Source organism: Pseudomonas sp. R38(2017), assembly GCF_002112395.1.
Lineage (GTDB): Bacteria > Pseudomonadota > Gammaproteobacteria > Pseudomonadales > Pseudomonadaceae > Aquipseudomonas.
This window is the reverse complement of the sequence record NZ_NEHN01000008.1, coordinates 1-56,072: the sequence shown is the minus strand read 5'-3', so window position 1 is coordinate 56,072 and position 56,072 is coordinate 1. Positions and strand designations below refer to the sequence as shown.

Annotated in this window: 52 protein-coding genes, 4 tRNA genes and 1 pseudogene; 26 read left to right on the top strand and 31 right to left on the bottom strand. The window is 60.0% G+C overall.

All coding sequences use genetic code 11. The annotated features are described in order from the left end of the window. The first annotated feature begins 25 nt into the window (after positions 1–25). The 7 genes and pseudogenes from clpB (at position 26) to CAF87_RS29740 (ending at position 5,089) form a co-directional block, all read left to right on the top strand. Positions 26–2,590, top strand: coding sequence for an ATP-dependent chaperone ClpB (gene clpB, locus CAF87_RS20595; RefSeq protein ID WP_085732839.1), 2,565 nt, complete (start codon positions 26–28; stop codon positions 2,588–2,590). Between the two features lie 298 nt (positions 2,591–2,888). Then, a tRNA-Asn gene (locus tag CAF87_RS20590) sits at positions 2,889–2,964 on the top strand. 9 nt (positions 2,965–2,973) lie between these two features. Beyond that, positions 2,974–3,050 (top strand) — tRNA-Pro (locus tag CAF87_RS20585). 5 nt (positions 3,051–3,055) lie between these two features. After that, positions 3,056–3,131 (top strand) — tRNA-Lys (locus CAF87_RS20580). 97 nt (positions 3,132–3,228) lie between these two features. Continuing rightward, a tRNA-Pro gene (locus CAF87_RS20575) sits at positions 3,229–3,305 on the top strand. Between the two features lie 158 nt (positions 3,306–3,463). Then, positions 3,464–4,234 (top strand): annotated as a pseudogene (locus tag CAF87_RS29745) (MCP four helix bundle domain-containing protein); the annotation flags it as partial. Next, positions 4,226–5,089 (top strand): methyl-accepting chemotaxis protein, encoded by an 864-nt coding sequence (locus CAF87_RS29740; RefSeq protein ID WP_371857204.1) that lies wholly within the window; start codon positions 4,226–4,228, stop codon positions 5,087–5,089. The pseudogene CAF87_RS29745 and the gene CAF87_RS29740, both read left to right, overlap by 9 nt. Before the next feature lie 74 nt (positions 5,090–5,163). Here the strand turns inward: CAF87_RS29740 and CAF87_RS20565 are convergent, their stop codons facing one another. From CAF87_RS20565 to CAF87_RS20545, 5 genes are all read right to left on the bottom strand, one after another. Further along, positions 5,164–5,571 carry a hypothetical protein gene (locus CAF87_RS20565; RefSeq protein WP_085732837.1) on the bottom strand — a complete coding sequence of 136 codons (408 nt, stop codon included), beginning with the start codon at positions 5,569–5,571 and terminating at the stop codon, positions 5,164–5,166. A 213-nt stretch (positions 5,572–5,784) separates the two neighbouring features. Next, positions 5,785–7,083, bottom strand: a complete 1,299-nt coding sequence (locus CAF87_RS20560) for an NAD(P)/FAD-dependent oxidoreductase (protein ID WP_085732836.1) — start codon at positions 7,081–7,083, stop codon at positions 5,785–5,787. A gap of 66 nt (positions 7,084–7,149) precedes the next feature. Then, entirely contained in the window at positions 7,150–7,323 is a 174-nt protein-coding gene (locus CAF87_RS20555) for a DUF3094 domain-containing protein (RefSeq protein ID WP_065261571.1), read from the bottom strand. Positions 7,324–7,374: 51 nt separating this feature from the next. Then, entirely contained in the window at positions 7,375–7,902 is a 528-nt protein-coding gene (locus CAF87_RS20550; RefSeq protein WP_085732835.1) for an MOSC domain-containing protein, read from the bottom strand. Further along, on the bottom strand, positions 7,899–8,525 hold the full coding sequence (locus CAF87_RS20545; protein WP_007959580.1) for a DUF1780 domain-containing protein: 627 nt from the start codon (positions 8,523–8,525) through the stop codon (positions 7,899–7,901). Before CAF87_RS20545 ends, CAF87_RS20550 begins: the two co-directional genes overlap by 4 nt. Before the next feature lie 133 nt (positions 8,526–8,658). Here CAF87_RS20545 and CAF87_RS20540 point away from each other — a divergent pair, with 133 nt between their 5' ends. Both CAF87_RS20540 and CAF87_RS20535 read left to right on the top strand, forming a co-directional pair. Continuing rightward, a complete protein-coding gene (locus tag CAF87_RS20540) occupies positions 8,659–9,348 on the top strand; it encodes an energy-coupling factor ABC transporter permease (RefSeq protein WP_085732834.1) in 690 nt (229 codons plus the stop codon). Positions 9,349–9,413: 65 nt separating this feature from the next. Then, entirely contained in the window at positions 9,414–9,629 is a 216-nt protein-coding gene (locus CAF87_RS20535) for a hypothetical protein (RefSeq protein WP_007959584.1), read from the top strand. 6 nt (positions 9,630–9,635) lie between these two features. Here the strand turns inward: CAF87_RS20535 and yacG are convergent, their stop codons facing one another. From yacG to pilB, 5 genes are read right to left on the bottom strand one after another with little or no spacing between them, the layout of a single operon-like run. Then, positions 9,636–9,836, bottom strand: a complete 201-nt coding sequence (gene yacG, locus CAF87_RS20530) for a DNA gyrase inhibitor YacG (RefSeq protein WP_085712167.1) — start codon at positions 9,834–9,836, stop codon at positions 9,636–9,638. Next, on the bottom strand, positions 9,833–10,456 hold the full coding sequence (coaE, locus tag CAF87_RS20525) for a dephospho-CoA kinase (protein WP_085732833.1): 624 nt from the start codon (positions 10,454–10,456) through the stop codon (positions 9,833–9,835). Before coaE ends, yacG begins: the two co-directional genes overlap by 4 nt. Then, positions 10,453–11,325 carry an A24 family peptidase gene (locus CAF87_RS20520; protein WP_085732832.1) on the bottom strand — a complete coding sequence of 291 codons (873 nt, stop codon included), beginning with the start codon at positions 11,323–11,325 and terminating at the stop codon, positions 10,453–10,455. Before CAF87_RS20520 ends, coaE begins: the two co-directional genes overlap by 4 nt. 1 nt (position 11,326) lies before the next feature. Then, positions 11,327–12,544, bottom strand: coding sequence for a type II secretion system F family protein (locus CAF87_RS20515; protein ID WP_085732831.1), 1,218 nt, complete (start codon positions 12,542–12,544; stop codon positions 11,327–11,329). A gap of 2 nt (positions 12,545–12,546) precedes the next feature. After that, entirely contained in the window at positions 12,547–14,247 is a 1,701-nt protein-coding gene (gene pilB / locus CAF87_RS20510; protein ID WP_085732830.1) for a type IV-A pilus assembly ATPase PilB, read from the bottom strand. A 226-nt stretch (positions 14,248–14,473) separates the two neighbouring features. Here pilB and CAF87_RS20505 point away from each other — a divergent pair, with 226 nt between their 5' ends. Together CAF87_RS20505 and CAF87_RS20500 are read left to right on the top strand one after the other, a co-directional pair. Beyond that, on the top strand, positions 14,474–14,917 hold the full coding sequence (locus tag CAF87_RS20505; RefSeq protein WP_085732829.1) for a pilin: 444 nt from the start codon (positions 14,474–14,476) through the stop codon (positions 14,915–14,917). A 299-nt stretch (positions 14,918–15,216) separates the two neighbouring features. Beyond that, positions 15,217–15,573 carry a BON domain-containing protein gene (locus tag CAF87_RS20500; RefSeq protein ID WP_085732828.1) on the top strand — a complete coding sequence of 119 codons (357 nt, stop codon included), beginning with the start codon at positions 15,217–15,219 and terminating at the stop codon, positions 15,571–15,573. Positions 15,574–15,741: 168 nt separating this feature from the next. Here CAF87_RS20500 and CAF87_RS20495 read toward each other — a convergent pair whose 3' ends face one another. The 15 genes from CAF87_RS20495 to dksA form a co-directional block, all read right to left on the bottom strand. After that, a complete protein-coding gene (locus tag CAF87_RS20495; protein WP_085732827.1) occupies positions 15,742–16,038 on the bottom strand; it encodes a DUF2845 domain-containing protein in 297 nt (98 codons plus the stop codon). Then, positions 16,038–18,989 (bottom strand): DUF748 domain-containing protein, encoded by a 2,952-nt coding sequence (locus CAF87_RS20490; RefSeq protein ID WP_085732826.1) that lies wholly within the window; start codon positions 18,987–18,989, stop codon positions 16,038–16,040. Before CAF87_RS20490 ends, CAF87_RS20495 begins: the two co-directional genes overlap by 1 nt. Positions 18,990–19,122: 133 nt before the next feature. After that, positions 19,123–20,139, bottom strand: coding sequence for a class I SAM-dependent rRNA methyltransferase (locus CAF87_RS20485; protein WP_085732825.1), 1,017 nt, complete (start codon positions 20,137–20,139; stop codon positions 19,123–19,125). 54 nt (positions 20,140–20,193) lie between these two features. Further along, a complete protein-coding gene (locus tag CAF87_RS20480; RefSeq protein ID WP_085732824.1) occupies positions 20,194–21,063 on the bottom strand; it encodes an oxygenase MpaB family protein in 870 nt (289 codons plus the stop codon). Between the two features lie 50 nt (positions 21,064–21,113). Next, entirely contained in the window at positions 21,114–23,051 is a 1,938-nt protein-coding gene (acs, locus tag CAF87_RS20475; RefSeq protein WP_085732823.1) for an acetate--CoA ligase, read from the bottom strand. Between the two features lie 114 nt (positions 23,052–23,165). Then, positions 23,166–24,830 (bottom strand): glucose-6-phosphate isomerase, encoded by a 1,665-nt coding sequence (gene pgi, locus CAF87_RS20470; protein ID WP_085732822.1) that lies wholly within the window; start codon positions 24,828–24,830, stop codon positions 23,166–23,168. A gap of 359 nt (positions 24,831–25,189) precedes the next feature. Further along, positions 25,190–26,050, bottom strand: coding sequence for a pantoate--beta-alanine ligase (panC, locus tag CAF87_RS20465; protein ID WP_085732821.1), 861 nt, complete (start codon positions 26,048–26,050; stop codon positions 25,190–25,192). After that, entirely contained in the window at positions 26,047–26,847 is an 801-nt protein-coding gene (gene panB / locus CAF87_RS20460) for a 3-methyl-2-oxobutanoate hydroxymethyltransferase (protein WP_085712154.1), read from the bottom strand. The genes panC and panB overlap by 4 nt, the downstream gene beginning before the upstream one ends. 319 nt (positions 26,848–27,166) lie before the next feature. Further along, positions 27,167–27,652 (bottom strand): 2-amino-4-hydroxy-6-hydroxymethyldihydropteridine diphosphokinase, encoded by a 486-nt coding sequence (gene folK / locus CAF87_RS20455; protein WP_085732820.1) that lies wholly within the window; start codon positions 27,650–27,652, stop codon positions 27,167–27,169. Positions 27,653–27,655: 3 nt separating this feature from the next. Continuing rightward, entirely contained in the window at positions 27,656–29,053 is a 1,398-nt protein-coding gene (locus CAF87_RS20450; protein WP_085732819.1) for a polynucleotide adenylyltransferase PcnB, read from the bottom strand. 732 nt (positions 29,054–29,785) lie between these two features. Continuing rightward, positions 29,786–31,222, bottom strand: coding sequence for a sigma-54 dependent transcriptional regulator (locus tag CAF87_RS20445; RefSeq protein ID WP_085732818.1), 1,437 nt, complete (start codon positions 31,220–31,222; stop codon positions 29,786–29,788). A gap of 22 nt (positions 31,223–31,244) precedes the next feature. Beyond that, positions 31,245–34,199, bottom strand: coding sequence for a sensor histidine kinase (locus CAF87_RS20440; RefSeq protein WP_170929636.1), 2,955 nt, complete (start codon positions 34,197–34,199; stop codon positions 31,245–31,247). Then, a complete protein-coding gene (locus CAF87_RS29060) occupies positions 34,183–34,359 on the bottom strand; it encodes a hypothetical protein (RefSeq protein ID WP_003176118.1) in 177 nt (58 codons plus the stop codon). Before CAF87_RS29060 ends, CAF87_RS20440 begins: the two co-directional genes overlap by 17 nt. A gap of 77 nt (positions 34,360–34,436) precedes the next feature. Continuing rightward, the gene (gene gluQRS / locus CAF87_RS20435) at positions 34,437–35,333 is read right to left on the bottom strand and encodes a tRNA glutamyl-Q(34) synthetase GluQRS (RefSeq protein ID WP_085732816.1); all 897 of its coding nucleotides are present in this window, start codon (positions 35,331–35,333) and stop codon (positions 34,437–34,439) included. An 83-nt stretch (positions 35,334–35,416) separates the two neighbouring features. After that, positions 35,417–35,860: an RNA polymerase-binding protein DksA gene (gene dksA / locus CAF87_RS20430; protein WP_085712147.1), complete on the bottom strand. Its 444-nt coding sequence runs from the start codon at positions 35,858–35,860 to the stop codon at positions 35,417–35,419. Between the two features lie 333 nt (positions 35,861–36,193). On the opposite strand from dksA, the gene CAF87_RS20425 reads away from it, so the two are divergent. Both CAF87_RS20425 and sfsA read left to right on the top strand, forming a co-directional pair. Continuing rightward, entirely contained in the window at positions 36,194–37,366 is a 1,173-nt protein-coding gene (locus tag CAF87_RS20425) for a pyridoxal phosphate-dependent aminotransferase (RefSeq protein WP_085732815.1), read from the top strand. After that, a complete protein-coding gene (gene sfsA / locus CAF87_RS20420) occupies positions 37,366–38,079 on the top strand; it encodes a DNA/RNA nuclease SfsA (RefSeq protein WP_085732814.1) in 714 nt (237 codons plus the stop codon). The genes CAF87_RS20425 and sfsA overlap by 1 nt, the downstream gene beginning before the upstream one ends. Here the strand turns inward: sfsA and CAF87_RS20415 are convergent. Continuing rightward, entirely contained in the window at positions 38,076–38,393 is a 318-nt protein-coding gene (locus CAF87_RS20415) for a Rieske 2Fe-2S domain-containing protein (protein ID WP_085732813.1), read from the bottom strand. The genes sfsA and CAF87_RS20415 overlap by 4 nt on opposite strands. Before the next feature lie 163 nt (positions 38,394–38,556). Between CAF87_RS20415 and CAF87_RS20410 the strand changes: the two genes are divergently transcribed. Genes CAF87_RS20410 through CAF87_RS20395 form a run of 4 tightly spaced genes read left to right on the top strand, consistent with a single transcriptional unit; the run spans position 38,557 to position 42,100 of the window. Next, positions 38,557–39,429 carry a hemin ABC transporter substrate-binding protein gene (locus tag CAF87_RS20410; protein ID WP_085732812.1) on the top strand — a complete coding sequence of 291 codons (873 nt, stop codon included), beginning with the start codon at positions 38,557–38,559 and terminating at the stop codon, positions 39,427–39,429. Positions 39,430–39,479: 50 nt separating this feature from the next. After that, the gene (locus CAF87_RS20405; protein ID WP_170929640.1) at positions 39,480–40,463 is read left to right on the top strand and encodes an iron ABC transporter permease; all 984 of its coding nucleotides are present in this window, start codon (positions 39,480–39,482) and stop codon (positions 40,461–40,463) included. After that, the gene (locus CAF87_RS20400; protein ID WP_085732810.1) at positions 40,463–41,230 is read left to right on the top strand and encodes a heme ABC transporter ATP-binding protein; all 768 of its coding nucleotides are present in this window, start codon (positions 40,463–40,465) and stop codon (positions 41,228–41,230) included. The genes CAF87_RS20405 and CAF87_RS20400 overlap by 1 nt, the downstream gene beginning before the upstream one ends. 21 nt (positions 41,231–41,251) lie before the next feature. Continuing rightward, entirely contained in the window at positions 41,252–42,100 is an 849-nt protein-coding gene (locus CAF87_RS20395; protein ID WP_085732809.1) for a ChaN family lipoprotein, read from the top strand. A 226-nt stretch (positions 42,101–42,326) separates the two neighbouring features. Here the strand turns inward: CAF87_RS20395 and CAF87_RS20390 are convergent, their stop codons facing one another. The 4 genes from CAF87_RS20390 to CAF87_RS20375 all read right to left on the bottom strand — a co-directional run bounded on the left by CAF87_RS20390 (position 42,327) and on the right by CAF87_RS20375 (position 45,615). Further along, a complete protein-coding gene (locus tag CAF87_RS20390; RefSeq protein WP_085732808.1) occupies positions 42,327–43,118 on the bottom strand; it encodes a Crp/Fnr family transcriptional regulator in 792 nt (263 codons plus the stop codon). Positions 43,119–43,133: 15 nt separating this feature from the next. Continuing rightward, the gene (locus tag CAF87_RS20385) at positions 43,134–43,406 is read right to left on the bottom strand and encodes a TfoX/Sxy family protein (protein ID WP_003228231.1); all 273 of its coding nucleotides are present in this window, start codon (positions 43,404–43,406) and stop codon (positions 43,134–43,136) included. Between the two features lie 216 nt (positions 43,407–43,622). After that, on the bottom strand, positions 43,623–43,967 hold the full coding sequence (locus CAF87_RS20380) for a pentapeptide repeat-containing protein (RefSeq protein WP_065261603.1): 345 nt from the start codon (positions 43,965–43,967) through the stop codon (positions 43,623–43,625). A gap of 91 nt (positions 43,968–44,058) precedes the next feature. After that, complete coding sequence (locus tag CAF87_RS20375; protein ID WP_085732807.1) at positions 44,059–45,615, bottom strand: bifunctional aminoglycoside phosphotransferase/ATP-binding protein; 1,557 nt, start codon at positions 45,613–45,615, stop codon at positions 44,059–44,061. 117 nt (positions 45,616–45,732) lie between these two features. Here CAF87_RS20375 and mrcB point away from each other — a divergent pair, with 117 nt between their 5' ends. The 3 genes from mrcB to CAF87_RS20360 are packed head-to-tail and all read left to right on the top strand — an operon-like array spanning position 45,733 to position 49,155. Further along, complete coding sequence (gene mrcB / locus CAF87_RS20370) at positions 45,733–48,057, top strand: penicillin-binding protein 1B (protein WP_085732806.1); 2,325 nt, start codon at positions 45,733–45,735, stop codon at positions 48,055–48,057. A gap of 16 nt (positions 48,058–48,073) precedes the next feature. Beyond that, positions 48,074–48,820 carry a tetratricopeptide repeat protein gene (locus CAF87_RS20365; protein ID WP_085732805.1) on the top strand — a complete coding sequence of 249 codons (747 nt, stop codon included), beginning with the start codon at positions 48,074–48,076 and terminating at the stop codon, positions 48,818–48,820. Further along, entirely contained in the window at positions 48,820–49,155 is a 336-nt protein-coding gene (locus CAF87_RS20360; RefSeq protein WP_085732804.1) for a YqcC family protein, read from the top strand. The genes CAF87_RS20365 and CAF87_RS20360 overlap by 1 nt, the downstream gene beginning before the upstream one ends. Positions 49,156–49,173: 18 nt before the next feature. On the opposite strand, the gene CAF87_RS20355 is transcribed toward CAF87_RS20360, so the two are convergent. After that, on the bottom strand, positions 49,174–49,590 hold the full coding sequence (locus CAF87_RS20355; protein ID WP_085732803.1) for a DUF4124 domain-containing protein: 417 nt from the start codon (positions 49,588–49,590) through the stop codon (positions 49,174–49,176). Positions 49,591–49,990: 400 nt separating this feature from the next. Here CAF87_RS20355 and CAF87_RS20350 point away from each other — a divergent pair, with 400 nt between their 5' ends. From CAF87_RS20350 to msrQ, 6 genes are all read left to right on the top strand, one after another. Further along, on the top strand, positions 49,991–51,715 hold the full coding sequence (locus CAF87_RS20350; protein WP_085608788.1) for an acetolactate synthase 3 large subunit: 1,725 nt from the start codon (positions 49,991–49,993) through the stop codon (positions 51,713–51,715). A 2-nt stretch (positions 51,716–51,717) separates the two neighbouring features. Continuing rightward, positions 51,718–52,209, top strand: coding sequence for an acetolactate synthase small subunit (gene ilvN, locus CAF87_RS20345; protein WP_003205610.1), 492 nt, complete (start codon positions 51,718–51,720; stop codon positions 52,207–52,209). A gap of 48 nt (positions 52,210–52,257) precedes the next feature. Next, positions 52,258–53,274 (top strand): ketol-acid reductoisomerase, encoded by a 1,017-nt coding sequence (gene ilvC, locus CAF87_RS20340; protein WP_007959661.1) that lies wholly within the window; start codon positions 52,258–52,260, stop codon positions 53,272–53,274. Positions 53,275–53,422: 148 nt separating this feature from the next. After that, a complete protein-coding gene (gene pssA / locus CAF87_RS20335; protein WP_085732802.1) occupies positions 53,423–54,280 on the top strand; it encodes a CDP-diacylglycerol--serine O-phosphatidyltransferase in 858 nt (285 codons plus the stop codon). Positions 54,281–54,343: 63 nt separating this feature from the next. Continuing rightward, on the top strand, positions 54,344–55,357 hold the full coding sequence (gene msrP, locus CAF87_RS20330) for a protein-methionine-sulfoxide reductase catalytic subunit MsrP (protein WP_085732801.1): 1,014 nt from the start codon (positions 54,344–54,346) through the stop codon (positions 55,355–55,357). Continuing rightward, positions 55,357–55,980: a protein-methionine-sulfoxide reductase heme-binding subunit MsrQ gene (gene msrQ / locus CAF87_RS20325; protein ID WP_085732800.1), complete on the top strand. Its 624-nt coding sequence runs from the start codon at positions 55,357–55,359 to the stop codon at positions 55,978–55,980. Before msrP ends, msrQ begins: the two co-directional genes overlap by 1 nt. Positions 55,981–56,072: the final 92 nt, after the last annotated feature.

Below are 56,072 nucleotides of genomic sequence, written 5' to 3'. Positions count from 1 at the left end.
GGCCTGCTCAAAAGGAAGGTGACCCATGCGTATAGACCGTTTAACCAGCAAATTACAGTTGGCGTTGTCCGATGCCCAATCCTTGGCTGTCGGCCACGATCATCCGGCCATCGAGCCGGCGCATTTGATGCAAGCGATGCTTGAACAGCAGGGTGGTTCGATCAAACCCCTGTTGATGCAGGTGGGCTTCGACGTCAACAGCTTGCGTAAAGAGCTGACCAAAGAGCTCGATCAATTACCGAAAATCCAGAATCCGACCGGCGACGTCAACATGTCGCAGGACTTGGCGCGTCTGCTCAACCAGGCCGATCGTCTGGCACAGCAGAAGGGCGACCAGTTTATTTCCAGCGAGTTGGTGCTGCTCGCCGCGATGGACGAGAACAGCAAGCTCGGCAAGTTGCTGCTCGGCCAGGGCGTGAGCAAAAAGGCCCTGGAAAACGCGATCAACAATCTGCGCGGTGGCGAAGCCGTTAACGACGCCAACCACGAAGAGTCGCGTCAGGCACTGGATAAATACACCGTCGACCTGACCAAGCGCGCCGAAGACGGCAAGCTCGATCCGGTGATCGGCCGTGACGATGAAATCCGTCGCACCATTCAGGTCCTGCAACGCCGGACCAAGAACAACCCGGTGCTGATCGGCGAGCCTGGCGTGGGTAAAACCGCGATTGCCGAAGGTCTGGCCCAGCGCATCATCAACGGTGAAGTGCCGGATGGGCTGCGTGGCAAGCGCCTGCTGTCTCTGGATATGGGGGCTCTGATTGCCGGTGCCAAGTATCGCGGCGAGTTCGAAGAGCGCCTGAAAGCATTGCTCAACGAGCTGTCGAAGCAGGAAGGGCAGATCATTCTGTTCATCGACGAACTGCACACCATGGTCGGCGCCGGCAAGGGCGAAGGTTCGATGGACGCTGGCAACATGCTCAAACCGGCCTTGGCCCGTGGCGAGCTGCATTGCGTCGGTGCGACCACGCTCAACGAGTACCGCCAATATATAGAGAAGGACGCGGCCCTCGAGCGGCGCTTCCAGAAAGTGCTGGTGGACGAGCCGAGCGAAGAAGACACCATCGCTATCCTGCGTGGCCTCAAGGAACGTTACGAGGTTCACCACAAAGTGGCGATCACCGACGGTGCGATCATTGCGGCAGCCAAGCTCAGCCATCGTTACATCACTGACCGGCAGTTGCCGGACAAGGCGATCGACCTGATCGACGAAGCCGCAAGCCGCATCCGTATGGAGATCGACTCCAAGCCGGAAGTGCTGGATCGTCTGGAGCGTCGCCTGATTCAACTGAAAGTCGAATCCCAGGCACTGAAGAAAGAAAGCGACGACGCGGCGAAGAAGCGCCTGGAGAAACTCCAGGAAGAAATCGACCGGCACGAGCGTGAGTACTCGGATCTGGAAGAAATCTGGAACTCGGAAAAAGCCGAGGTGCAGGGTTCTGCGCAGATTCAGCAGAAGATCGAACAGTCCCGTCAGGAACTGGAAGCCGCGCGCCGCAAAGGCGACCTGAACCGCATGGCCGAGTTGCAGTACGGGGTGATCCCGGATCTGGAACGCAGTCTGCAAATGGTCGACCAGCACGGCAAGAGCGAGAACCAGTTGCTGCGCAGCAAGGTGACCGAAGAGGAAATCGCCGAAGTCGTTTCGAAGTGGACCGGCATTCCCGTGTCGAAAATGCTCGAAGGCGAGCGCGACAAGCTGATGAAGATGGAAAGCCTGTTGCACCAGCGTGTGATCGGCCAGGACGAAGCAGTGGTCGCAGTGGCCAATGCGGTGCGGCGTTCCCGTGCCGGGTTGTCCGACCCGAATCGCCCGAGCGGCTCGTTCATGTTCCTCGGCCCGACCGGTGTCGGTAAAACCGAGCTGTGCAAGGCGCTGGCCGAATTCCTCTTTGATACTGAAGAGGCGATGGTGCGGATCGATATGTCCGAGTTCATGGAGAAACATTCCGTGGCACGGCTGATCGGTGCACCACCGGGCTACGTCGGTTATGAAGAGGGCGGTTACCTGACCGAAGCGGTACGGCGCAAGCCTTACTCGGTGATCCTGCTGGACGAAGTCGAGAAGGCGCACCCGGACGTGTTCAACATCCTGCTGCAAGTGCTCGAGGATGGGCGTCTGACCGACAGCCACGGCCGTACGGTGGATTTCCGCAATACCGTGATCGTCATGACCTCAAACCTCGGTTCGATGCAGATCCAGGAACTGGTCGGTGACCGTGAAGCGCAACGTGCAGCGGTGATGGATGCGATTTCCACCCACTTCCGTCCGGAGTTCATCAACCGGGTCGACGAAGTGGTGATCTTCGAGCCTCTGGCGCGGGATCAGATTGCGGGCATTACCGAGATCCAGCTGGGTCGTCTGCGCAGTCGTCTGGCCGAGCGCGAGCTGAAGCTGGAACTGAGTCCGGAGGCGATGGACAAGCTGATTGCCGTCGGCTACGACCCGGTCTACGGTGCACGGCCGCTGAAACGGGCGATCCAGCGCTGGATCGAGAACCCGTTGGCGCAGTTGATCCTGTCGGGACGCTTCATGCCCGGGGAGACCGCGACCGGCGTCGTGGAGAACGACGAGATCACGTTCAACTGACACCTCAGGGTGTTGAACTAAGCAAGGCCTCGCAATGCGAGGCCTTTTTTTTCGTTAGGCTGTTGAACTCAAAGGAAAAGGCTTGTAAAGTGCGCCCCGCAGTCAGTCACCAACACGGTTTCAGCTCACTGGGCAGAAATCTGAAATAAGTTGCAAATCATTAACTTGAAAGCAATTTAGGGGGTTGACAGAGGTGTTCTAGGTTGTAGAATAGCGCGCCTCAGACACACGAACGCAGCGATGCGAAAACGATGTCGAGAAGCTGCAAGTTTGACCGTAGTAAATTGAAATATGTAGTTCCGTGATAGCTCAGTCGGTAGAGCAAATGACTGTTAATCATTGGGTCCCAGGTTCGAGTCCTGGTCACGGAGCCAATTTCAAACCGGGGTATAGCGCAGTCCGGTAGCGCGCCTGCTTTGGGAGCAGGATGTCAGGAGTTCGAATCCCCTTACCCCGACCATTTTTGGGTCGTTAGCTCAGTTGGTAGAGCAGTTGGCTTTTAACCAATTGGTCGTAGGTTCGAATCCCACACGACCCACCATTTTTGAAACCAGTTTGCGCTGGGATCGAATCTTAAGATCAGAGGCCAAAAGCGCTGATCGAAGAAGGCGATCTTTGAAAGGTCGCCTTTTTTTTACCGGGGTATAGCGCAGTCCGGTAGCGCGCCTGCTTTGGGAGCAGGATGTCGGGAGTTCGAATCCCCCTACCCCGACCATATTGAAAATCCTCGTATCGAAAGATACGGGGATTTTTTTTGCCCTCCGAAAATGTTCATTCAAGTCATCGTACAACTTGCCGATAGCCCGCTAACCAAAGGGGCTTGCCATTGATCGCCCCTTGAATCCGGCCAATACAAGAAAAAGGGCGTTCGTCATGTTGCTTCGTCAGTTGAATATTGCTCCCCGTGCCGCCCTGGGCTTTGCTCTGATCGCGGTGCTGGTGGCGTTGCTCGGGGTGTTTGCGCTGGGGCAGATGTCGAGCATCCGCGACAGCGAAGTGGCAGTGGAGACGCAGTGGCTGCCGAGCATTCGTGGTGGCGACGAGATTCGCGAGATCATGTTGCGCATTCGCACCATTTCCCTGCGCATGGCGCTGGATCAGGATCCGGCCAACATCGCCACGTACCGCAGCCAGATGGACACCCGCGACAAGGAACTGAGCGAGAAAATCGCCGCTTACGACCGACTGGTGACCACCCCGGGAGGTCAGCAGTTATACGATCAGTTCAAGAAAACCTTCGCCGCCTATCGCACCGGGATCGCTCAGTCGTTCACGCTCGCCGAGCAAGGCAAGCGCGATGAGCTGACCAAGTTGCTGCTGGTCGACATGAAAACCGTGGTCGACGGGTCCGGCAAACAACTCAATGACCTGGCAGACCTGTTCGCCCGGCAGGTCGCTGCCGAAAGCCAGAACTCTGCCGCCCACTACGAAACCTCCCGCACTATCGTGACCTTATTCATCGCTCTGGCGGCATTGGCCACCGTGGTCCTGGCCATGTTGCTCACCCGCAGTATCGTTCGCCCCCTGAGCACCGCTGTCGACGCTGCTGAACACGTCGCCAGGGGCGATCTGACCCGTCCGATCGAAACCCACGGTAATGATGAAGTCAGCCGTCTGCTCAAGGCGTTGGCGACCATGCAGCAGAATCTGCGCGAAACCCTGCAGGGCATCAGCGGTTCGGCCACGCAACTGGCGACAGCTTCCGACGAACTGAGCGCGGTCACCCATGACAGCACTCAAGGTCTGCAACAACAGAACAACGAAATCGAACAGGCCGCCACCGCCGTCAACGAGATGACCACGGCGGTCGAGGAAGTCGCACGCAATGCAGTGTCGACCTCCGACGCGACGCGCCAGTCCAGCGAGTCGGCGCATTTGGGCCAAGAGCGGGTCAGTGAAACCGCCAGCGCGATCAATGCGCTGGCCAGTGAGGTGCAACACACCGGTGAGTTGGTGCAATCACTGGCCAATCAGTCGCAAGACATCGGCAAAGTGCTGGACGTGATCCGCGCGATTGCCGAACAAACCAACTTGCTGGCGCTCAACGCCGCCATCGAAGCAGCGCGGGCTGGGGAGAGTGGTCGCGGGTTTGCCGTGGTCGCCGACGAAGTCCGGGCGCTGGCTTATCGCACACAGCAATCGACCCAGGAAATCGAGCAGATGGTGCAGGGCATGCGCAACGGTTCGAGCCTGGCGCTGGAGTCGATGCAGGCCAGCGCCTCGCGCGCTGCCACCACGCTGGTGCTGGCCGAGCGGGCCGGTGAGGCATTGCAAACCATCACCGCGTCGGTGCATGAGATCCACGAACGTAACCTGGTGATCGCCAGCGCCGCCGAAGAGCAGGCGCAAGTGGCGCGGGAAGTAGATCGCAATCTGGTGAACATCCGTGACCTGTCGGTGCGTTCGGCGGCCGGCGCTGATCAGACCAGCGCTTCCAGTCATGAGCTATCGAAACTCGCCAACGCATTGCAGGGCATGGTGCGGCGTTTCCAGCTGTAATTCCGGCAGACATAAAAAAGCCGCGCTTCTCGTAAGAGAAAGCGCGGCTTTGTTTTGTCGGGACAGAATGAAAATCAGGCACCGTCACGCTCTTTCAGGTGTTCGAACAGGCCTTTGGGCATTTTCTTGCCGTTGGCCTCGTAGTTGGCTTTGACGTTGTCGTAAGCCTCTTGCTCGTCGATGAAGCCATCGTGGTTGGTGTCGATCTTGTCGAAGTCAGAGTGCGGCGCGACCTTCAGGAATTCGGCGCGGGAGACTTTGCCGTCACCATCGGTGTCGGTCCTGGCCATCGACGCATCGCCGCATTTGCCTTCACCACATTTACCTTCCGGGGTTTTCACCGAGGTTTCAGCCGAGGCGACCATGTAGCCCTGGGCCAGCGGTTGCGCGGCGAACACCGAGCCGGACACCATCAGGCCGCCGGCCAGTACGGCACCGACCAGGCCAAGGGAGGTTTTGCCAATTTTCGAAGTGCAGGTCATTTCATTCTCCTTCGGTTGCACTGCGCAACCACACGTTAAGGGCGATCAGCCGGAGCAGGTGCGCTCGGGTGTGGCCATTAAGCGGTGGCGGTGTATCGCGTCTGTGTCGAGGAGCGGGGCGTTTGTAAGCGAAGGTGGGAAAAGCGCGGGCAGATACAGTAGAAGACAAAACGCCGCGGGGGGGCGAGCCGGCCCGCCCCCGCGGTTTTTACATTAGTGCAGCTTCAGGCGTGGCTCGGTGCCGCGTCCGATCTTGCTGCCCAGCATCAGCATCGCCGTGCGGAACGGGCCGTACAGCGCCATCTGGTGCATGCGGTACAGCGAAACGTAGAACATCCGCGCCAGCCAGCCTTCGAGCATCACGGTGCCGGTCAGGTTGCCCATCAAGTTGCCTACAGCCGAAAAACGCGACAACGAAATCAGCGAGCCGTAGTCGGTGTACTTGTACTCCGGCAGGGTCTTGCCTTCGATCCGCAGTTTCAGCGACTTGGCCAGCAACGACGCCTGTTGGTGCGCGGCCTGGGCCCGTGGTGGGACGTTGCGATCCGAACCCGGTTGCGGGCAGGCGGCGCAATCGCCGAAGGCGAAAATGTTTTCGTCGCGGGTGGTCTGCAATGTCGGCAGCACTTGCAGCTGGTTGATGCGGTTGGTTTCCAGGCCATCGATATCCTTGAGGAAACCCGGCGCGCGGATCCCGGCGGCCCAGACTTTCAGGCCGGCCTTGATCTCGTTGCCATCGGCGGTGATCAGGCTGTCGGCGGTGACCTGGCTGACCGACGCGTTGGTCATCACGTTGACCCCGAGCTTTTCCAGGGTCTTGTGCACCGGCCCGCTGATGCGTTCCGGCAGGGCTGGCAGCACCCGTGGCCCGGCTTCGATCAGGGTAATGTGCATGTTTTCCGGTTTGATCCGGTCCAGACCGTAGGCCGCGAGTTCATGAGCGGCATTGTGCAGCTCCGCCGCCAGTTCGACGCCTGTGGCGCCCGCACCAACGATCGCCACGCTGATCTGTTGGACCACATCGGTTTGCCCGGCGTGAGCGCGCAGATAGTGATTGAGTAGTTGCTGGTGGAAACGCTCGGCCTGTTTGCGGGTGTCGAGGAACAGGCAGTGCTGCGCTGCGCCCTGAGTGCCGAAATCGTTGGTGGTGCTCCCGACCGCGATCACCAGCGAGTCATACGGCACTTCCCGCGCCGGAACCAGTTCCACGCCGTTTTCGTCGTAGGTGGCGGCGAGCTGGATCTTCTTCTGCTCACGGTCGAGCCCGCTCATGCGCCCCAGCTGGAACTCGAAGTGGTTCCATTTGGCCTGGGCGACATAGTTGAGTTCGTCTTCGGAGGAGTTCAGCGATCCGGCGGCCACTTCGTGCAACAGCGGTTTCCAGATGTGCGTGAGGTTCGCGTCGACCAGCATGATGCTGGCGGTGCCGCGCTTGCCCAGAGTCTTACCCAGACGGGTAGCCAGCTCCAGACCGCCGGCGCCGCCGCCGACAATGACAATACGATGGGACATGGTGATAGCTCGCAAGGTTTTTAAAGGAAATCGTTGTCGTCGTAACCCAAGCGAGCGCGATGCAGCTCATAGCGTCAGGTAACTGATAAATCGGCTCAACAGGCCCAGACCGATGGTCGCTGCCAGCACCACCACCAGGAGCATCCACGGCCGGAATGGCCGGCGCTCGACACGGTGTTGGGACAACTGCAGGTACTCTTCGACATGCTTCTGGTCTTCGGGGTTCAGGCGGCTGGTCATAAAGGCCTCGTCTGGTAGACGTTACTGAAAGTGAACAAGCTACAGCGGTTTTCAACCGGGATTGAATGCAGCATAGCCACTGTCTGGGACCGGTTCGACAGACACGCTGTCCTCGAGGCGAATGATCCCGCTTTGTAACACTCGTGCGGTGATTCCGCCATGCCCGCGCACGGCCTGGAACGTTCCCGGGCCGAGGTTGTTCTGCAGGCGCGCGCACGGCTGGCACCAGCCCGTGGTTTCGAAAATCGCCTGACCAATGCGAAAGCGCCGCCCCTTGAGGCTGAACAGGTTGATCCCGCTTATAACGAGATTGCGCCGCAGATCTTCAGGTGTGACCGGTTGTTCGGCCGACCGCCCCATCAAGGCGCTGATCACGGCCAGGTGTTCCCACTGAATCAGCGTCACCTGCCGCGCATTTCGCACCCCGGGCCGAGCGTGGTCGCCGGTGAGCCCGGCCTCAAGCCGCGCCTCCACCGCATCGAGTGCGAGCATCGGCCCCCGTGACTCGGGGCGCACGCCAATCCAGCGCACGCAACCGGTCTGCGGGACATCGGCAATCAATTGTTGAAGTGGCGTCACAGGCTGATCCCGACATCGAACACGATGCTGCGTCCCAGGTTACCGCGCAGGAAATCCGGCGCATCGGGGTGGGCGAACAACACGCGGGCGAACGTCGGCCCGACCAGTGACAGCGAGCGCCAGCCCTGGCGCAAATATTCGGTGGGTGGCGGAAAGTGGCTGTTGAGGTCGAGCACTTCGCGTTTGAGACTGGCGAAGGCGATGATGTCCAGCTCGCCCAGGTCCATGCCGCGTTCTTTGTAGTTGTGCGCTTTCTTGCGCAAGGTCGGCGCCAGCCTGAGCAGGAATTCGTTGGCCGGAATCCGTCGCGGCTTGGCTTCGCGGCGCACCAGTTGGCTCAGGGAAAATGCACTGCGCCGGCGTTGCAGCTCATCGCGCCATTCATCGTTGAGTCGGCGACCTTCGTCGAGGACGAAAAACACTTCGAAATTGGCATCGCGAAACAATACGTCCGGAGGCTCGCCGGCCGGGGCGAATTCGTCGGCGCGATACGGGATATTCAAGCCTTGCAGCAGGCGCTGGCAGACCCAACGCTCACGCTCCCATTTGCGGGCATTGGACAGGAACGCGTTGGCCTGCTCGGCCGCGATGGTCAGCAGGCGTAAGTAATCTGAGTCATCCATAGGCCCAAGCTTAGCGTTCAATTGCGACAAGCAGAAAGCTTTGCATCGGCAGATTCACCCGGGTGGCGGTGTAGACTTCGACACAGGAGCGCCAATCAAGGGAGTCTGCGGTGCGAATGAAGGTGATGGGATCATGATCGGTGCAGAACTGCTGTCATCGACGAGTCTGACCCTCGGCTGGCTGATTTACCTGCCGGTGCTGCTCTGGGCGATCTGCCGCGCGCCGTGGGTGGAATTGTTCAGCGACAGCCGTCGTCAGCACCTGCTGTTCGGCACTGTGTTCGCACTGTTTCTGTTGTGGATGGTGCGCAGGGATTTCGACACGGGTGTGTCGTATCACTTCATTGGCATGACCGCCGTGACCTTGCTGCTCGATTGGCCGTTGGCGATTGTCGGCGGACTGATGGCGCAGAGCGGGCTGGTTCTGCTGGGACGCCAGGATCTGGTGGCGGTCGGGGTCAACGGTGCGTTGCTGATCCTGCTGCCGGTGCTGATCACCGAGGGCGTGGAGATCCTGGTCGAACGGGCGCAACCGCGTAATCCGTTTGTGTATATCTTCTGCTCAGGCTTCTTCGCGGCGGCCTTGTCGGCGTTGGCGTGTCTGGTTCTGAGCCTCACATTGCTCTGGTACGACGGCCTCTTCGCCATGCCCGAATGGCTGGAAGACTTCATCGGTTACTTATGGCTGCTGATTTTTCCGGAAGCGTTCATCAACGGCATGGTGATCAGCGCGTTGGTGGTGTTCAGCCCGGAATGGCTGGAGACCTTCAACCGCACCCGTTACCTTTCGGCACCCTGGAAGGACGACGATCCCAAGTCTTGATCCACATCAAATCCACCCCGCGCGCGGCATTTCATGCTCGGCCAAATTCCTTCAGGAGCAGCGGCATGAGCGTTTACGAGTGGGCGAGGCAGGAAACCCGGCAGAGTCTGGAGATGGCGCAGGAGGTGGGATTCGATCCGGGCCTGAGCCTTCGGGCCTTGCTCAGTGCGGTGGTGCAACAGAGCAAGGCCGTGCGCAACGCCGAAGACCTGGCCGACGAGTTGCGCTTTCTGGCGGAAAACCTCGACGACGATCAGGACTACGGCTTCATGCGGCCCTGAGCGGGATCAGTGGCGCGGGTCGAAGTCGCCGGAAAACAGTTCGTCCTCGGCGTCCGGGGCCACCGGAATCTTGTGTTCTTCCGACGCCCAGGCGCCGAGGTCGATCAGTTTGCAGCGGTCCGAGCAGAACGGCCGGAATTTGTTTGCGGGGGTGAATTCCACCGGGGCGCCGCAGGTCGGGCAATTAACGGTTGGGGTCTGGCTCATGACTGGCCTCCGGATAAAGTCAGGTAAAAGTGATGCAGGCGCTCGACCTCGCTGTGCAGCCAGGCGAGGTCGCGGTCGTTGACCACTACATCATCGGCACGGCTCACGCGGTCTTCGCGGCTGGATTGGGCCTTGAGGATCGCCTGGACCTGCTGTTCGCTGGTCTGGTCACGCTGCAAGGTGCGTTCGATCTGCAGTTGTTGCGGAGCATCGATCACAAGAATCCGCTGGGTCATCGCGTACTGTCCGGACTCGATCAGCAGCGGCGAAACCAGAATCGCGTAAGGCGATTTTGCCAGCGCCAGGTGATGGGCGATCTCCTCGGCGATCAGTGGATGCAGCAGCGCTTCGAGCCAGCGGCGTTGCTCCGGCACTTCGAAGATCACCTTGCGCAACGCCGCGCGATCCAACGTGCCATCGGCCTGCAAGACATCCGGGCCGAAGTGTTCTGCGATCTTTGCCAGCGCCGGACGGCCCGGTTCGACCACCCAGCGCGCCGCGTGATCGGCGTCCACCACGTGGATGCCAAGATCGATGAAGTGCTGGGCGGCAGCGCTTTTACCGCTGCCGATGCCGCCGGTCAGGCCGAGAATCCAGGGTTTTTCCACAGGGGTATTCATTTCAAACCGACAAACTGCCAATAGAAGCCGGTTATTTGACCACCCCAGAGCAAGGCAATCCAGCCGGCAATTGCCAGATAGGGCCCGAAGGGGATCGGCGTCGAGGTTTTGCGGTCACGCAGTTTGAGCAAAATCACCCCGAACACGGCGCCCACCAGGGAGGACAGCAGGATGGTCAGCGGCAGAATCTGCCAGCCACCCCAGGCCCCGAGCAGCGCCAGCAACTTGAAATCACCGTGACCGATGCCGTCTTTGCCGGTGAGCAGTTTGAACAGCCAGAACACCGACCACAGCGCCATGTAGCCAGCCACCGCCCCCCACAACGCATCGTGCAGTGAGACGAACAGGCCGAAACTGTTGACGATCAATCCCAGCCACAGCAACGGCAGCACCAGTACATCGGGCAACAGCTGATGCTCGGTGTCGATCAGACTCATCGCCAGCAAGCCCCAGGTCAGGGCGATCATCAGGCAAGCCGGCCAGCCAAAACCCAGATGCCAGGCAATGAACGCCGAGAGCAGCCCGCAGGCCAGTTCGGTCAGTGGATAACGCTTGCTGATCGGCGCTGCGCATGACGAGCAACGGCCGCGCAAAAACAGGTAGCTGAGCAGCGGAATGTTTTCCCACGCACGAATGCGGTGGGCGCAATGTGGGCACTGCGAGTGCGGCAGCATCAGGTTGTAGACCGGCAACGGCGTTTCGACGGGCAGCCCCAACACGTCGTGCGCCTGCTGGCGCCATTCGCGTTCGAGCATCTTCGGCAGACGCCAGATCACCACATTGAGAAAGCTGCCGACCACCAGCCCGAGCACCAGGGCAGTGAAGACAAACGCCAGCGGATAGAGGGCGAAAAGTTCGTCGATGGGCATGTCAGATCGCTGAGCCGAGTTGGAAGATCGGCAGGTACATGGCCACGACCAGCCCGCCGACGATCACCCCGAGTACCACCATGACGAAAGGCTCCATCAGGCTGGTGAGGTTGTCGACCATGTTATCCACTTCTTCCTCGTAGAACCCGGCTACCTTGTCGAGCATATCGTCCAGGGCGCCGGACTCTTCGCCGATGGCGGTCATCTGCACGGCCATGTTCGGAAAAACCCCACTGGTGCGCATCGAGAAATTCAGCTGCATGCCGGTGGCCACGTCCTGGCGAATGCGCAGCACCGCACGCTTGAACACCACGTTGCCGGTGGCTCCGGCGACCGAGTCCAGCGCTTCGACCAGCGGCACGCCGGCGGCAAACGTGGTCGACAGGGTCCGGGCAAAACGGGCGACGGCGGACTTGTACATCATGGTGCCCACCAGTGGCAGTTTCAGCAGCCAGGCATCACGTCGGTCACGCAGGGCCTGGGATTTCTTCAAGGCATGGCGGGTGCCGAAAAACGCCACGATCAGCACACCCAGAATCGCCCACCACCATTGCTGCATGAACTCCGACAGGCCGATGACCATCAAGGTAAACGCCGGCAGTTCGGCACCGAGGCCGGAAAATACCGACTGGAACTGCGGCACCACTTTTACCAGCAGAATGCCGGTGACGACCGCCGCCACCAGAATCACGGCGGTGGGATAGGTCATGGCTTTCTTGATCTTGGCCTTGAGGCTTTCGCTCTTCTCCTTGTAGGTCGCCACGCGCTCGAGCAGGGTGTCGAGAGCACCGGATTGCTCGCCGGCATCGACCAGGTTGCAGTACAACTCGTCGAAGTATTGCGGCTTCTTGCGCAGGGCCGCGGCGAAGCTGTTACCGGCGGCGACCTCCTGTTTCACCTCGTCCACCAGTTTGCGCATCGCCGGATTTTCAAAGCCTTCGCCGATGATGTCGAACGACTGCAGCAATGGCACGCCGGCCTTCATCATGGTCGCCATCTGCCGGGTGAAGAGGGCGATGTCCAGCGGCTTGATGCGTTTGCCGAAGTTCAGCAGCGACGCGGATTTCTTGCGTACCTTGCCGGGGTTGATGCCCTGCTTGCGCAACTGGGCCTTGATCAGCGCGGGGTTTTGCCCGCTCAGTTCGCCGCTGATCCGGCTGCCTTTCTTGTCGGTGCCTTCCCAGGCGTAGACGCTGATTTTCGCTGCCTTGACGGCCATGTTCAGTCCTTGGTGACCCGGTTGATTTCTTCAAGGCTGGTGATGCCTTGCATGGCCTTGATCAAGCCCGAAGTGCGCAGATCGTTGAAGCCGTCCAGGCGCATCTGGCTGTCGATTTCCAGTGAGTTGCCCTCGGCCATGATCAGCCGCTGCAGTTCGGGAGTGTTCCTGACCACTTCATAGATACCGGTGCGGCCCTTGTAGCCGCCGTTGCATTGATCGCAACCGACGGGCTCATAGATCGTGAAACTGCCGATGCGTTCCTCGGGGAAGCCTTCCTTGAGCAGGGTTTCGCGGGGAATCTCGATGGCTTTCTTGCAGTGGCCGCAGAGTTTGCGCGCCAGACGCTGGGCGATGATCAGGCTGACCGACGTGGCAATGTTGAAGCCGGGAATGCCCATGTTGTGCAAGCGGGTCAGCGTTTCCGCTGCGCTGTTGGTATGCAGCGTGGACAGTACAAGGTGACCGGTCTGCGCCGCCTTGATGGCGATTTCCGCCGTCTCCAGATCGCGGATCTCGCCAACCATGATCACGTCTGGGTCCTGACGCAGGAACGAGCGCAGGGCCTGGGCGAAATCCAGCCCCTGCTTCGGATTGACGTTGACCTGGTTGATACCTTCCATGTTGATTTCCACCGGGTCTTCGGCGGTGGAGATATTGATGTCGACGGTATTGAGGATGTTCAGCCCGGTGTACAGCGACACGGTCTTGCCGGAACCGGTGGGGCCGGTGACCAGAATCATGCCTTGCGGCTGCTTCAGGGCGGCCAGGTACAGCTCTTTCTGCTCCGGCTCGTAGCCGAGGGCGTCGATGCCGATCTGCGCGCTGGAAGGGTCGAGGATCCGAATTACCACTTTCTCGCCCCACAGGGTCGGCAGGGTGTTGACCCGGAAGTCGATCGACTTGGTTTTCGACAGGCGCATCTTCAGGCGTCCGTCCTGAGGCTTGCGCCGTTCCGAAATGTCGAGGCTGGCCATGACCTTCAGGCGTGCGGCGATGCGTCCGGCCAGTTGAATCGGCGGTTTGGCCACCTCACGCAGGATGCCGTCGGTACGTACCCGCACCCGGTAGTTTTTCTCGTAAGGCTCGAAGTGCAGGTCGGAAGAGCCGCTCTTGATTGCGTCCAGCAGCATCTTGTGGACGAAGCGCACCACCGGCGCGTCGTCGGCATCCAGCACGCCGATGGCGTCCTGCTTGCTGTCGTCGACGGATTCGACGTCCAGTCCGTCGAGGTCGACATCGGCCATGTCTTCCAGGCCGGAGGCGTGGGTGTCGAAGAATTTCTCGATGGCATCGGTGAGCTTGTCGTCCTCCACCAGAATGGCTTCGGTGGTCAGCCCGGTGCTGAACTGAATGTCGTTGATTGCCTGATGATTGCTCGGGTCGGAAATCCCCACGAACAGTTTGTTGCCGCGCCGCCACAGGGGCAGGGCATGGTGCTGGCGGACCAGTTTTTCGCTGACCAGGCCCTTGGGCTGGGTTTCCTTGTCCAGACAATTGAGGTCGAGGAACGCCATGCCGAAGTGCTCCGAGGCGATTTCGGCAACCTGCGAACTCTTCACCAGTTTGTTCTGTACCAGATAGCTGACCAGCGACAGGCGATTGCGCTGGGCTTGCTGCCAGGCTTGTTGGGCGCTTTTTTCCGTGAGCAGTTCGGCCTGTACCAATTGCTTGGCCAGACCGCTCAGAGCGATGTCATTCATGGGAATCCCGGATGCAGACAGTTCATGACTTATAGCCTAGTCAAGTGACAGCGCCAAACCGCCTCGGTGCAGGTGACAAAAAGTGTCAGATAGTGCGGTTACAGGTTGTAGGAAACACCGCGATAGCGTGATCGCGCCCAGCCTGCGCGGGTGCGGGCGCCTTGGCACGGGCTGTGCTGAGTCCTGTGCAGATCATGAGATTCCGACTCATGCATGGAGCGTGTCTATGAAAAAACAACAAGGTTTCACTCTGATCGAGCTGCTGATTGTCGTGGCGATCATCGGCATCCTGGCCACCATCGCCTTGCCGCAATACACCAAGTACCAGGCACGGTCGAAAGTGACGGCAGGACTGGCGGAAATCAGCGCCCTCAAAGTGCCGTTCGAGGACACCATCAATCAAGGTACCGACCCGACGCTGACGCTGGTGACCGGTAACGCATCCTATTCGACAACCAACTGCGGCACAGTCACTGCCTCGGGTACTGCGTCCTCTGGAGCTGGCACCATCGTCTGCACTCTGGCCAACGCACCGGCTCCGGTACTGGGCAAGACCATCACGCTGACCCGTTCCGGCGGTGCGACGGGTAACACCGCGGGTGTCTGGAGCTGCGCTTCGACAGTCAACCCTGACTACGCCCCTAAAGGTTGCCCTGGCAGCGGTACTTGATTACTTGACCCCTGGCCATCAAATGCCCCGCTTTGCGGGGCATTTTCTTATGCGCGGTGCTTCACAAAAAGCTTCAATCTTTTCAGCGTGTTAGGAACTTTCCCAAAAGCCGCAACTTGCATGTAGATAATTCGAGGGTCATGCAATTTGCATGATTTCGAAAATTTTTAGTTTTATTAAGTTATTGATTTATAAAGATTTATTGTATTTTTAAAAGTTGGCACAACGTTCGCAATATCTTCGGTAACCCTGCTGACAAGACACGCAGCAGACTTTCCAGAAAAACAGGAGTTACTCGTATGAAGAAGTTCGCTATCACTGCCGCTGCTGCTACCGCGCTGACCCTGACCATGGCCACCGGCGCATTCGCACAATCCACCCAGGCGACCCAGGCTCCAATGACTCTGGCTGCCGGTGAAATGACCAAGGCGAAAGAAGCCACTTCCGACACCTGGATCACCACCAAAGTCAAAAGCGACCTGGTGACCGAAAAAGGCATTCCTGGCACTGACATCAAAGTAGAAACCAACAAAGGCGTAGTGTCTCTGTCCTCCACCGTTGCAGTGACAGAAGCACAGAAAAAAATGGCCATAGACATCACCAAGAAAATCAAAGGCGTCAAAGCGGTTTCCGCTGACGGCCTGAAAGCCGAGTAAGGCAAGACTTCTCGCCTGGACCGGGAGAAGACGCGACAGGCGGGCCGAGCAATACGTCTGCCGCACTTTAGAGTTCATGCGAACGGCCACAAGGATTGTGGCCATTACAGGCCCCGGCATTCATGTCGGGGCCTGTTCTATTTCAAGGGCTGGAAAAGTGCAGAGAAGTCAGTCGCCGCGCTTGCTGTTGATCTGCCGCAGCCGATTGCCTTCGAAGCGCAAGTATTGATACATGCCGTTGCTCGGGCCGTAGGTCCATTCCTCGACTTGAAACTCTTCACGTCGATTGGCGCTGCGTTTGTAGCCCAGTACGTCGCGGCTGACCGGTTCACCGCATTTCTGCAGCACCTCGCTGGCGCGGTCACCGAGGCTGACCAACTGGCTGCCACAGCGCAAGGTATCGGATGCCGAAGCGTGGCTGGCGACGAGCGCCAGCGCCATTGCGGCCAGCCATTGACTGTTCATCACTCGGCGTCCAGATGCATTTGTGTCACCACGCGACCGTCGCTTTCGGCTTCGCCAAGATTGGCGTCGATGAAGTACACACGGTCGTCGGCCAACTGGCCCTTGTCCACCAGGTAATCCTTGATGCTGCTGGCACGGTCCTGACCGAGCTGGCGTAGCAGCACATCGCTGGTACTCCAGAACTTGATCACCTCGGCGCGCATTTTCGCCGTGCGTTCTTCCTTGCCCAGGTCTTTCCATTCAGCCGGTGGCTGGGTTTTCAGACGGGTACGGTAGATGCCTTCGAGCAGAGGGCCTTTTTCGTTATCCGGCACCTGAATCAGCGAAGCCTGAGCCGGCACTTTATCGCCACGGCGCTGGAGCATCTTGTAGTAGTTGTACTGGTATTCGCGTTCCAGACGCTGCTCGGCAAGCAGCGGGCCGTCGCTGCTTTGTGCGGCGGTGCCTTCGATTTCCAGACGCAGGGACGGACGCTCCTTCAAGGCCTGGGACAATTTGACCAGCGCCGCTTCGGCGTCCTTGTTCAGTTCGCTGGAGCCCGGCGCGAAGGACACGGTGCCCAGATCTTCCGATCCGCCACCGCTGACCAGACCGCCAATCAGCTTGAACGGTGCGGCGGCGGCTTTGACGATCAGGTTGCGCAGGGTCTGCCAGACAATCGGCATCACGCTGAATTGCGGGTTGTTCAGGTCGCCGGTGACCGGCAGCTCGATGGAAATCTTGCCGTCCACGTCCTTGAGCAGCGCAATCGCCAGTTTCAGCGGCAGGCTTACGGCATCCGGGCTGTCGACTTTCTCACCCAGTTGCAGTTGCTCGACCACCACTTTGTTCTCGGCCTTGAGCTGGCCCTTGGTGATGAGGTAGTGCAGGTCGAGATTGAGCCGGCCCTTGCGGATCCGGTAACCGGCAAACTTGCCGGAGTAGGGGGTCAGGGTGGTCAGTTCGACCCGTTTGAAACTGGTGGCGATGTCGAGGCTGGCCATCGGGTCGAACGGGTTGACCGCGCCTTTGATGGTCACCGGCGCATAACGGTCAACCTTGCCCTTGACATCGACGCTGGCAGGTTTCGCCTGCCGACTGTCGATGGTGCCGATCTGGCCGTTGAGCTGCTGGATCGCGGTGGCGAAGTTCGGGGTCAGGCTGAAGTCGGCGAAGTTGGCCGAACCGTCATTGATCACGATACCGCCGATGTGAATGCTCAGCGGTTTCGAGTTGCCGGCGGGTTTTGCCGCTGCGGTTTTCGTTCCGGAATCGGCAGGCTGCGGGATCAGCAAATCATCGATGTTGGTGGTGCGGTCATCGTTGATCATGAAGCGCGCATACGGCTGGAACAGGTTGATCCTGTCGATCGACAGGCTGTCACCGTGCTGATAATTCAGGCCTTCGACCACCACTTGCTGCCACTTGAGGAAGTCCCGGGTCTTCAGGGTGTCGAGGGTGTGCAACTGATCGACCTGAGCGCGACCAGTGACGCTGAGTGCCAGCGGCTCGGTGCTTTTCAGGTTTACTTTCAGGTCGCTGCCGAGCATGCCGCTGCGCAGTTCCAGACGAATGAACGGGTTGATGTAGGACTGGGCGACGCGCAGGTCGATGTCCTGGGTTTTCACGTTGAGCTGGGCGGTGACCGGCGCCAGGTTGACCACGCCATCGGCGTTGATCTTGCCTTGCTTGCCCAGGCCTGCGTCGAGTTTGACGTTGAAGGGGGAGCCGTTGAGGCTGTCGAAATTCTGCAGATCGACGTTCAGCGGCGTGACATCCAGTGTGACCTCGGGCTTCGCCGAGCGGTCCGCCAGGTGCACTTTGTAGTCACGCAGTTGCACGTCCTTGAGCAGCACTTGCCATGGCTTGCCCGGTGCGGTCGGTTCCGTCTTCGGCGAGTCGGCGGCGGCCGGAGTGCTTTTCGGTTCAGCTGCTGCTTTGGCGGCAGGTTTGGACGGCTGACTGGCGAACAGTTTCTGCCAGTCCAGTTGCCCGTCCGCCTCAAGGGCAGCCCAGGTTTCGAGTTTCTGGCTGCGGATCTTGCCGACCACCACTTGCTGCTTGGCCAGGTCCACGGTGGTTTCGCTGACGTCCAGGCGGTCGAGTTTTGCCAGCGGACGTCCGTCCGGTGCCTTGATCGCAAACGGCGCAACGCTGACCGCCACGTTGCTCAACAGCAGTTCGGTTTCCTTGGACAGGTTGAGTTTGTAATCGGTGCTGAGGCTGACCACGCCATTTTCCAGCACCAGCGGCACTGCGTCGCGCACGTAGGGCCAGAACGCTTTCATCTGGCCATCGGTGACCTTGAGCGTGCCTTCGGAGGCAATCGGGATCAGGCTGAAATTGCCTTTCCAGTCGATCTGCCCGCCAGCCGGGCCGATGGCGACCAGAGTCATGTCGGCGTTGTCTTCAGGCAGGGTGCTGAGGTTGTTCAATTCGAAATCGAGTTTGTCGTAGAGAAACTCGATCGGCTCGCTCGGGCGTGCATCCTCGAAATGTACGTTGCCGCCGGCCAGTTTGATCCGGTCGATACGCAGCGGAAACGGCTTGGCATTCGGATCGGCCGGCGTCGGTTCGCTGGCCGGCAGTTTGAACAGACCGAGCAGATTGAGTTTGCCGTCCTTGGCGAACAGGATTTCGGTCTTCGGTTTGTCCAGTTCGATGTCGGACAGGTGCAGGGCTTTTGTCCACAGGCTGTCGAGTTGCAGGTTGGCGTACAGGCGTTCGAAACCGACCTGTTCCTTGCCCGGCTCGCCGATGACCAGGCCCCAAAGAGTGACTTCGAGGCTGAACGGATTGAGTTCGATACGCTGAATGTGCGCAGGCACCGTAGCGTAGTTGGCCAGTTGCTGGTTGGCCACTCGCAGCGCGATGCCCGGCAAAATCAGAAACCCCAGCAGGCTGTAGAGGGCCAGAGCAGTCAACAGGGCGCCAATCGCGCGAATCAATCCTTTGGGCATGTGCGGCTTCATCTGTCTGAATCGGAGTGCCTTGGAGTATGGCACGCGATTCCGGTTCCGAAGTACATCGCACGAGACAGGATTGTTCAGATTTGTCTGCAATGTCTGTAGGAGCTGCCGAAGGCGGCTCCTGCCGGGGGGAAATTCAGAGCTGGAGAATCAGGGTCTTGAGCGGCGGCTGTCCGTCCAGTGAGGGGAAATCCCGGCCCGGGGTCATCACGCTCCATTCGCGCACCGGGCGCCCGGCTTTCTCGGCGCAGCGCAGCACCTGTTCGCGCCAGTCGTCCATGCTGACTTTTGCCAGGTTGTTGCAGCAGATCAGCACGCCGTTTTCGGCGGTGGTCAGGAGAGCTGGCTTGAGCAGGCTCTGATAATCGCGAAGCAGGTCGACGGTGCCGAACGCACTTTTGGCCCACGCAGGTGGATCGAGCAATACCAAGTCGTACTGACGCTGTTCGAGGCGCTGATAGCTCGGCAGTTTCTGCCCGCGACGCTGACTGATCGGCAGGCCGGCCAACTGGCGGATCGCCGGGAAGTAATCGGACTGGATGAACTCCATGGTCGGCAGCTGCGGATTGAGCAAACCGTTCTCACGGCCGACTGCCAGGTTGCCTTCGGCGAAGTCCAGGTTGCACACCTCACGCGCACCGCCGGCGGCCGCACTGAGACCGACGCCGCAGGTGTAGGCGAACAGGTTGAGCACGCTTTTGCCCTTGGCGTGATCCTTGACCCAGCCGCGAGTGTTGCGCAGGTCGAGGAACAGCAGCGGATCCTGGCCGGCATGGCGTCCGCGCACGCGGTAGTTCAGGCCCCATTCGTGGCCGACCAGATCAACCAGCGCGGCGTCGTCGGCGCGGTACACCCTGTCTTCACGATCGATGCGCGAGTTGCCACGGGAGCGGTCGTTGTAGACCAGCAGGGTTTGCAAGCCCAGCGTTTCGTTCACCGTGGCGTGCAGTTGCAGCAGGTCGGCGAGTTCCAGCGTCTGGTGGAAGCTCTGCACCATCAACTGCGGCCCGTAACGGTCGACGGTCAGGCCGCCGGCGCCTTCCTGGCTGCCGTGGAACAGGCGATAGCAGTCGGTGCCCTGGCGATGCAGCTCGGCGAGCAGATCCTGGCGTTGATCGAGGGCGGCGCGCAGCGCCTGATTCAGGGAAGACATGCTTGCGCCTTGCTGGAGGGAATCGGGGCGCGGGAGTTTAGCAGCTACTGAGCTTCATCTCAGCCCCATCCGCCGTTGGGCCCGTTGCACCGAACCATTGCGCATCGCCCAGCGCAGCATCGGCGCGCTGCGTTTGACGCTGGCGCGGATCAAATGGCGTTGCAGCGGGTTCTGACGGGCATCCAGCATGTCGCTGGCCCAGTCCGGCAGCAGGTCGATGCCGGCCTTCATCATCAGATCGCCAAACGGCCGTGCCAGCACGCTGGGCGCCGGGGCATCGAGCAGCAGGCGCAGGACTTCGCGGCTACGATCGTCGCACACCAGTTGCGGGCGCATGCGTTGCAGGTACTCGGCCACGGCCTGGCGCGACTTCGGCACATCGCGAGCCCCCAGGCGTTCGGCGACCACGGCGATTTCCGCGTAGTAACGGTCCTGATCCTGCGGTGACAACTGCGGGTTGCGGTAACGCAAATGGGCGGCGAGAAAATTGCTGACTTCGGCCACGTGTACCCAGGTCAGCAGATCCGGATCGCTGGCCGCATAGGGCCGGCCATCCGGCGCGGTGCCGGCGACTTGCAGGTGAATGGTGCGGACCTTTTCGATCAGCCATTCGGCGTCCCGCTTTGAGCCGAACGTAGTGCCGGAGACAAACTGGCTGGTACGGCGCAAGCGGCCAAGCATGTCCTGGCGAAAATTCGAGTGGTCCCAGACGCCGGCCAGTGCCAATGGGTGCAGGGCTTGCAGCAACAAGGCACTGATGCCGCCGATCAACATGCTGCTGAAGTCGCCGTGCACTTGCCAACTGATCGAGTCCGGGCCGAACAGGCCGGGATCGCCCTTGGGGTTTTCCAGATCGAGCTGGCCGAGGGACAGACCGGTCAGGCTCATGAGTTGGTTTTCGATACGGCTGCGGATGAATTCCATGGCAACTCAGTGGTGAAGGGCGGCGCGGCCGGTTGACCGCGCCCCTGATTCTACTGGTTAAGGCGCTTGTCGATCAGCCCCTGCACCACGCTCGGGTCGGCCAGGGTCGAGGTATCGCCAAGACTGTCGAGCTCGTTGCAGGCGATCTTGCGCAGGATCCGTCGCATGATCTTGCCCGAGCGGGTTTTCGGCAGGGCCGGGGCCCACTGGATCAGGTCCGGTTTGGCGAAGCTGCCGATCTCCTTGCTGACGTGGGCCAGCAATTCCTTCTTCAGCTCATCGTTGGGTTCGGCGCCGTTCATGGGCGTGACGAAGGCATAGATGCCCTGGCCTTTGACGTCGTGGGGGTAACCGACCACGGCGGCTTCGGCGATGCTGTCGTGCAACACCAGCGCGCTTTCGACCTCGGCGGTACCGATGCGGTGGCCGGAGACATTGATCACGTCATCGATGCGCCCGGTGATCCAATAATCGCCGTCCTCGTCGCGGCGGGCGCCGTCGCCGGTGAAGTAGTAGCCGGGGTAGGGTTTGAAGTAGGTGTCGACCATGCGCTGCGGATCGCCGTAGACGCTGCGGATCTGCGCCGGCCAGCTCGACTTGATCGCCAGCACGCCGCTGCCGGCGCCTTTGATTTCCTTGCCATGCTCATCGAGCAGCACCGGTTGCACGCCAAACATCGGTTGGGTGGCGCAGCCCGGTTTGATCCGCTGGGCACTGACCAGCGGGCTGAGCATGATGCCGCCGGTTTCGGTCTGCCACCACGTATCGACTATCGGGCAGCGTTGTTCGCCGACCACGTTGAAATACCATTCCCACGCTTCGGGGTTGATCGGCTCACCGACGCTGCCGAGCAATCTGAGGCTCTGTCGCGACGTTTCCTGCAAGGGGCCAGCACCTTCGCGCATCAGTGCGCGCAGGGCCGTGGGGGCGGTATAGAAGATGTTGACCTTATGTTTGTCGATCACCTGCCAGAACCGCGAAGTGCTCGGGTAACTCGGTACGCCTTCGAAGATCAGTGTGGTCGCACCGTTGGCCAGCGGGCCGTAGACGATGTAACTGTGGCCGGTGACCCAGCCAACGTCGGCGGTACACCAGAACACTTCGCCTTCGCGGTAGTCGAGCACGTACTTGAAGGTCATCGCCGCTTGCAGCAGGTAACCGCCGGTGCTGTGCAGCACGCCCTTGGGTTTGCCGGTGCTGCCAGAGGTGTAGAGGATGAACAGCGGGTCTTCGGCGTCCATCGGTTCCGGCGGGCAATCGTCGCTGACATCGCGCACGGCCTGGTGATACCAGAGGTCGCGGCCTTCGGTCCAGTCGACCTTGTGCTGGGTGTGTTCGACGACCACGACAGTGCTGACCTTGGGACAGCTTTGCAGGGCCTTGTCGACGTTTTGTTTCAACGGCACGAACTTGCCACCGCGCACGCCTTCGTCGGCGGTGATCACGGTGCGACAGTCGGCATCGAGAATGCGGTCGCGCAGCGAGTCCGGGGAGAAACCGCCGAACACCACCGAGTGAATCGCGCCGATCCTTGCGCAGGCGAGCATGGCGTAAGCCGCCTCGGGGATCATCGGCATGTAGATACACACCCGATCGCCTTTCTTCACGCCACGGCTTTTCAGCACATTGGCCAGACGGCAGACGTGGTGATGGAGTTTGTTGTAGGTGATTTGCGTCGATTCGGCAGGGTCATCGCCTTCCCAGAGGATAGCGGTCTGATCTCCGCGCTTTTCCAGGTGACGGTCAATGCAGTTGTAGCTGACGTTCAGTTTCGCCCCTGCAAACCAGGAAGCCTCGCCGGTTTTCAGGTCATAGCGCTGGACGGTCTGCCACGGTGTGCTCCAGTCGAGGAAACGCGTGGCCTGTTCCGCCCAGAAGGTGCTGGGGTGTTCAATGGATTCGCGGTACAGGCGATGGTAGTCGTCCTGACTCAACTGGGCAGCCCGGCGGACGGCATCGGCTTTGGGGAACGTGCTGATATCGAACATGACGGTTCCTTATTCTTGTTATGCGACAAGGATAAAGATGCGCCGAGAGCGGGGAGGGTTCAAGACCCGTAAACAAACACCCCCTCATGGCGAGGGGGTGTGTTCAGTGCAGGATCAGCCGCGGTGACGACCGCGGAAGTAGTTGATCAGGCCTTGGGTGGAAGCATCTTCAGCGGCGGTTTCTTCGCTGCCGACCAGGCGGTTGTACACGCCCTTGCCCAGTTCCTTGCCAAGTTCCACGCCCCACTGGTCGAAGGCGTTGATGCCCCAGACCACGCTTTGCACGAAGACTTTGTGTTCGTACATCGCCACCAGTGCGCCAAGACGACGCGGGCTGATACGTTCGACCACGATGGTGTTGCTCGGACGGTTGCCCGGGATCACCTTGTGCGGTGCGAGTTTCTGCACCTGGTCTTCGCTCATGCCCTTGTCGCGCAGTTCGGTCTCGGCTTCGCTCAGGGTCTTGCCGAGCATCAGCGCCTGGCTCTGGGACAGGCAGTTGGCGTACAACCACTGATGGTGGTCAGACACCGGGTTGAAGCTGACGATCGGCACGATGAAGTCGGCCGGGATCAGTTGGGTGCCCTGGTGCAGCAACTGGTGGTAAGCGTGCTGGCCGTTGCAGCCGACGCCGCCCCAGATCACCGGGCCGGTATCGGTCGACACCGGAGTGCCGTCCTGACGCACGCTCTTGCCGTTGGATTCCATGTCCAGCTGTTGCAAGTGCTTGGTGATGTTGCGCAGGTAGTGGTCGTACGGCAGGATCGCGTGGCTTTGCGCGCCCCAGAAGTTGCCGTACCACACGCCGAGCAGGGCCAGCAGTACCGGCATGTTCTGTTCGAACGGCGCGCTCTGGAAATGCTGGTCCATGGTGTAGGCACCGGACAGCAGTTCCTTGAAGTTGGACATGCCGATGGCCAGGGCAATCGGCAGACCGATGGCTGACCACAGCGAGTAGCGGCCGCCGACCCAGTCCCACATCGGGAAGATGTTTTCTTCGCGGATACCGAAGGCCACGGCTGCCGCGTTGTTGCTCGAAACGGCGATGAAGTGACGGTACAGCTCGGCTTCCGAACCGCCCTGAGCCAGGTACCAGGCACGTGCGGCCTGAGCGTTCTTCAGGGTTTCGAGGGTGTTGAACGACTTCGAGGACACAATGAACAGCGTGGTCTCGGCGCGCAGTTTTTGTGTCAGCTCGTGGAATTCGCTGCCGTCGATGTTCGCCAGGTAATGGCAGCGTACGCCTTTCTGGGCGTAGGACAGCAAGGCTTCGGAGACCAGCTCCGGGCCGAGGAACGAACCACCGATGCCGATGTTGACCACGTCAGTGATCGGCTTCTCGGTGTAACCGCGCCACAGACCGTCATGGATCTTGCCGACCAGATCGGTGATCTGGTTCAACACCTTGTGTACTTCTGGCATCACGTTGACGCCATTGACCGACAGCTTGTCGCCGACCGGGCGACGCAGGGCAGTGTGCAGCGCCGGGCGGCCTTCGGAGGAGTTGACGATTTCGCCATCGAACAGCGCCTTGATCGCGCCCTTGAGATCGACTTCATTGGCCAGGCCCACCAGCAGGTTGCGGGTCTCGGCGTTGATCAGATTCTTCGAATAATCGAGAAACAGTCCGCAGCTGCTGAGGGAGAACTGATTGAAGCGCTGCGGATCGGCGTTGAAGGCTTCGCGCATGCTGAAATCCTGCATGGCTTGCCGGTGGTCTTTCAACGCCTGCCAGGCAGGCAGAGCGGTAACGTCATGAGGAGTGCGGTAGTACGCCATCGCTGCGGTTTTCCTTTTTACTTGAACGGCCTTTTGAACACTGAAAAGACCTCCCCGCCATGTTTGGGCGAGGGGGCAACTGCGTCGACACGATTACACTGGCGCAGGGCGAATACAGTAAACCTAGCGCTGCAATCTGTCTTGGCTTCTTCTGACCTGTTACCTGTACTTTTTTAACATCGATAACAGCAGACGCCGACAGACGGCGGGTAATACGAGCAAGTCCCTGCTTTTCGCGCGCAGTGGATCGGCGGGCAGTTTGCCCGATGGTCAGGTGCCCGGCAATACGGTCTGGAAGGGGATGTAACACGAATGTGGGGGGCGAGCAGGCTCGCTCCCTCATTCTGATGTTGCGGGGTTCAGGCGGGGGTATCGAGGTTCAGGTGCAGGTTGTCGATCAACCGCGTGGTGCCGAGGAACGCGGCGACCAGAATCACCAGGTCACGATCTTCCGCGGTCGCCGGACGCAGGGTCAGGGCGTGGCGGATTTCCAGGTAATCCGGACGCAGGCCGGCGGCTTCCAGCTGTTGCCGCTGTGCCTGGATCAAGGCCGGAAAATCGCGTTCACCCTGCTTGATCGACTCGGCAATGCTGCTCAAGGCGCGATAGACCACGGGCGCCACGGCGCGTTGTTCCTCGCTGAGGAAACCGTTGCGCGAGGACAGTGCCAGGCCGTCGGCGGCACGCACGGTCGGCTCGCCGATGATCTGGATCGGCATGTTCAGGTCATGCACCAGCGCACGGATTACCGCCAGTTGCTGGTAGTCCTTCTGGCCGAAGATCGCCAGATCCGGCTGGACCATGTTGAACAGTTTGCTGACCACGGTCGCCACGCCTTCGAAATGCCCCGGACGGCTGGCTCCGCACAGGCCTTCGGACAAGTGCGGAACGCTGACCCGCGTCTGCCCGGCCATGCCGTCGGGGTACATCTCTTCGACGGTCGGCGCGAACAGCAGGGAACAGCCGGCTTCCAGCAGTTTTTCCTGATCAGCCGCCAGGGTGCGCGGGTATTTGTCGAGGTCTTCGCCAGCGCCGAACTGCAGCGGGTTGACGAAAATGCTCGCGACCACGAAGTCCACTCGCTGTTTGGCCTTGGTGATCAGTGCGATGTGGCCGCTGTGCAGGTTGCCCATGGTCGGCACGAAGCCGATGCGCTTGCCTTCACTGCGCGCGCGCGCCACGGCAGCGCGCAGTTCACGTACGGTTTTGACGGTGTTCATGCAGAGAATCCGTGTTCGATCCCAGGGAAAGTGGCGGCTTTGACTTCGTTCACATAAGCCTTCAGTGCGGACTGGATGCTGTCCTGGCCCTGCATGAAGTTCTTGACGAATTTCGGTACGCGGCCGCTGATCGACAGGCCGAGCATGTCGTGCAGCACCAGGACCTGACCGTCGGTGTCGGTGCCGGCGCCGATGCCGATCACCGGGATTTTCACCGCCTGGGTGATTTCGGCAGCCAGTTCGCTCGGCACGCATTCCAGCAGCAGCATGGCCGCGCCGGCCTGCTCCAGGGAGATCGCGTCGGCGCGCATCTGGCGTGCCTGGTTTTCGTTGCGACCCTGCACTTTATAGCCACCGAGAATGTTCACGGCTTGCGGGGTCAGGCCCATGTGAGCGCAGACCGGTACACCGCGTTCGGCCAGCAGGCGGATCGATTCCGCCAGCCACAGTGCGCCTTCGACCTTGACCATGTGCGCGCCGGCCTGCATCAGCATGGCGCTGTTGGTCATGGTTTGTTCAAGGGTGGCGTTGGCCATGAACGGCAGGTCGGCCAGGATCAGGGCGTCGGTGTTGCCGCGCTTGACGCAGGCGGTGTGGTAGGCCATTTCCGCAATGGTCACCGGCAGGGTGCTGTCGTGACCTTGCAGGACCATGCCGAGGGAGTCGCCCACCAGCAGCACTTCGACACCGGCCTCGTTGCAGGCGTGGGCGAAGGTCGCGTCATAGCAGGTCAGCATGGTGATCTTTTCACCTTTCTGCTTGAGGCTCTGGAGCGTGGTCAGGGTGATGGCTGGCATGTAAGAAATCCTCGTTCAGGCGCTTTGGAAACTACTGCGAGTAACGCGCGTGATTCGTCATCTATTCAGGCGCACGTTCTTTTGTCGTGCTTATAAGGCCTGGATTGCGCCCTTGTATGCCGGGTTGGCGGCAGCGGGACGCCTATAGTCGTGATGAGGCCTCAGGAAGTCAATTGCATGTGTTACCGCATTGTTACGACGCTAGTGTTACCGGCGTTACTGATGCGATTCAGCGGGCCGGCGGGCCTGATCCGCGGTTTTTTGTCCTACAAGAACGCAAAATGCGGGAGCAGGTTTGCTCCCGCTTCAGCGGTTTATGTCAGGCATGGGAGAGGCGTTCGAGGCCGACGAACGGGCAGGCTGCGAGAAGATCGGCGAGAGTGCGGCCATCGGCCAGGCGCAGATCTTCGGGGGCCAGTTCGGCCAGGGGATACAAGACGAACGCGCGTTCCTGCATGTGGTAATGCGGGACTTTGAGGCGCGGCTCATCGATCAGACGGTCACCGAACAGCAGGATGTCCAGGTCCAGCGTACGCGGGCCCCAGCGCTCCAGGCGTTCGCGACCCTGGCCGTTTTCGATTGCCTGCAAGGCATCGAGCAGATCCAGCGGAGCGAGCGCGCTGTCGAGTGCGGCGACCGCGTTGGTATAACGCGGTTGGCCCGGCAGCAGCGAGTCGCTTTGGTAGAAGGCAGATACGCCGGCCAGTGCGCTGTCCGGCAATTGCCCCAGCGCATCGACCGCGCTGCGCAGTTGTTCGGCCGGGTCAGCCAGGTTGCTGCCCATGCCGATGTAGATGCGTTCCATGCCTTATTCGCCCGTAGCGCTCGGTGCGCCGGCGCGTTTGCGCTTGGAACCGCTGCTGCGGCGACGCTTGCGCGGCGCACCGGCACCGTCATCCTTGCCGCTGAGGTCGCGGATCATGTCGCGACGTTCGCTGTCGTTGGCGTCCTGGTAATCGGTCCACCATTCGCCCAGGCCATCGGTTTGCTCGCCGGCGCTTTCACGCAGCAGCAGGAAGTCGTAGCCGGCGCGGAAACGCGGATTGTCCAGCAACAGGTCGGCGCGTTTGCCGCTGCGGCGCGGCAGGCGTTCCTGCATGTCCCAGATCTCGCGGATCGGCATGGTGAAACGTTTTGGAATCGCAATGCGCTGGCACTGCTCGGCAATCAGCTCGTGGGCGGCTTCCTGCATCGCCGGAATCGGCGGCATGCCACGTTCCTGCAGGCGCAATACGCGGGCTGGCAGGGCTGGCCACAGCAACGCGGCAAACAGGAACGCCGGGGTCACCGGTTTGTTCTGCTTGATCCGCAGGTCGGTGTTGGTCAGCGCTTCGCTGATCAGCGTGTGGGTGTATTCCGGGTTGTATTCCAGCGCATCGGCGCTGGCCGGGAACAACGGCGCGAACAGTTGCAGGTCGACCAGCATCTCGAAGGTGATGGCGCCATGGCCGGAGAGGAACAGCTTGAGCACCTCCTCGAACAGGCGAGCCGACGGAATCTCGCGCAGCATCGGGGCCAGGTCGCGGATCGGCTGAACGGTGTGCTTTTCGATGCCGAAGTTGAGCTTGGCGGCGAAGCGCACGGCCCGCAGCATTCGTACCGGGTCTTCCTGATAACGCTGTTTCGGGTCGCCGATCAGACGGATCAGTTGATTGCGGATGTCGTGTACGCCATTTGCGTAATCGAGGATGCGTTCGCTGACCGGGTCGTAATACAGGGCGTTGATGGTGAAGTCGCGGCGTTGCGCGTCTTCTTCCAGGGTGCCGTAAACGTTATCGCGCAGAATGCGCCCGCTCTCGTTGCGCGAAGACTGATTGCTGTCTTCGTCGTCTTCGTTTTGCGGGTGATTGGCGCGGAAGGTCGCGACTTCAATGATTTCGCGACCGAAATGGATGTGCACCAGCTTGAAGCGGCGGCCGATGATCCGCGCATTGCGGAATTCGGCGCGAACCTGCTCGGGGGTGGCGCTGGTGGCGACGTCGAAGTCTTTGGGCGTGATACCCAGCAGCATGTCTCGCACGCAGCCGCCAACCAGGTAAGCCTGATAGCCGGCGCCCTGCAGACGTTCGACGATGTTGACCGCGTATCGGCTGAATTGCGCCTTTTGCAGCGAATGTTGGCCGCTGTTGAGGACTTCAGGCGTGCTACGGATGTGTTGCGTACGACGCAGGGGAGTTCGGAATGACTGGAACAGCTTCTTCAGCATGGGATGCACTGTTTGAAGGAATGTTCGGCCATACCAGAGAATGACCGCATGATGGGCGGGGATTCTAGCATTTAGTCGAGGGATGGTGTAGGACGCTGCCGATTTGCGCTGCGGGCCGCAGGCTAGAGGGGGGAAGATGCATCAGAAGGGAGGATTTCCGGAAGGGAGAAACTACAAGGGGAGCCGAAGCTCCCCAAGAAGTAGTTGCGTGCTCTTTTTATTATTGATTCGGGCTTCTTGTTTTTGTTGAGTGCCCTCGCCATGAAGCTTTTCCTTCATGACCCTCCCAATCGGGAGCCAAGAGCAAACGGATTGCTTTGGTCGCTGAATTGCAGTGATCTCTCGATCCAACCAGTACAGGCTCTGTCTTAAGACAGTTTTTGTTGTTCTCGGCCTGGTCGTGGGGCAAGCCCCAAATACAACGCCTCTCCAAAAGAATCAGTTAGCTGCGCCTCTCGCCGTCTTGTTTTTATTGTGCGTGAGTCGATTCGTCTTATTTTTATTGTCTTGTGCATTGCTTGTTATTGTTCTTGTACCAAACATATAGCAGGTGCCGTGCCAACTTTTGCGAACCCCAATAAAACAAGGGGTTAGATCGATATAACCGTTTTTGCAGGGCGAAAAAAAGCCGGGGTTTCGTTACCGATAACCCCGGCTTCTGTTACGTGAAAAAACTGAGGTAACAGTTTTTTCACATCTTCAACGGTAACCCGCACACTTGACAGGTAACGTTCAGCTCTCGCTGGTGACCCCGGTCTTGCGCCGTGGAATGCCCAGACGCTGACGGCGTTCCCACAGACATTTGCGGCTGACGCCCAGTTTGCGCGCCAGTTCGGTCTCGGTCATGTGGTCCTGATGCTCGAGCACGAAGTGCTGGAAGTAGTCTTCCAGCGACAGATCTTCGGTCGGCTCGTGGCTGCTGTTGCTGGCGTTACCGGCCGGTTGCGTCGGCAGACCGATGAACTCGTCGTCCTCCAGATCCCCCAGCTCGATGTCGATGCCCAGCAGGTCGGCAGAAATTTCCGGGCTTTCGCTCAGGATGACGGCGCGCTCGACGGCGTTTTCCAGCTCCCGCACGTTGCCCGGCCAGGAATAGTGCCGGATTGCCTGTTCGGCATCAGCGGCAAATTTCAGATCGGTGCGATTGATGCGTGCGCTCTGACGAGCGAGGAACGCATTGGCGATTTCGTTGACGTCTGCACCACGCTCGCGCAGGGCCGGCAGTTTCAACGCGATCACGTGGAGGCGGTAGTACAAGTCCTCACGGAACTGGCCGATTTTCGCCAGGCTCTTGAGGTCACGGTGGGTCGCGGCGATCAGGCGGACATCGACCTTCTGCGACTGCACCGAGCCAACCCGGCGAATTTCGCCTTCCTGCAATACACGCAGCAGGCGGGCCTGTGCTTCCAGTGGCAATTCGCCGATCTCGTCGAGGAACAGCGTGCCGCCGTCTGCTGCTTCCACCAGGCCGGCGCGACCGGCGCTGGCGCCGGTGAATGCGCCTTTCTCGTGACCGAACAGTTCGGACTCTATCAGGCTTTCCGGAATGGCAGCGCAGTTCACCGAGATCATCGGGGCCTTGGCGCGTTTCGAAAGGTTGTGCAGGGCGCGGGCCACCAGTTCTTTACCGGTTCCGGATTCGCCCTGGATCAGGACATTGGAATCGGTTGGAGCGACTTTGCGGATCTTGCCGTAAAGGTCCTGCATCGGAGGGCAGGAGCCGATGATGCCGATCTCGCCATTGCTGTTGTCGACGGCGGATTTGCCGTTACCGTTGGCCGTTTTGCCGGTAACAACTTCGCCGGCAACTGGCGCCGACTGACGATCACGCAGGATCCGCGCGACGGCCTGAAGCATCTCGTCATGGTCGAAAGGCTTGGCGATGTAGTCCACCGCGCCCATCTTCATTGAGTCGACCGCCGAGCGCAGGCTGGCGTAGCTGGTCATGATCAGCACCGGCGTGCCCTGGCCGAGCTTGATCAGCTCGGTGCCCGGAGCACCCGGCAGACGCAGGTCGCTGACGATCAGATCGAAAGTGGGAATACTGAAGCGTTCTTGTGCTTCCTGCACTGAACCGGCTTCGCTGACCTGGTACTGGTTGCGTTCCAGCAGGCGGCGCAAGGCGGAGCGGATAATGGTTTCGTCTTCGACGATCAAAATGTGCGGCATTGATTCGATACTCTCGACGGTCTCAGTTCACAGCGGACGTCGCTTCGACATGACGCGGCAATGTCACCCGGATACGGGTGCCGCGCTGGCTCTGAACATCAGCCGGGCTGTCGATGGTGATTTGTCCATAATGCTCTTCAACGATGGAATAGACCAGTGCAAGGCCCAGACCGGTACCTTCGCCAGGATCCTTGGTGGTGAAGAAGGGTTCGAACAATCGGTCCATGATGTTCTTCGGAATACCGCTGCCTTCGTCCTCCACGATCAGATCGACCGTGTGTTCGCCGGCTTCGCTCTTGACCCGGACCGCACTGCCGGCAGGCGAGGCGTCACGGGCGTTGGAGAGCAAGTTGATCAAGACTTGGGCGAGCCGCTGCGGGTCGCCTTCGACCCAGTGGTCGGGGTCGCACAGGTTATAGAACTGGACTTCGAAGTTGCGCCGGTTCAGCGCGAGCAGGCCGATGGCATCCTGGGCCACTTCCGCCAGACAGACGGGTTCGTCGCTGTGCTGATGGCTGCCGGCATGGGCGAAGCTCATCAGCGACTGGACGATGCGCGACACGCGTTTGGTCTGCTCGAGGATCTGGCCGCTGATTTCCGTCAGTTCACCGTCGTCTTCACGTTCTTCGCGCAGGTTTTGCGCAAGACAGGCGATGCCGGTGATCGGGTTGCCGATTTCATGGGCCACGCCGGCTGCGAGACGGCCAATGCTGGCCAGACGCTCGGAGTGCACCAGTTTGTCTTCGAGCATCTGGGTCTCGGTCAGGTCCTCCACGAGCAATACGAGGCCACTGTTGCCCGGTGCCAATGGTTCATCAATGGCCGCTTTGTGCAGGTTCAGCCAGCGGGTCTGGCCGTCGAGAGCCAGATGCTGTTTGTGCAAGTGCTCGTCGGGCAAGTTTATGAAGCCTTGCAGCAATTCTTTCCACGGATTGGCTATGGTGCTCAAGCGCGAGCCGACGACCCGTTGCGCGGCAATTCCGGTCAGCTCTTCCATGGCCTTGTTCCACATCAGGATCTCCTGATCCTTGGCCAGCGAGCAGACGCCCATCGGCAGTTCCTGCAAGGTCTGGCGGTGGTAGCGGCGCAGGGCGTCGAGCTCGGCGGCCAGGCCGGTGAGGCGCGAGTGGTAATCCTCAAGGCGACTTTCAATGAAGTGGATGTCTTCTGTGACGTAGTTTTCACCGCCGGCCTTGTAGGGCAGGAAGGTTTCCACCATGTCCTGGGCGACGCTCGGGCCCATCAGGCCGGACAGGTTGGCTTCGATCCGGTCACGTAGGCGGCGCAAGGCATAGGGGCGGCGTTCGTCGAACGGCAGATAAAGGTCGCGCAGGGCCTGTTCGACTTCTTTCTGCGCAGCCTTGGCGCCCAGCGGTTTAGCGAGTTGCGTGGCGAATTCCTGCGGGGAGGCGGCGTGCAATTCACGGCGTTGCGGACGGCGCACGTTATCCACAGCGCAGGCTTCGGCCGCGCTGGCCTCTTCGGGGCTGGCATTGGTGAACAGCGAAATCAGCGTGAACATCAGGACGTTGGCCGCCAGCGAGGCGATGGCCGCCATGTGCCAACTGGTATCGTCCAGGACGTAGATCATGTTCAGCAGCGGAATATAGAAACCCTGCAGATTGCCGACCAGTGGCAACAGCATGGTCACGACCCACACCACAATCCCCGCCAGCAGACCGGCGATGAAACCGCGGCGATTGGCGGTCGGCCAGTACAGCACCGACAGCACGCCCGGCAGGAATTGCAGGGTCGCGACGAAGGCGACGATGCCGAGGTTGGCCAGATCCTGCTCGGCACCCAGCATCAGATAGAAGCAGAAACCGGCCATGATGATCGCGACGATCAGCGCCCGGCGGGTCCATTTCAACCAGCGATAGATATTGCCCTCGGCCGGTGGCTGATAGAGCGGCAGCACCAGATGGTTCAGGGCCATGCCCGACAGCGCCAGCGTGGTGACGATGATCAAGCCACTGGCCGCCGACAGACCGCCGACATAGGCCAGCAACGCCAGCGACTTGCTGTTGGCGGCAATGCCGATGCCAAGGGTGAAGTACTCCGGATTGGTGGTGGCGCCGAGTTTCAGGCCGGCCCAGAGAATCAGCGGTACTGCCAGGCTCATCAACAGCAGGAACAACGGCAGACCCCAACTCGCGCTCACCAGCGAACGCGGGTTGAGGTTTTCGGTGAACGTCATGTGATACATGTGCGGCATCACGATCGCCGAGGCGAAAAACACCAGCAGCAACGTGCGCCACGGGCCTTCCTGCAATGGGGTATGCAGGGCGGCGAGGGCGGTCTGGTTCTGCAGCAGCCACAGTTCAAGCTGTTGTGGACCATCGAAAACGCCGTACAAGGCATAGAGGCCGACGCCGCCGAGGGCGGCCAGTTTGATCACCGATTCGAAGGCGATCGCGAACACCAGCCCTTCGTGCTTTTCACGGGTGGCGATATGGCGCGAGCCGAAGAAGATCGTGAACAGGATGATCAGTGCGCAGAACGCCAGGGCCACGCGATTCTGTACCGGTTCGCCGGTGAGGATGCCGATGGAATCGGCCACGGCCTGGATCTGCAGGGCCAGCAACGGCAGTACGCCGATCAACATGAAAATCGTGGTCAGCGCACCGGCCCAGGTGCTGCGGAAACGGAAAGCGAACAAGTCCGCCAGCGATGACAGTTGATAGGTGCGGGTGATCTTCAGGATCGGATACAGCAGCACCGGCGCCAGCAGAAACGCACCGGACACCCCGAGATAGCTGGACAGAAAGCCGTAACCATATTGATAGGCCAGACCGACCGTGCCATAGAACGCCCACGCACTGGCGTAGACCCCCAGCGACAGGGTGTAAGTCAGCGGATGGCGAATGATCGCCCGGGGGATCATGCCCCGTTCACTGATCCATGCCACACCGAACAGCGCGGCCAGGTAGGCAGCGCTGATCAGCAGCATCTGGGTCAGGCTAAAGCTCATCGGCATCTTTTTGGCTCTGCAGGATGAAGGTCACGACGATCAGGATCAGCCAGAGCAGATAAGGGCGATACCAGGCGCCCGTGGCGTCGATCCACCAATCCATGATGGCGGGAGAAAACAGGTAGATCCCCACGACCAGAAGCAGGACCAAGCGATAGATGTACATCTCGGCCTCTCTTTTTTATGCGCGTGCCCGAAAACGTGCGGCGATGGTAACGGATGGGCGCGCCACTGCAAGTGTCGTCACAGCAGTTGCGCTTCAGGCAGGGTCAGTGTGCGCGGGATTTTCGAGGCGTCCCAGTGGGCGCTGCCCCAATTCAGCAGCTCCTGCGGTGAGGCGTGGGCCAGTTCGGAGCCCGGGTTTTGCCCCAGTGCGCGCAGCGCCCGCAGCAGCAGCGGGGTGGCCTGATCGGCCTCCAGCGGCGGTGAGCGGTAGGACTTGCCGAGCTTGTTGCCGTCCGGCTGGGTAATCAGGGGCAGGTGCAGATAGCGCGGCTGGCGCAGGCCCAGCAGTTCCTGCAGATAGAGCTGGCGCGGGGTTGAGTCGAGCAGGTCGGCGCCGCGCACGATGTCGGTGATGCCCTGCCAGGCATCGTCCAGCACCACCGCCAGTTGATAGGCGTAGAGGCCGTCGCGGCGGCGGATCACGAAATCACCCACGTCGCGGCCCAGGTGCTGGCGGTATTCGCCCTGCACCCGGTCGATGAAGTGATATTCCAGCTCGGGCACGCGCAGGCGGATTGCGGCGTCTTCCTGACCATGGCCGGCATTGCGACACAGTCCTGGATAAATGCCGTGATAGGGCTCCAGTTGTTTGCGCGAGCAGGTGCAGGCATACGCCAGGCCGTGATTGAACAGGCTGTCGAGCACTTGCGCGTAGGCTTCATGCCGTTCGCTCTGACGGATCATTTCGCCGTCCCATTCGAAGCCGTAGCTTTCCAGGGCCTTGAGAATCGCTGCCTGCGCCCCCGGCTCTTCCCGGGGCGGATCGAGATCTTCCATGCGCACCAGCCAGCGACCGTTCACCGAGCGGGCGTCCAGATAGGAAGCCAGCGCCGCTACAAGCGAGCCAAAGTGCAGGTGGCCACTGGGTGTCGGAGCAAAGCGGCCGATGTAGGCGGGGGAGGTGTTGGCAGTCATGAGAGCGATGCTACTAGAGAGTCAGAAAACAGCAGAAACAAAAACGGAGCGTTCGCACGCTCCGTTTCTCGTTCAGGTCAGGATTACTTGCCGACCTGCTTTTCCTTGATTTCCGCAAGGTTCTTGCAGTCGACGCACATGTCGGCGGTCGGACGGGCTTCAAGGCGCTTGACGCCGATCTCGATGCCGCAGGAGTCACACCAGCCGTACTCTTCGTCTTCGATCAACTGCAGCGTCTTGTCGATCTTCTTGATCAGTTTGCGCTCGCGGTCGCGGGCACGCAGCTCAAGGGCGAATTCTTCTTCCTGGCTGGCACGGTCGGCCGGATCAGGGAAGTTGGCTGCTTCGTCTTTCATGTGATCAACAGTGCGGTCGACTTCCTGCATCAAGTCCAGTTTCCACTTGGTCAGGATTTTGGTGAAGTGCGCGCGCATGGGCTTGCCCATGTACTCTTCGCCTTCGGCCGGAACGTAAGGTTCGAAACCGCTGATCGCCTGTTGCTGCTGTTGCTTTGCTTGGGTGGGCATGAAATGGACCGCCTCTACTCTTGTAATCCATTGCGCAGGATTGCTCCATCACCGACACCTGCCGGCCCTGCGGCTGCAAGCGGGCGAACTTACCAGATCAATTCGGCCTGCGCTACTCCCGGATGTCGAGCCCGCGGCCGGTGGTGCCTGCAAATGTTTGCCAAGCCATGTCTGGTGGTGCTGGAGACCTGACAATCACTGATTTTAGTCAATCCTGGAGCGTACGTTTGCCTTGTTACAGTCCAGCGTTCTTGAGGCTGTGACCGCTGCGGGTTCTCGCTCGTTCCGGCAGATGGGTAGAATCGTTTCTTTTCACTCGTTGAAGGAAGGCCAATGGCTCAGCCCTACAGTGCGCGCAGTCGTGCGATCGAACCGTTCCATGTGATGGCGTTGCTGGCGCGGGCCAATGAATTGCAGGCCGCCGGCCATGACGTGATCCACCTGGAAATCGGCGAGCCGGACTTCACGACCGCCGAACCGATCATCCGCGCCGGCCAGGCTGCCCTGACGGCGGGGAAAACCCGTTACACCGCCGCCCGGGGCATTCCTGAGCTGCGCGAGGCGATTTCCGGCTTTTATCAGACCCGTTATGGTCTGAATATCGATCCGCGGCGGATTCTGATCACCCCGGGCGGCTCCGGGGCGCTGTTGCTGGCCAGTGCGTTGCTGGTGGACCCGGGCAAACACTGGCTGCTGGCCGACCCCGGTTATCCGTGCAACCGGCACTTTCTGCGACTGGTGGAGGGCGCGGCGCAGCTCGTTCCTGTCGGGCCGGATGTGCGCTATCAACTGACGCCTGATCTAGTGGAGCGCCACTGGGATCACGACAGTGTCGGTGCACTGGTCGCTTCACCGGCCAACCCGACCGGCACGATTCTGACCCGCGATGAGCTGGCGGGTTTATCCACAGCCATCAAGGCGCGGCACGGGCATCTGGTGGTGGACGAGATCTACCACGGCCTGACATACGGCACCGATGCCGCCAGCGTGCTGGAAGTCGACGACAGCGCGTTTGTCCTCAACAGTTTTTCAAAATATTTCGGCATGACCGGTTGGCGTCTCGGCTGGCTGGTGGCACCGGATGCTGCGGTCAGCGAGCTGGAAAAGCTTGCGCAGAACCTCTACATCAGCGCCCCGAGCATGGCCCAGCATGCGGCGCTGGCCTGTTTCGAGCCGGACACCATTGCGATTCTCGAGGAGCGCCGCGCCGAATTCGGCCGTCGCCGCGATTTCCTGCTGCCAGCGCTGCGGGAGCTGGGTTTCAATATCGCGGTGGAGCCGGAGGGCGCGTTCTACTTGTATGCCGATATCAGCCAGTTCGGCGGTGATGCCTTCGCGTTCTGCGGTCACTTCCTCGAAACCGAGCACGTAGCGTTTACCCCGGGGCTGGATTTCGGTCGTTATCAGGCCAGTCACCATGTGCGATTTGCCTACACGCAAAACCTCCCTCGCCTACAGGAAGCAGTGGAACGCATTGCTCGCGGCTTGAAGAGCTGGCAAGGCTGATGCGTTTTTTTCCTCCTCTTGAAGAAGGCCGGTTGATCCGTCGTTACAAGCGCTTTCTCGCTGACATCGAAACCGTTACCGGCGAGCTGCTGACGATTCACTGCCCGAATACCGGCTCGATGCTCAATTGTCAGGTCGAAGGCGGGCAGGTCTGGTTCAGTCGCTCCAATGACCCCAAGCGCAAGCTGCCCGGCACCTGGGAAATCGGCGAAACCCCGCAGGGGCGGTTGTTCTGCGTGAACACCGGGCGCGCCAATGCGCTGGTCGAAGAAGCCTTGCAAGCCGGTGTCATCAGCGAGTTGAACGGTTTTACCGCGCTGAAGCGCGAAGTGGCTTACGGACAGGAAAAAAGCCGCATCGACTTTCGCCTCGAATACCCGACAGGGCCGGTGTATGTGGAGGTGAAAAGCGTCACGCTGGGTTTCGACGGTACAGCGGTGGCGGCCTTTCCCGATGCGGTGACCGAGCGGGGCGCCAAGCATTTGCGTGAGCTGGCGCATCTTGCGCGAGACGGGATTCGAGCAGTGCAGCTGTACTGCGTGAATCTGACGGGTATCGAAGCGGTACGTCCGGCCGTGGAAATCGACGCTGCCTACGCCGCTGCCTTGCGTGAGGCGGTGGCGTCCGGTGTCGAGGTGCTGGCTTATGGCGTGCGGTTGGGCCATGAGGAAATGTTGATCGATCGTCGACTGGACGTATTGCTTGACGGTTAAACGTCGACCCACAGCCCTTGGGCATCTTCACGGCAATCGATGGCTGTCAGCGATTGCCCGGCGCAAGGGCCCGCCACGCATTCACCGTCCTCGATCAGAAACAGTGCGCCGTGAGTGGCGCACTGGATCAGGCTGTTGCTCGGGTCGAGAAACTGGTCGGGTTGCCATTCCAGCCCGACGCCTCGGTGCGGGCAGCGATTGAGATAGACGTACGCCTTGCCGGCCCGGCGCACGGCGAACAGTTTTTGGCCGTCGATCTCGAACCCGCGGCTGGTGGCTTCGAGCAAATCGGCGCCGATGCACAGAAACTTCATGGCTATCCTCAAGTGTCAGCTCGTGTCCGGATATGTCCGAGCTTGACGTTTAAATGCAAACAATTATCAAATGGCCGCCTTCGTCCGCCGCGCGGTGGCCGCTGCCGAGGATACTTGGCCTGCCGCCCCGATGCCCGGGAAAATCCTCTAAGGGAAGCTGTCTATGCGCCTGAGTACCCGCGTTGCCGTGCTGTGTGTCGGACTTTTGGTCAGCCACCAGGCTGCAGCGGCCCAATTGCCGCAACGCTGGGTCAGTGCCGGCGGTGCGTTGTCGGAATGGGTGAGTGCGTTGGGCGGTGAGGCGAAGCTGGTGGGCGTCGACACCACGAGCCAGCATCCAAAGTCCCTCACGTCGCTGCCGAGTATCGGTTATCAGCGCAGTCTGTCGGCGGAAGGCATCCTCAGCCTGCGCCCGGACATCCTGATCGGCACCGAGGAAATGGGCCCGCCGCCGGTCATTTCACAGGTTCGCAGTGCCAAAGTGCAGGTGGAGCTGTTCTCCGCTCAGCCGGACCTGCCGACGCTGGAGAAAAATGTCACCCATCTGGGCCGGTTGCTGGGCGCCGAGACTCAGGCGACTCAGCTGCTGCAAAGTTATCAACGGCAACTCGATGCACAGACGTCGCGCGTGGTGGCGGTGCAGTCAAAACACAAGGCTCCCGGCGTGCTGTTGTTGCTCGGACATGCCGGCGGCAAACCATTGATTGCCGGCAAGGACACCGCTGCCGACTGGATGCTGCAACAGGCGGGCGGACATAACCTGGCCACTCACACCGGCTACAAACCGTTTTCCGTGGAATCCCTGGCCGGACTCGACCCCGAAGTGCTGGTGTTTGCTGACCGCGCACTGACCGGCGAGGCGGCGAAAACGGCTCTGTTCAAGGAAAACCCGATCCTCAATTCCAGCCGTGCGGCCAAGTCTGGTCGCGTGCTGGAGCTGGACCCGACATTGCTGGTCGGTGGGCTAGGGCCGCGTTTACCGGGAGCGCTGAAAACTCTGACTGACGGTTTCTACCCAGGCCAGAGCGGCCAATGACCACACTGGTCAAACCCCGTGGCTTGTTCACCGGCCTGATCCTGCTGTGCCTGTTGGCGATCTGGCTGTCACTGGCTCTGGGGCCGGTCAGCCTGCCGCTGTTCGATACCTTGCGCGCGGCATTGCGCATGATCGGCGTGCCGCTGGCGCCGGACGGGCTGGAGCAGGCTGAGCTGATTCTCGGGCAGATTCGCCTGCCTCGGACGCTGCTCGGGTTGGCAGTAGGCGGCGTGCTGGCGTTGTCCGGGGTGGCGATGCAAGGCTTGTTTCGCAATCCACTGGCGGACCCGGGTTTGGTTGGCGTGTCCAGTGGGGCGGCGCTCGGTGCTGCGGTGGCGATTGTCGGCGGTTCGTTTTTCGGCGGTCTGCCGGAGTGGTTCGGCCCGTACTTATTGTCGGTGTGCGCGTTTCTCGGCGGTCTAGGGGTGACAGCGCTGGTGTATCGGCTCGGCCGTCGCAACGGGCAGACCGATGTCGCGACCATGTTGCTGGCGGGTATCGCCCTGACTGCGCTCGCCAGTTCTGCAGTGGGACTTTTTACCTATCTGGCGGACGACGCCACCCTGCGAACCCTGACTTTCTGGAACCTCGGCAGCCTCAACGGTGCGAGTTATGCACGGTTGTGGCCGCTGCTGATCATCAGTGCCGGCGTCGCGTTGTGGTTGCCGCGCCGGGCGAAGGCTTTGAATGCGTTGTTGCTTGGGGAGTCGGAAGCCGGGCATTTGGGGATCGATGTCGAGCGGCTCAAGCGTGAGCTGGTGTTCTGCACGGCGCTGGGTGTCGGGGCTGCAGTGGCGGCGGCGGGGATGATCGGATTTGTCGGGCTGGTCGTACCGCATCTGGTGCGTTTGCTCGCCGGGCCGGATCATCGCGTGTTGTTGCCGGCATCGGTGCTGGCCGGTGCCAGTCTGTTGTTGCTGGCGGATCTGGTGGCGCGGCTGGCGCTGGCCCCGGCGGAGTTGCCGATTGGCATCGTTACGGCATTCATCGGCGCGCCGTTCTTCCTTTATCTGTTGCTGCGAGGGCGTGCCTGATGTTGCGTGCGCACAATCTGCACATCCGTCGTGGCCGCAAGACCGTGCTGGCTGACGTCAATCTGCAACTGGAGTCGGGTGAAGTGCTCGGCGTGCTCGGCCCCAACGGTGCCGGCAAGAGCACGTTGCTCGGAGCGTTGTGCGGTGAACTGAGTGCCAGCGAAGGCAGTGTTCTTCTCGACGGTGAAAACCTTGGCCACTGGAGCGGCACTCAGCGTGCTCAACGACTGGCGGTATTGCCCCAGGTATCGACGCTGGATTTCGCTTTTCGCGTCGAAGAAGTGGTCGGGATGGGGCGTTTGCCCTATCAGAGCGGGAGAGTGCGCGATGACGAGATCGTTGCCGACGCATTGGCGGCCGCTGATGCCGGGCACCTGAGCGGGCGCAGTTATCTGGCGCTGTCCGGTGGCGAGCGCCAGCGGGTACACCTGGCCCGCGTGCTGGCTCAGTTGTGGCCGGGGCAGGCCGGGCAGACCTTGTTGCTGGACGAGCCGACTTCAATGCTCGATCCGTTGCATCAACACACCACGTTGCAAGCCGTGCGCGAGTTTGCCGATCGCGGCGCTGCTGTGATGGTGATCCTGCATGATCTGAACCTGGCGGCGCGCTATTGTGATCGCATCTTGCTGCTTGAGGGTGGACGTCCGGTGGCACTGGACACGCCTCAGCAAGTGTTGCGCCCTGACTCGCTCAAGGCTGTTTTCGGTCTGGAGGTGTTGGTGCAGTCGCACCCGGAGCGCGGGCATCCGCTGATCATCGCTCGCTGATTTCGTCATCGAGGTGAAAGCATGCGTAGGATTTTTCTGTTTGCGGTGTTGTTGCTTGGCGGTTGCCAACATCTCGCTCCGCCACCGGTCACTGGCGAGATTCGCGACCTGCGTAGCGGAACACTGATTACCCCGCAAGAATTGCTGACGCGTCTGGGCGAGCCGGCGAGGGTGATCGTCGGTGAGCAGCACGACAATGCCGATCACCATGCCGTGCAGTTGTGGCTATTGCAGAACCTGGGTCGTGAGCGGCCTCAGGGCAGTCTCCTGCTGGAAATGCTCACGCCCGATCAACAAGTGCGGGTCGATGTCGTGCGTCGAGCTCCAAAGGCTCCCACTGATCTTCCGGTCGAGCTGGCGTGGCAGGATGGTTGGGACTGGAATCTCTACGGGCCGATTGTCCGGTTTGCCTTCACGCAACCTTATCCGCTGCTGGCGGCCAATCTCGATAACAGTGAAATTCGTGCGTTCTATCGCCAGCCTCCGGTTCTGCAAGGGGAACGCAGTAACGCCGAGTCGGTGAAAAACGAATTGGCCGGGCAGATCAGCGATTCTCATTGTGGCTTGCTGCCTCAGTCGCAGATGCCGGCGATGCTGGCGGTGCAGCAGCAACGGGATCGGCGTATGGCGACAAGATTGTTGGCGGCGCCTGCGCCAGCGTTGTTGTTCGCTGGTGCGTTCCATGCGCGCAAGGATGTGGGTGTGCCGCTGCATGTGCTGGATCTGGGCACGCCCGAAGCACCTGCAGTGTTGATGCTGGCGGAGCAGGGCAGCGAAGTCACGGCGGCCATGGCCGATTATGTCTGGTTCACACCATCTACACCGAAACCGGATTATTGCGCCGAGATGCGTAAACAGTTCGGTCAATGACTTTCTTGCGGGCAAAAAAAGACCCGGTAAAACCGGGTCAAATAACCGTGATTAGCCTGATGAGGAGATAATCTGAGAGTCCGAACCAAGGGCTTTTCAGAATATCGACTGATCTCGCGATCAGTTGTGATAATCATAGCGATTCTCATTAACAAGTCAACGTGTGTTTTTCCATTTCTTCGGTTTTGTTTGGGGAATGGCTGAAAAGCCCTGCAAACACTGGGCTTCAGCTTGGACGATCAAGTGCCGTGAGCTGCTTGTTGAGCTGGTCGATGCGCCGCGCCATGCTTTCGATCAGGCTGTGGGCGATTTTCGGATTGCTGCGGGTCATGCTCAGAAACTGATCGCCTGGAATCAGCATCACCGTGCTCGGCTCGCAGGTGATGACCGTAGCGTTGCGGGGCTCGCCGGTGAATATCGCCATCGCGCCGAAGATCTCGTCCCTGGGCACCTCCCCAACCTTGTGCCCGTCGACGAATGCCTGCGCGTGTCCCTCGATGATTACGAACACGTGATCGGCGGGATCGCCTTCGCGGATCAACACTTCTCCGGCCTCGACCCGTTTAAAGCCATTGGTGCTGCGAAACTCCCGTGGCTTCAGTTCGCCAATCGCATGGGCCAGCAGCGCCATTTGCCCGAGCAGATAGTGCAGAAATTGCTCCGAACGTGCCGGTTCTGAATACACATGCTGAAACAAATCGCGTCGACGATAGGGCAGGAGGCTCAGCGGTCCGTCCGAACGCAGGAGGCAATCCGTCCATTCCGGGCTTTGCTGCAGACCGATCAGATCACCTTCCTGCCAATAGAAAAGCGCCCTGCCACCTAACTGGCCGTTGATGACACCCTCTGTCAGTAAAAACAGTTGATCGCCCGGCAACCGAGCCATCAGATCATCCGTGGCCTCCAGTTCCAGTGGGGGCCCACACGGTGCAAGGTCCTGCAGAAAATGACCGGGAAGGCTCTGCAAACGGTTGATCATTGTTTCGGCCGGCGCCGATTGTTCCCCGAGCAGATACATGAAGGTGGGTGCCCGTCAGTTCTTGTGGCGAGAGGAAATGGCTTCCAGCTGTTTGTTCAGAGCGTCCTTGCGTTCGGCGGGAATGTCGTTCCAGTGCACATCCATCAACGCCCCTTCGATTGCATACAACAACACCTTCGACGCTCGGAACCCACGCGTGCGCACGGCCCGATAGGCATCCACGGCGCCCAGGCGACGCAGATCCGAGGCGCTGTGGATGCCCACGGCATGCAGCCATTGCGCCGACGTCTTGCCAAGATTCTTCAGGTGTTGCAGTTCATCATTCATCAAGCCTCCTTGCGACGGCCGAATGGTGCGTGGGCGATCTTCTCAGGAGTGTAGCCATCAGTAGGAAAAGCGTGGTTGTTTGGTCGGATTCGACGCAAACGCTTCTAAGAAAGGTCAGGTTTTCACTGACGAATCAAGTTGGAGAGGGGGGGAGGCACGAATGACACCCAGTCCAGCGCAAAGCGGGGGCGCTGGACGGGTTGGCCCTTTGGTGGCTCAGCGGGTGCGATAGCGCAGGCGGGTACCGAAGTTCATCGACATCAGGATTTCGTCTGCACTCAGCTCCGGCGGGAAGTAAGCACCGGAAATCTGTGCGTGGGCCAGGCTGGCGCCTTCCAGCGATGCATTACGAAAGTCGATACCGCGCAGATCAGCGGAACGGAAGTAGGCGTCCCGGAAATCCACGCCATCGGCGTTCAATTCGCGCAAGTCGAGGCCACGAAAATCACCGCCCACCATGTCAATCGGGCCGTCTTTCGGACGTTCTTTGTTGAAACCGGCTATGTCGTCTTTGTGCAGCAAGGCATAAAGCGGGGTGTCGAGAAGTTTCGGCTGGCTCATGTCAGATCACCTGTTGGTTTTATGACGCCAGTATAGTGCCACTATTTGACGGCCGTGAAGCGAGCGTGGGCTTCACGGCCGAAATAGTTTCTTACAGACCTGGCAGGCGCTGGCGGATTTGCGCCACGACAGTGTCCAGGGTGCCGGACTCATTGGTCTGCACGCGCTTGCTGCGCAGGATTTCGTCCGGAGTCAACGCTTCACGATTGGCTTGCTGTGCTTCGATCACGGCCAGTGTTGCGTCGGACGGATCCTTCTTGTCTGCCTGACGCAGGGCCAGCCAGCTCTCGATCACCGCTTGTGGTGCGTTGCAGTCGAGGATCAGGAACGGCGTGCCGGTGGCCTCGGCTACCTTGGCTGCGCTGTCACGTTGTTCGCGCTTGAGGTAAGTGGCATCGATCACCACCGGGAAGCCGGCGTGCAGGATTACTTCGGCGATTTCATGCAGGCGAGCATAGGTCGCAGTGCTGGCGTCGGCGCTGTAAATCCCGGCCTGAACATCATTGGCGACGGTTTGCTCACCGAACAGACGTTTGCGCTCGACATCTGAACGCAGGCGAATCGCGCCCAGCGCCTCCACCAGGCGCATTGCAACGTGGCTTTTGCCTACAGCGGATACACCGTGGGTGATCGCCATGAAACGCGAAGGAATAGTGCTGTAGCTTTCCGCCAGGTTGGCGTAGTTGCGGTACTGGCGCAGGGTGGTGGCGCGCTGCACCGGCGTTGCGTCGGCAGGCATGCTGAACAGCGCAACTTTCGCACGGACCAGCGCGCGGTAGGCCTTGTAGAAGTTCAACACTTCCAGGCCCTGATAGTCGCCGGTCAGCTCCAGGTATTGGCTGATGAAGCGACGGGCCAGGGATTTCAGACCGCGGTCTTCCAGGTCCATCGCCAGGAAACCGGTGTCGGCCCAGACGTCGGTGAAGCGAAACGGCTCGTTGAATTCGATGCAGTCGAAGATCACCACTTTGCCATCGATCAGCGTAGCGTTACCCAGGTGAATGTCACCGTGGCATTCGCGGGTGAAACCTTCGGTCTTGCGCTGGGCGAACAGCGGTTTGAGGCGTTCGAAGCTGCTTTCGGCCCAGGCTTTCAAGGCATCCAGTTGCAGCAGATCGGCCTTGTCGCTGAGGAACGGCAGGATTTGTTCGAAGTTCTGGCGTACCGGCGCCATCACGCTTTCAGGGGTGCCGGCATCGTGTTCGGCCGGGACTTTTGGCGCGCTGAGATGGAAGCGAGCGATCTGCTCGGCCATTTCGTCGATGTGCGTGGTGGTCAGTTCGCCATTGGCTTGCAGGGTGCTCAGCAGGCCGGTCTGCGGGAACTGGCGCATTTTCAGCACATATTCAATGGCCGGGCCTTCGCCGCCCAGTTGCGGGGCTTCGGCAGTGCCGGTGACTGGAATCACTTCCAGATACAAATCGTCGGTCAGACGCTGGTTGAGGCGCAGTTCTTCGCCGCAAAAATGCTCGCGGGATTCGAGGCTGGTGAAGTCAAGAAAGCCGAAGTTCACCGGCTTCTTCACTTTATAAGCGTAAGGACCAGTGAGCAGGACCCACGAGATATGGGTTTCTATGACCTGAAACCCTTCGACAGGGTGCGCAAACAGGGCAGGATTTTGCAGGGCGGCGATCAGGGACTGGCTCACAGGCGATCCTTCAGAGTCTGGGGAAATTCGAGGCCGCCATTATGGCCGCTCGCCAGCCCGACGCAAACCTCGGAGCGCTCCTGTTGAGTATGAATAAAGTGCGTATAATCCGCCGCCATGACTCGTACTCGATCCCCCCGCACTTCTAAAAAACCAGCTTCCCGGGGCCTGCGCCCATGGTTGGGCTGGGCCCTGAAACTCAGTCTGGTCGGCCTTGTGGTGCTGGCCGGCTTCGCCGTTTACCTCGATGCCGTGGTGCAGGAGAAATTCTCCGGCAAGCGCTGGACCATCCCGGCCAAGGTATACGCGCGGCCGCTCGAGCTGTTCGTCGGACAGAAACTGAGCAAGGACGACTTCCTCACCGAACTCGATGCCCTGGGCTATCGCCGCGAAGCCGTGAGCAATGGCCCAGGCGCCGCCGCGGTCAACGGCAACACCGTCGATCTGAATACCCGTGGTTTCCAGTTCTATGAAGGCCTGGAAAAACCGCAGCCGGTTCGCGTGCGCTTCTCCGGTGACTACGTGGCCGAGCTCTCGGCGACGAACGGTTCTAAGCTGTCGGTGGTGCGTCTGGAGCCGCTGCTGATCGGCGGGATCTACCCGAAAAACCTTGAAGACCGGATTCTGATCAAGCTCGATCAGGTGCCGCCGTACCTGCTGGAAACCCTGGTCGCCGTGGAAGACCGGGATTACTACAGTCACTGGGGCGTCTCGCCGAAGTCGATTGCCCGGGCGATCTGGGTCAACACATCCGGCGGCAAGATGACCCAGGGCGGCAGTACGCTGACCCAGCAACTGGTCAAGAACTTCTACCTCACCAACGAACGCAGCCTGACCCGCAAGCTTACCGAAGCGATGATGGCGCTGTTGCTTGAGCTGCATTACGACAAGAAGGAAATTCTTGAGGCTTATCTCAACGAAGTCTTCGTCGGACAGGATGGCCAGCGTGCAGTGCACGGTTTCGGTCTGGCCAGCCAGTTCTTCTTTGGCCAGCCATTGTCCGAGCTGAAGCTGCATCAGGTCGCGTTGCTGGTCGGCATGGTCAAAGGCCCTTCCTATTACAACCCGCGCCGCAACCCGGAGCGGGCGCTGGAACGACGTAACCTGGTGCTCGACGTGCTTGAGCAACAGGGTGTCGCCACCGCCGAACAGGTCGAGGCCGCGAAGAAAATGCCGCTGGGCGTGACCTCGCGCGGCAAACTGGCCGACAGTTCGTTCCCGGGCTTCATCGATCTGGTCAAACGCCAGTTGCGTGAAGACTATCGCGACGAAGACTTGACTGAAGAAGGCCTGCGGATCTTCACCAGTTTCGACCCGATCCTGCAGATGAAAGCCGAAGCCTCGGTGAATGACACCTTCAAGCGTCTGTCGGGTCGTAAGGGCGCCGACGATGTGGAAGCGGCAATGGTCGTGACCAATCCGGAAACCGGTGAAGTCCAGGCGATGATCGGCAGCCGTCAGGCCAGTTACGCCGGGTTCAACCGGGCACTGGATGCCGTGCGACCAATCGGTTCTCTGGTCAAGCCTGCGGTTTATCTGACCGCACTGGAAAAACCGAGCCAGTACACGCTGACCAGTTGGCTGTCGGATGATCCGCTTTCCATCAAGGGCGCGGACGGGCAGGTCTGGAAACCGCAGAACTACGACCGCCGCTCCCACGGTACGGTGTTCCTCTATCAAGGGCTGGCGCACTCCTACAACCTGTCGACCTCGCGTCTCGGCCTGGCGGTGGGTGTTCCGAATGTCCTCAAGACCATCGGGCGCCTGGGTGTGACCCGTGAGTTCCCGGCGTTCCCGTCGATGTTGCTGGGTGCCGGTGGCATGACGCCGATCGAAGTGGCGACGATGTACCAGACCCTCGCCAACGGTGGCTTCAATACGCCGATGCGCGGGATCCGCAGTGTGCTGACCGCCGAGGGCGAGCCGCTCAAGCGGTATCCGTTCCAGATCGAGCAGCGTTTCGACCCAGCGTCGATCTACCTGATCCAGAACGCCATGCAGCGCGTCATGCGTGAAGGTACCGGTAGCTCCGTCTACAACGTATTGCCCAAGACCCTGACACTGGCCGGCAAGACCGGTACCAGTAACGATTCGCGGGATAGCTGGTTCGCCGGTTTCAGCCAGGATCTGCTGGCGGTGGTCTGGCTCGGCCGCGACGATAACGGCAAGACGCCGTTCACCGGTGCAACCGGTGCGTTGCAGGTCTGGACCAGTTTCATGCGCAAGGCCGATCCGCTTCCACTCGACATGCCGCAGCCGGACAACGTGGTGCAGGCGTGGGTTGATTCGCGCACTGGCCAGGGCTCCGATGCCAACTGTCCGGGCGCCGTGCAGATGCCGTATATTCGCGGCAGCGAACCGCCACCCGGCGCCTCCTGCGCAGGCGAAAGCCCGGCCTCGAGCGAGTCGGTGATGGATTGGGTCAAGGGCTGGATGAATTAAGCGAAGAGGGTTTCAAGTGAACAAGTGGTTGATTCCAGCGGTGACCGCCGTGGCTTTGCTCAGCGGCTGCTCCACCGTACAGCGTGGTTCGATTCCGGTTGTCGATTCGGGCACGGCTGTGTCCAACAGCGAACGCATTTCGGCCAATGGCGGCTTCCGGCAGACGACGGTGAAACGTCCTGTGCAGGGTCAGACTCAGGCTATCCCGCAAGGCGATACCGGTGTGGTGGTGATGGTGCCGGGCGGCGCTGCGACGTCGACGCCGATCAGCACTTCGCCGATTGTGCCGGGCCCGGCGTCCGGTGGTATCACTGCGGGGCCATACAACCCTTCGCCGGTCGAATCGGCACCGATCAGCTCCGGCAGCTACAGCATGCCTTCGACGCCTAGCGGCATTCCTTCGGCCAGCAGCGGTGGCGGTCTGTCCGCCGACGAGCAGCTGGACGGGCCGGTGCTCGCCTTGCTGAGCACGGCGCAGCAACAGCAGGCCGGCGGCGACCTCAACGGCGCATCCTCCAGCCTTGAGCGCGCTCAACGCGTTGCTCCGCGTGAGCCGCAAGTGCTTTACCGCCTGGCACAAGTGCGCATGGCTCAGGGCGATGCCCCGCAAGCCGAGCAAACCGCCCGCCGCGCGCTGACCATGGCCAATGGTCGTCCGGACTTGCAGGCCAGCCTGTGGGAACTGATCGCTCAGGCCCGTGAGAAACAAGGTGATTCCGCCGGCGCCGCACTGGCCCGTCAGAAGGCCAAGGTTTCGCTGTGATGGACGCTCGCTTCTCGAAAGTCGCCGATCAACTGTTGTTGATCGAGCGAGAACTGCGTGCCCAGGGCTGGTGGGATGAAGTCCAGCCTTCGACCGAAGCCTTGAGCAGTGTCGAGCCGTTTTCGGTCGACACCCTCGATTTCGAGCAGTGGCTGCAATGGATCTTCCTGCCGCGGATGAAGATGATCCTCGAACAGAACCTGCCATTGCCCAATGCCTCGGGCATTCAGGAAATGGCCGAAATGGTCTTCGCCCAACGCAATCTGCAAGGCAAGGACCGGCAGTTGCAGGTGTTGCTCAAAGAGTTCGACCAGCTGATCACTGCTTCGCGCTGAACGGCCGGCTGCCAGTGATCACTGGCAGTTCTCGGCAATCTGTTTCTGCGTCTCTGCGATACGCTCTTGACGTTGCGTATCGCTCAGGCGACGCAACTCTCCCTCGGTTTCTTCCCTCAGGCGCGGATTGTTCTGCAGTTGCGCCAGATTCGTACGCGCCTGTTCGCAGAAGGTCTTTAGCTGAGCCTGTTGCTCAGCGACCTGTTTCCTGACCTTGTCGTCGATGGCTTTCTGATCGCCCAGTGGGCCGCTGCCGGGTATTGCGGCGGGGCGCGGAGCGGGCGAGGGCGGCGTTTGCAGGGTGGTCGCCGATTGCCCCTGCGGCGGCTGCGCATCGAAGTGCGTGACACCTTGGGCATCGACCCATTTGTAGATCTGACCGGCCATGCACCAGGGGCTGAGGCCGATCAGCAGTATGACGAGGAGCGTTCGCATGCTGATTCCTTGGCAAAATTGCGCAATTGACGCTAACAGAGTAGCGCTTTTCAGGTTTTTTCTTGCGTTCTCATGTGCTTACCCACAATTAAGCACATTGACGGCTTGACTTGGAGAGGGCGAAACAGAAGAATCCAAAGTCCGCTGTACAGGGACTGCCAGAAGCAGACCCTCTCGGCAGATCATGAGGCGCATATCCGCGTCGACCTGTTACACCCGCAACGCGTTACCTCGCGCTGGGTGGGAAAGGCCCGCAACACTTGGGACGATCCCAATACTTGCTCAGTCAGTGCTGACGTAGTCGGCGACCACCGTCGCTCATGCTCTGCCGAGAAGTAAACCTATTAAGACCCGTTCGCCTTTTTGTGGACGGTATTCTGGCGTTTTAGAGGTGAACAACGTGGAGCTTTTATCTGGCGGTGAGATGCTCGTCCGCTTTTTGCGTGACGAAGGCGTCAAATATATCTACGGGTACCCGGGTGGTGCTCTTCTTCATGTTTACGATGCCCTGTTCAAAGAACCGGAAGTGACCCACATCCTGGTTCGTCACGAACAAGCGGCTACCCATATGGCTGACGGCTACGCCCGTGCCACCGGTAAAGCCGGCGTGGTATTGGTGACTTCCGGTCCTGGCGCCACAAACGCCATCACCGGTATTGCCACGGCCTACATGGACTCGATTCCAATGGTGATCATTTCCGGTCAGGTGCCAAGCACCATGGTCGGCACCGATGCGTTCCAGGAAACCGACATGATCGGTATCTCCCGGCCGATCGTGAAGCACAGCTTCATGATCAAGCACGCTTCGGAAATCCCGGAAGTCATGAAGAAAGCCTTCTACCTGGCGCAATCCGGTCGTCCGGGCCCGGTCGTGGTCGATATCCCGAAAGACATGACCAACCCGGCCGAGAAGTTCGAATACATCTTCCCGAAGAAAGCCAAGCTGCGTTCCTACAGCCCGGCCGTTCGCGGTCACTCCGGGCAAATCCGCAAGGCGGCAGAAATGCTCCTGGCGGCGAAGCGTCCCGTGCTTTACTCCGGCGGTGGCGTGATCCTCGGCAACGGCTCCGCGCCGCTGACCGAACTGGCGCAAATGCTCAACCTGCCGGTCACTAATACCTTGATGGGCCTGGGGGGCTACCCTGGCACTGATCGTCAGTTCATCGGCATGCTCGGCATGCACGGCAGTTACACCGCGAACCTTGCGATGCACCATGCCGACGTGATCCTGGCAGTGGGTGCGCGTTTCGATGATCGCGTGATCAACGGTGCTCCGAAGTTCTGTCCGAACGCCAAGATCATTCACATCGACATCGACCCGGCTTCGATTTCCAAGACCATCAAGGCTGACGTGCCGATCGTTGGTCCGGTGGAGAGCGTCCTGACCGAAATGGTCGCGATCCTCAAGGAAATCGGCGAAACCCCGAACAAGGAAGCGGTTGCCAGCTGGTGGAAGCAGGTTGACGAGTGGCGTGGTGATCGTGGCCTGTTCCCTTACGACAAGGGCGACGGCAGCAAGATCAAGCCACAGACCGTGATTGAAACCCTGTGCGAAGTGACCAAGGGCGACGCCTTTGTGACCTCCGACGTTGGCCAGCACCAGATGTTTGCTGCGCAGTACTACAAGTTCAACAAGCCGAACCGCTGGATCAACTCCGGTGGCCTGGGCACGATGGGCTTCGGTCTGCCGGCGGCGATGGGTATCGCTCTGAGCTTCCCGGACACCGATGTTGCGTGCGTCACCGGTGAAGGCAGTATCCAGATGAACATCCAGGAACTGTCGACCTGCCTGCAATACGGTTTGCCGGTCAAGATCGTCATCCTGAACAACGGTGTTCTGGGCATGGTTCGTCAGTGGCAGGACATGAGTTACGGCAGCCGTCACTCGCACTCCTACATGGAATCCTTGCCTGACTTCGTCAAGCTGGCTGAAGCCTATGGCCACGTCGGCGTGCGCATCACCGAATCGAAAGATTTGAAGTCGAAGATGGAAGAGGCGTTCGCCATGAAAGATCGCCTGGTGGTGATCGACATTTCGGTCGACACCAGCGAGCACGTCTATCCGATGCAGATCAAAGACGGCTCCATGCGCGATATGTGGCTGAGCAAGACGGAGCGTACCTAATCATGCGGCACATTATTTCCTTGCTTCTGGAAAACGAACCCGGTGCTTTGTCTCGCGTAGTCGGCCTGTTCTCGCAGCGCAACTACAACATCGAAAGCCTGACCGTGGCGCCAACCGAAGACCCGACCCTGTCGCGTCTGACGCTGACCACTGTCGGCCACGATGAAATCATCGAGCAGATCACCAAAAACCTGAACAAGCTGATCGAAGTGGTCAAGCTGGTGGACCTGTCGGAAAGTGCTCACATCGAGCGCGAGCTGATGCTGGTCAAGGTCAAGGCCACTGGCGCCCAGCGCGCCGAGATCAAACGCACCACCGATATCTACCGTGGACAGATCGTCGACGTCAGCGCCAGCGTGTATACCGTTCAATTGACCGGAACCAGCGACAAGCTCGACAGCTTCATTCAGTCCATCGGCACCGCATCGATTCTGGAAACCGTCCGCAGCGGCGTTACCGGTATTGCCCGCGGCGACAAAGTACTCAGCATCTAAACCAAATTAGCGAATGGCCTGAACGGCCTGGATATAAAGGGGAAATTCATGAAAGTTTTCTACGATAAAGACTGCGACCTGTCGATCATCCAGGGCAAGAAAGTTGCCATCATCGGTTACGGCTCCCAGGGTCACGCCCAAGCGTGCAACCTGAAAGACTCCGGTGTCGACGTTACCGTCGGTCTGCGTAAAGGTTCGGCCACTGTTGCCAAGGCAGAAGCCCACGGCCTGAAAGTGACCGACGTGGCTGCCGCTGTTGCCGGCGCCGACCTGGTCATGATCCTGACCCCGGACGAGTTCCAGTCTCAGCTGTACAAGAACGAAATCGAGCCGAACATCAAGAAGGGCGCCACCCTGGCCTTCTCCCACGGCTTCGCGATCCACTACAACCAGGTTGTTCCGCGTGCCGACCTCGACGTGATCATGATCGCGCCGAAAGCCCCGGGCCACACCGTACGTTCCGAGTTCGTGAAGGGCGGCGGTATTCCTGACCTGATCGCGATCTACCAGGACGCTTCGGGCAACGCCAAGAACGTTGCGCTGTCCTACGCCGCTGGCGTGGGTGGCGGCCGTACCGGCATCATCGAAACCACCTTCAAGGACGAGACCGAAACCGACCTGTTCGGCGAACAAGCCGTTCTGTGCGGCGGTACCGTTGAGCTGGTAAAAGCCGGTTTCGAAACTCTGGTTGAAGCTGGCTACGCGCCGGAAATGGCCTACTTCGAGTGCCTGCACGAACTGAAACTGATCGTTGACCTCATGTACGAAGGCGGTATCGCCAACATGAACTACTCGATCTCCAACAACGCTGAATACGGCGAGTACGTGACTGGTCCGGAAGTGATCAACGCCGAATCCCGTCAGGCCATGCGCAACGCCCTGAAACGTATTCAGGACGGCGAATACGCCAAAATGTTTATCAGCGAAGGCGCAACCGGCTACCCTTCGATGACCGCCAAGCGTCGTAACAACGCCGCTCACGGTATCGAAATCATCGGCGAGCAACTGCGCTCCATGATGCCGTGGATCGGTGCCAACAAGATCGTCGACAAAGCCAAAAACTAAGTCGTAGAACCTTGTATGAAAAAAACGCGGCCTCGGCCGCGTTTTTTCGTATGGGCGGGCGGTTCTGGTATAAAGCTGCATCGTTTGTGGCCGAACCGTCGTCCCAGACGCCTGTCGAAAATGTCCAATCCGTTGCAAGGTACTGTCCATGAGCGAACGTCCCGAAGAGCCGAACCAGGCTTCCGACGCCGAAAGCCTGCTGCCCATCGATGAACATGTCGAAGAAGGGCATGACGCAGAAGGTCGTAAAGTCCGGCATCGTGGTATCTATCTTTTGCCGAATCTGTTCACCACTGCGAACTTGTTTGCAGGGTTCTATTCCATCATCAATTCGATGAGTGCCCAGGCTGCGTTGAGCGCCGGGGACTCGGTGAATGCGAGCAAGTACTTCGCTTTCGCGGCTATCGCGATCTTCGTCGCCATGGTGCTCGATGGTCTCGACGGCCGTGTGGCACGCATGACCAATACCCAAAGTGCATTCGGTGCCGAGTACGACTCACTCTCGGACATGGTTGCCTTCGGCGTCGCGCCGGCATTGCTGGCATTCGGCTGGGCCTTGGGTGACATGGGCAAGGTCGGCTGGATGGTCGCCTTCATCTATGTGGCCGGCGCGGCGTTGCGTCTGGCGCGCTTCAATACTCAGGTGGGCACCGCAGACAAGCGTTACTTTATCGGCCTGGCCAGTCCGGCAGCTGCCGGTGTGGTCGCGGGGATTGTCTGGGCGTTCAGCGATTACGGGATCCAGGGTTCGAAGATGTCGTTCCTGGTTGCATTGATGGTGGCGGCTGCCGGCATGCTGATGGTCAGCAACATCAAGTACAACAGCTTCAAGGAGCTGGACTTGAAAGGGCGCGTACCATTCGTGGCGATCCTGGCGGTGGTGCTGGTGTTCGCCGTGGTGTTCAGTGACCCTCCGCGTATTCTGCTGCTGGTGTTCCTGGCCTATGCAGCCTCGGGTCCTGTGCAGTACCTGTTGCATCTTCGTCGCCACAAAAACGTCGAGTGATGTAATTTCCCTCATACTCCGCAGTCTATGGGTGCATCTGTCCTCCAAAACTGCGGAGTTGTCATGCTGATCAAAATCCCCAAGGCGTCCGACTGCCATGAGTCGGACGTCACGCCTGAATCCATTTATCTCTCTCGCCGGCAATTGCTCGGAGCGACTGCGGTTGGCTTGGCCGTGAGCAGCTTGCCGGGCTGGGCCAGTGCCGAAGAGGCTGCCCGCTATGCCGATGTCGAAGCCGGAAAAGCGCCCACCTGGTTTGCCGAGAAACTGCCCTCTGTCAAATGGGGTGCGGTGAACGTCAAGGATGAGGCGATTACGCCTTTCAAAGACGCGACCCATTACAACAACTTCTATGAGTTCGGCACCGACAAGGGTGATCCGGCAGCCAATGCCGGTTCGTTGAAAACCGAGCCGTGGAGTGTTGTCGTGGACGGGGAGGTAGGTAAGCCAGGGCGTTATGCTCTGGAAGACTTCATGAAACCTTACCAGCTGGAGGAGCGCATCTATCGTCTTCGCTGTGTCGAGGCATGGTCGATGGTGATCCCCTGGATCGGTTTCCCTATCTCGGCGTTGTTGAAGCAGGTAGAGCCTACTTCCAATGCCAAATACATACGCTTCGAAACCCTGCAGGATCCGAAAAGCATGCCCGGACAGCGTTCGGGATTTGCCCTGATCGACTGGCCTTACGTAGAAGGCTTGCGTCTGGATGAGGCGATGAATCCCTTGGCGATTCTGGCGGTGGGTATGTATGGCCGCGAGTTGCCAAATCAGAACGGCGCGCCGTTGCGTTTGGTGGTGCCATGGAAATACGGCTTCAAGAGCGTCAAATCCATCGTGCGGATCAGTCTGGTCAGCGAGCAGCCGAAGACAACGTGGCAGAGCATCGCGGCGGATGAATACGGGTTCTATGCGAATGTGAATCCTACGGTCGACCATCCACGTTGGACTCAGGCGCGGGAGCGACGACTGCCCAATAGTCTGTTCAAGCCGAATGTGCGTGATACGCAGATGTTCAACGGCTATGCGGACGAGGTCGCTTCTTTATATACAGGTCTCGATCTGCGGAAGAATTACTGATGCGATATCCGTTCTGGCGTGTGGGCGTCTTTCTGGGGGCGGTGATCTGGCCGCTGTTTTGGTTCTATCAGGCCTTTGCTGATCTGCTTGGGCCGGATCCGGGAAAGGTCCTGGTTGATCGGCTGGGGCTTGGAACATTGGTATTGCTGTTGATCACTCTGAGTATGACGCCGCTGCAGAAACTTACGGGGTGGGTCGGGTGGATTGCTGTGCGCCGTCAGTTGGGGCTCTGGTGTTTTGCTTATGTGGTTCTGCATCTTGGCAGCTATATGGCTTTCATTCTCGGTTTCGACTGGTCGCAACTGGGCGTCGAGTTGCGCAAGCGTCCCTACATAATAGTGGGGACTCTTGGCTTTCTGGGGTTACTGGCATTGGCGGTTACCTCCAACCGATACAGCCAGCGCCGTTTAGGTGCGCGCTGGAAGAAGTTGCACCGGCTGGTGTATTTGATTCTCGGATTGGGATTGCTGCATATGTTGTGGATCGTACGCGCCGATCTTAAAGAATGGGCGATCTATGCCTTTATAGGTGTTTTCCTTTTGGCGCTGCGTTTTCCCCCTTTGACCCGCCGGATCCCGCGTTTGATGGGTAAAAAGCAGGTTTTTCAAGAAAAGCGAAATTAAGGGTTGACGGCAGATTCTGGAGGCCTATAATTCGCCCCACTTCCGGCGCAGTCGAAACGGAAAACTCCTTGAAACTCAATGAGTTACACGTT

Bases quoted from the DNA above. Each gene is read 5' to 3' on its own strand.
- CAF87_RS20555 (WP_065261571.1), bottom strand. From the start codon at position 7,323: ATGACCAGCCGCCTGAACCCCGAAGACCAGAAGCATGTCGAAGAGTAC.
- mrcB (WP_085732806.1), top strand. From the start codon at position 45,733: ATGACTCGTACTCGATCCCCCCGCACTTCTAAAAAACCAGCTTCCCGG.
- gluQRS (WP_085732816.1), bottom strand. From the start codon at position 35,333: ATGACTGCCAACACCTCCCCCGCCTACATCGGCCGCTTTGCTCCGACA.
- CAF87_RS29740 (WP_371857204.1), top strand. From the start codon at position 4,226: ATGCAGCAGAATCTGCGCGAAACCCTGCAGGGCATCAGCGGTTCGGCC.
- CAF87_RS20395 (WP_085732809.1), top strand. From the start codon at position 41,252: ATGCGTAGGATTTTTCTGTTTGCGGTGTTGTTGCTTGGCGGTTGCCAA.
- CAF87_RS20505 (WP_085732829.1), top strand. From the start codon at position 14,474: ATGAAAAAACAACAAGGTTTCACTCTGATCGAGCTGCTGATTGTCGTG.
- CAF87_RS20390 (WP_085732808.1), bottom strand. From the start codon at position 43,118: ATGTATCTGCTCGGGGAACAATCGGCGCCGGCCGAAACAATGATCAAC.
- CAF87_RS20545 (WP_007959580.1), bottom strand. From the start codon at position 8,525: ATGGATGACTCAGATTACTTACGCCTGCTGACCATCGCGGCCGAGCAG.
- CAF87_RS20445 (WP_085732818.1), bottom strand. From the start codon at position 31,222: ATGCCGCACATTTTGATCGTCGAAGACGAAACCATTATCCGCTCCGCC.
- CAF87_RS20520 (WP_085732832.1), bottom strand. From the start codon at position 11,325: ATGCCCATCGACGAACTTTTCGCCCTCTATCCGCTGGCGTTTGTCTTC.
- CAF87_RS20440 (WP_170929636.1), bottom strand. From the start codon at position 34,199: ATGCCGATGAGCTTTAGCCTGACCCAGATGCTGCTGATCAGCGCTGCC.
- CAF87_RS20540 (WP_085732834.1), top strand. From the start codon at position 8,659: ATGATCGGTGCAGAACTGCTGTCATCGACGAGTCTGACCCTCGGCTGG.
- yacG (WP_085712167.1), bottom strand. From the start codon at position 9,836: ATGAGCCAGACCCCAACCGTTAATTGCCCGACCTGCGGCGCCCCGGTG.
- CAF87_RS20485 (WP_085732825.1), bottom strand. From the start codon at position 20,139: ATGTCTTCCCTGAATCAGGCGCTGCGCGCCGCCCTCGATCAACGCCAG.
- CAF87_RS20490 (WP_085732826.1), bottom strand. From the start codon at position 18,989: ATGAAGCCGCACATGCCCAAAGGATTGATTCGCGCGATTGGCGCCCTG.
- CAF87_RS20565 (WP_085732837.1), bottom strand. From the start codon at position 5,571: ATGACCTGCACTTCGAAAATTGGCAAAACCTCCCTTGGCCTGGTCGGT.
- ilvC (WP_007959661.1), top strand. From the start codon at position 52,258: ATGAAAGTTTTCTACGATAAAGACTGCGACCTGTCGATCATCCAGGGC.
- acs (WP_085732823.1), bottom strand. From the start codon at position 23,051: ATGTTCGATATCAGCACGTTCCCCAAAGCCGATGCCGTCCGCCGGGCT.
- CAF87_RS20500 (WP_085732828.1), top strand. From the start codon at position 15,217: ATGAAGAAGTTCGCTATCACTGCCGCTGCTGCTACCGCGCTGACCCTG.
- coaE (WP_085732833.1), bottom strand. From the start codon at position 10,456: ATGAATACCCCTGTGGAAAAACCCTGGATTCTCGGCCTGACCGGCGGC.
- panB (WP_085712154.1), bottom strand. From the start codon at position 26,847: ATGCCAGCCATCACCCTGACCACGCTCCAGAGCCTCAAGCAGAAAGGT.
- CAF87_RS20425 (WP_085732815.1), top strand. From the start codon at position 36,194: ATGGCTCAGCCCTACAGTGCGCGCAGTCGTGCGATCGAACCGTTCCAT.
- CAF87_RS20480 (WP_085732824.1), bottom strand. From the start codon at position 21,063: ATGGAATTCATCCGCAGCCGTATCGAAAACCAACTCATGAGCCTGACC.
- pgi (WP_085732822.1), bottom strand. From the start codon at position 24,830: ATGGCGTACTACCGCACTCCTCATGACGTTACCGCTCTGCCTGCCTGG.
- sfsA (WP_085732814.1), top strand. From the start codon at position 37,366: ATGCGTTTTTTTCCTCCTCTTGAAGAAGGCCGGTTGATCCGTCGTTAC.
- CAF87_RS20410 (WP_085732812.1), top strand. From the start codon at position 38,557: ATGCGCCTGAGTACCCGCGTTGCCGTGCTGTGTGTCGGACTTTTGGTC.
- pilB (WP_085732830.1), bottom strand. From the start codon at position 14,247: ATGAATGACATCGCTCTGAGCGGTCTGGCCAAGCAATTGGTACAGGCC.
- ilvN (WP_003205610.1), top strand. From the start codon at position 51,718: ATGCGGCACATTATTTCCTTGCTTCTGGAAAACGAACCCGGTGCTTTG.
- CAF87_RS20380 (WP_065261603.1), bottom strand. From the start codon at position 43,967: ATGAGCCAGCCGAAACTTCTCGACACCCCGCTTTATGCCTTGCTGCAC.
- pssA (WP_085732802.1), top strand. From the start codon at position 53,423: ATGAGCGAACGTCCCGAAGAGCCGAACCAGGCTTCCGACGCCGAAAGC.
- folK (WP_085732820.1), bottom strand. From the start codon at position 27,652: ATGGAACGCATCTACATCGGCATGGGCAGCAACCTGGCTGACCCGGCC.
- CAF87_RS20560 (WP_085732836.1), bottom strand. From the start codon at position 7,083: ATGTCCCATCGTATTGTCATTGTCGGCGGCGGCGCCGGCGGTCTGGAG.
- CAF87_RS20450 (WP_085732819.1), bottom strand. From the start codon at position 29,053: ATGCTGAAGAAGCTGTTCCAGTCATTCCGAACTCCCCTGCGTCGTACG.
- CAF87_RS20415 (WP_085732813.1), bottom strand. From the start codon at position 38,393: ATGAAGTTTCTGTGCATCGGCGCCGATTTGCTCGAAGCCACCAGCCGC.
- dksA (WP_085712147.1), bottom strand. From the start codon at position 35,860: ATGCCCACCCAAGCAAAGCAACAGCAGCAACAGGCGATCAGCGGTTTC.
- CAF87_RS20495 (WP_085732827.1), bottom strand. From the start codon at position 16,038: ATGAACAGTCAATGGCTGGCCGCAATGGCGCTGGCGCTCGTCGCCAGC.
- msrQ (WP_085732800.1), top strand. From the start codon at position 55,357: ATGCGATATCCGTTCTGGCGTGTGGGCGTCTTTCTGGGGGCGGTGATC.
- CAF87_RS29060 (WP_003176118.1), bottom strand. From the start codon at position 34,359: ATGTACATCTATCGCTTGGTCCTGCTTCTGGTCGTGGGGATCTACCTG.
- msrP (WP_085732801.1), top strand. From the start codon at position 54,344: ATGCTGATCAAAATCCCCAAGGCGTCCGACTGCCATGAGTCGGACGTC.
- clpB (WP_085732839.1), top strand. From the start codon at position 26: ATGCGTATAGACCGTTTAACCAGCAAATTACAGTTGGCGTTGTCCGAT.
- CAF87_RS20360 (WP_085732804.1), top strand. From the start codon at position 48,820: ATGGACGCTCGCTTCTCGAAAGTCGCCGATCAACTGTTGTTGATCGAG.
- CAF87_RS20355 (WP_085732803.1), bottom strand. From the start codon at position 49,590: ATGCGAACGCTCCTCGTCATACTGCTGATCGGCCTCAGCCCCTGGTGC.
- CAF87_RS20535 (WP_007959584.1), top strand. From the start codon at position 9,414: ATGAGCGTTTACGAGTGGGCGAGGCAGGAAACCCGGCAGAGTCTGGAG.
- CAF87_RS20385 (WP_003228231.1), bottom strand. From the start codon at position 43,406: ATGAATGATGAACTGCAACACCTGAAGAATCTTGGCAAGACGTCGGCG.
- panC (WP_085732821.1), bottom strand. From the start codon at position 26,050: ATGAACACCGTCAAAACCGTACGTGAACTGCGCGCTGCCGTGGCGCGC.
- CAF87_RS20400 (WP_085732810.1), top strand. From the start codon at position 40,463: ATGTTGCGTGCGCACAATCTGCACATCCGTCGTGGCCGCAAGACCGTG.
- CAF87_RS20515 (WP_085732831.1), bottom strand. From the start codon at position 12,544: ATGGCCGTCAAGGCAGCGAAAATCAGCGTCTACGCCTGGGAAGGCACC.